Annotated in this window: 46 protein-coding genes (1 of these 46 running past the window's edge); 32 read left to right on the top strand and 14 right to left on the bottom strand. The window is 48.2% G+C overall.

What is annotated here, in order from left to right; genetic code table 11:
- Positions 1-929: the 5' portion of a bifunctional fucokinase/fucose-1-phosphate guanylyltransferase gene (locus ST42_RS00290; RefSeq protein WP_044071802.1), read on the bottom strand. Its footprint begins 1,951 nt before the window's first position; only the first 929 of its 2,880 coding nucleotides appear in the window; its start codon is at positions 927-929; the stop codon falls past the left edge of the window.
- Positions 930-959: 30 nt separating this feature from the next.
- On the bottom strand, positions 960-3,539 hold the full coding sequence (locus ST42_RS00285; RefSeq protein WP_044071800.1) for a YfhO family protein: 2,580 nt from the start codon (positions 3,537-3,539) through the stop codon (positions 960-962).
- Positions 3,540-4,609: 1,070 nt separating this feature from the next.
- Between ST42_RS00285 and ST42_RS00280 the strand changes: the two genes are divergently transcribed.
- Positions 4,610-5,293, top strand: a complete 684-nt coding sequence (locus tag ST42_RS00280) for a 5'-methylthioadenosine/adenosylhomocysteine nucleosidase (protein ID WP_022316099.1) — start codon at positions 4,610-4,612, stop codon at positions 5,291-5,293.
- 97 nt (positions 5,294-5,390) lie between these two features.
- The gene (locus tag ST42_RS00275; protein WP_022316098.1) at positions 5,391-5,870 is read left to right on the top strand and encodes an S-ribosylhomocysteine lyase; all 480 of its coding nucleotides are present in this window, start codon (positions 5,391-5,393) and stop codon (positions 5,868-5,870) included.
- Between the two features lie 65 nt (positions 5,871-5,935).
- Here ST42_RS00275 and ST42_RS00270 read toward each other — a convergent pair whose 3' ends face one another.
- Together ST42_RS00270 and typA are read right to left on the bottom strand one after the other, a co-directional pair.
- The gene (locus tag ST42_RS00270; RefSeq protein ID WP_044071799.1) at positions 5,936-7,240 is read right to left on the bottom strand and encodes an MATE family efflux transporter; all 1,305 of its coding nucleotides are present in this window, start codon (positions 7,238-7,240) and stop codon (positions 5,936-5,938) included.
- A 213-nt stretch (positions 7,241-7,453) separates the two neighbouring features.
- Complete coding sequence (typA, locus tag ST42_RS00265) at positions 7,454-9,256, bottom strand: translational GTPase TypA (RefSeq protein ID WP_042518356.1); 1,803 nt, start codon at positions 9,254-9,256, stop codon at positions 7,454-7,456.
- A gap of 165 nt (positions 9,257-9,421) precedes the next feature.
- On the opposite strand from typA, the gene ST42_RS00260 reads away from it, so the two are divergent.
- The 15 genes from ST42_RS00260 (at position 9,422) to ST42_RS00190 (ending at position 26,633) form a co-directional block, all read left to right on the top strand.
- The gene (locus ST42_RS00260) at positions 9,422-10,120 is read left to right on the top strand and encodes a porin family protein (RefSeq protein WP_044071798.1); all 699 of its coding nucleotides are present in this window, start codon (positions 9,422-9,424) and stop codon (positions 10,118-10,120) included.
- Between the two features lie 189 nt (positions 10,121-10,309).
- Positions 10,310-10,579: a 30S ribosomal protein S15 gene (gene rpsO / locus ST42_RS00255; RefSeq protein ID WP_042518353.1), complete on the top strand. Its 270-nt coding sequence runs from the start codon at positions 10,310-10,312 to the stop codon at positions 10,577-10,579.
- A gap of 283 nt (positions 10,580-10,862) precedes the next feature.
- Positions 10,863-12,002: an OmpA family protein gene (locus ST42_RS00250; RefSeq protein ID WP_022316092.1), complete on the top strand. Its 1,140-nt coding sequence runs from the start codon at positions 10,863-10,865 to the stop codon at positions 12,000-12,002.
- 592 nt (positions 12,003-12,594) lie between these two features.
- Positions 12,595-13,350 (top strand): FHA domain-containing protein, encoded by a 756-nt coding sequence (locus ST42_RS00245; RefSeq protein ID WP_022316090.1) that lies wholly within the window; start codon positions 12,595-12,597, stop codon positions 13,348-13,350.
- Positions 13,350-14,357: a serine/threonine protein kinase gene (locus ST42_RS00240; protein ID WP_022316089.1), complete on the top strand. Its 1,008-nt coding sequence runs from the start codon at positions 13,350-13,352 to the stop codon at positions 14,355-14,357. The genes ST42_RS00245 and ST42_RS00240 overlap by 1 nt, the downstream gene beginning before the upstream one ends.
- Positions 14,255-15,361, top strand: a complete 1,107-nt coding sequence (locus ST42_RS00235; RefSeq protein ID WP_197068893.1) for a PP2C family protein-serine/threonine phosphatase — start codon at positions 14,255-14,257, stop codon at positions 15,359-15,361. The genes ST42_RS00240 and ST42_RS00235 overlap by 103 nt, the downstream gene beginning before the upstream one ends.
- A gap of 8 nt (positions 15,362-15,369) precedes the next feature.
- Positions 15,370-16,014: an FHA domain-containing protein gene (locus ST42_RS00230; RefSeq protein ID WP_044071796.1), complete on the top strand. Its 645-nt coding sequence runs from the start codon at positions 15,370-15,372 to the stop codon at positions 16,012-16,014.
- A 61-nt stretch (positions 16,015-16,075) separates the two neighbouring features.
- Entirely contained in the window at positions 16,076-17,704 is a 1,629-nt protein-coding gene (locus ST42_RS00225; protein ID WP_022316086.1) for an FHA domain-containing protein, read from the top strand.
- Positions 17,705-17,802: 98 nt separating this feature from the next.
- Positions 17,803-19,098, top strand: a complete 1,296-nt coding sequence (locus ST42_RS00220; protein WP_156139261.1) for a hypothetical protein — start codon at positions 17,803-17,805, stop codon at positions 19,096-19,098.
- Positions 19,099-19,341: 243 nt separating this feature from the next.
- On the top strand, positions 19,342-20,907 hold the full coding sequence (locus tag ST42_RS13015; RefSeq protein WP_052488161.1) for a PP2C family protein-serine/threonine phosphatase: 1,566 nt from the start codon (positions 19,342-19,344) through the stop codon (positions 20,905-20,907).
- Between the two features lie 86 nt (positions 20,908-20,993).
- Positions 20,994-22,418: a serine/threonine protein kinase gene (locus tag ST42_RS13010; RefSeq protein ID WP_082028531.1), complete on the top strand. Its 1,425-nt coding sequence runs from the start codon at positions 20,994-20,996 to the stop codon at positions 22,416-22,418.
- Positions 22,415-23,086 carry a BACON domain-containing protein gene (locus tag ST42_RS00205; protein WP_044071793.1) on the top strand — a complete coding sequence of 224 codons (672 nt, stop codon included), beginning with the start codon at positions 22,415-22,417 and terminating at the stop codon, positions 23,084-23,086. Before ST42_RS13010 ends, ST42_RS00205 begins: the two co-directional genes overlap by 4 nt.
- A 255-nt stretch (positions 23,087-23,341) precedes the next feature.
- A complete protein-coding gene (locus tag ST42_RS00200; protein WP_052488157.1) occupies positions 23,342-24,067 on the top strand; it encodes a tetratricopeptide repeat protein in 726 nt (241 codons plus the stop codon).
- Positions 24,068-24,380: 313 nt separating this feature from the next.
- Positions 24,381-26,348 carry a heavy metal translocating P-type ATPase gene (locus tag ST42_RS00195; RefSeq protein WP_044071792.1) on the top strand — a complete coding sequence of 656 codons (1,968 nt, stop codon included), beginning with the start codon at positions 24,381-24,383 and terminating at the stop codon, positions 26,346-26,348.
- A gap of 72 nt (positions 26,349-26,420) precedes the next feature.
- Positions 26,421-26,633, top strand: a complete 213-nt coding sequence (locus ST42_RS00190; RefSeq protein ID WP_022315644.1) for a hypothetical protein — start codon at positions 26,421-26,423, stop codon at positions 26,631-26,633.
- Positions 26,634-26,838: 205 nt separating this feature from the next.
- Here the strand turns inward: ST42_RS00190 and mutL are convergent, their stop codons facing one another.
- The 10 genes from mutL to lptB all read right to left on the bottom strand — a co-directional run bounded on the left by mutL (position 26,839) and on the right by lptB (position 43,657).
- Positions 26,839-28,761 (bottom strand): DNA mismatch repair endonuclease MutL, encoded by a 1,923-nt coding sequence (mutL, locus tag ST42_RS00185; protein ID WP_044071791.1) that lies wholly within the window; start codon positions 28,759-28,761, stop codon positions 26,839-26,841.
- 130 nt (positions 28,762-28,891) lie between these two features.
- Entirely contained in the window at positions 28,892-30,592 is a 1,701-nt protein-coding gene (locus ST42_RS00180; RefSeq protein WP_044071790.1) for an OstA-like protein, read from the bottom strand.
- 22 nt (positions 30,593-30,614) lie between these two features.
- Positions 30,615-32,093 (bottom strand): peptidylprolyl isomerase, encoded by a 1,479-nt coding sequence (locus ST42_RS00175; protein WP_022316685.1) that lies wholly within the window; start codon positions 32,091-32,093, stop codon positions 30,615-30,617.
- Between the two features lie 533 nt (positions 32,094-32,626).
- Complete coding sequence (locus tag ST42_RS00170) at positions 32,627-34,156, bottom strand: peptidylprolyl isomerase (RefSeq protein ID WP_042518334.1); 1,530 nt, start codon at positions 34,154-34,156, stop codon at positions 32,627-32,629.
- Between the two features lie 91 nt (positions 34,157-34,247).
- Positions 34,248-35,726 (bottom strand): IMP dehydrogenase, encoded by a 1,479-nt coding sequence (gene guaB / locus ST42_RS00165; protein WP_022316683.1) that lies wholly within the window; start codon positions 35,724-35,726, stop codon positions 34,248-34,250.
- Positions 35,727-36,707: 981 nt separating this feature from the next.
- The gene (recQ, locus tag ST42_RS00160) at positions 36,708-38,885 is read right to left on the bottom strand and encodes a DNA helicase RecQ (protein WP_044071789.1); all 2,178 of its coding nucleotides are present in this window, start codon (positions 38,883-38,885) and stop codon (positions 36,708-36,710) included.
- Between the two features lie 107 nt (positions 38,886-38,992).
- Positions 38,993-40,243, bottom strand: coding sequence for an ATP-dependent Clp protease ATP-binding subunit ClpX (gene clpX / locus ST42_RS00155; protein ID WP_022316689.1), 1,251 nt, complete (start codon positions 40,241-40,243; stop codon positions 38,993-38,995).
- 17 nt (positions 40,244-40,260) lie between these two features.
- Entirely contained in the window at positions 40,261-40,926 is a 666-nt protein-coding gene (clpP, locus tag ST42_RS00150) for an ATP-dependent Clp endopeptidase proteolytic subunit ClpP (protein WP_022316690.1), read from the bottom strand.
- A gap of 117 nt (positions 40,927-41,043) precedes the next feature.
- Entirely contained in the window at positions 41,044-42,402 is a 1,359-nt protein-coding gene (gene tig / locus ST42_RS00145; protein WP_044071788.1) for a trigger factor, read from the bottom strand.
- Positions 42,403-42,841: 439 nt separating this feature from the next.
- Positions 42,842-43,657 carry an LPS export ABC transporter ATP-binding protein gene (gene lptB / locus ST42_RS00140; RefSeq protein WP_042518328.1) on the bottom strand — a complete coding sequence of 272 codons (816 nt, stop codon included), beginning with the start codon at positions 43,655-43,657 and terminating at the stop codon, positions 42,842-42,844.
- Positions 43,658-44,610: 953 nt separating this feature from the next.
- On the opposite strand from lptB, the gene ST42_RS00135 reads away from it, so the two are divergent.
- The 15 genes from ST42_RS00135 (at position 44,611) to ST42_RS00065 (ending at position 57,481) form a co-directional block, all read left to right on the top strand.
- Positions 44,611-44,964: a hypothetical protein gene (locus tag ST42_RS00135; protein ID WP_156139260.1), complete on the top strand. Its 354-nt coding sequence runs from the start codon at positions 44,611-44,613 to the stop codon at positions 44,962-44,964.
- Between the two features lie 403 nt (positions 44,965-45,367).
- A complete protein-coding gene (locus tag ST42_RS00125; protein ID WP_044071781.1) occupies positions 45,368-45,589 on the top strand; it encodes a DUF6140 family protein in 222 nt (73 codons plus the stop codon).
- Complete coding sequence (locus tag ST42_RS00120; RefSeq protein WP_044071778.1) at positions 45,589-47,802, top strand: PH domain-containing protein; 2,214 nt, start codon at positions 45,589-45,591, stop codon at positions 47,800-47,802. The genes ST42_RS00125 and ST42_RS00120 overlap by 1 nt, the downstream gene beginning before the upstream one ends.
- Positions 47,803-47,868: 66 nt before the next feature.
- Complete coding sequence (locus tag ST42_RS00115) at positions 47,869-48,090, top strand: DUF6140 family protein (RefSeq protein ID WP_044071776.1); 222 nt, start codon at positions 47,869-47,871, stop codon at positions 48,088-48,090.
- 13 nt (positions 48,091-48,103) lie between these two features.
- On the top strand, positions 48,104-48,850 hold the full coding sequence (locus tag ST42_RS00110) for a hypothetical protein (RefSeq protein WP_044071773.1): 747 nt from the start codon (positions 48,104-48,106) through the stop codon (positions 48,848-48,850).
- A 15-nt stretch (positions 48,851-48,865) separates the two neighbouring features.
- On the top strand, positions 48,866-49,276 hold the full coding sequence (locus tag ST42_RS00105) for a GIY-YIG nuclease family protein (protein WP_044071770.1): 411 nt from the start codon (positions 48,866-48,868) through the stop codon (positions 49,274-49,276).
- Between the two features lie 81 nt (positions 49,277-49,357).
- Positions 49,358-49,708, top strand: a complete 351-nt coding sequence (locus tag ST42_RS00100) for a hypothetical protein (RefSeq protein ID WP_044071767.1) — start codon at positions 49,358-49,360, stop codon at positions 49,706-49,708.
- A gap of 4 nt (positions 49,709-49,712) precedes the next feature.
- On the top strand, positions 49,713-50,384 hold the full coding sequence (locus tag ST42_RS00095; protein ID WP_044071765.1) for a hypothetical protein: 672 nt from the start codon (positions 49,713-49,715) through the stop codon (positions 50,382-50,384).
- Between the two features lie 4 nt (positions 50,385-50,388).
- Positions 50,389-51,483, top strand: a complete 1,095-nt coding sequence (locus ST42_RS00090; protein WP_044071764.1) for a hypothetical protein — start codon at positions 50,389-50,391, stop codon at positions 51,481-51,483.
- An 11-nt stretch (positions 51,484-51,494) separates the two neighbouring features.
- Positions 51,495-53,018 (top strand): AAA family ATPase, encoded by a 1,524-nt coding sequence (locus ST42_RS00085; RefSeq protein ID WP_044071762.1) that lies wholly within the window; start codon positions 51,495-51,497, stop codon positions 53,016-53,018.
- 629 nt (positions 53,019-53,647) lie between these two features.
- Positions 53,648-55,615 carry a hypothetical protein gene (locus tag ST42_RS00080; protein ID WP_197068892.1) on the top strand — a complete coding sequence of 656 codons (1,968 nt, stop codon included), beginning with the start codon at positions 53,648-53,650 and terminating at the stop codon, positions 55,613-55,615.
- A gap of 445 nt (positions 55,616-56,060) precedes the next feature.
- On the top strand, positions 56,061-56,624 hold the full coding sequence (locus ST42_RS00075; RefSeq protein WP_044071756.1) for a hypothetical protein: 564 nt from the start codon (positions 56,061-56,063) through the stop codon (positions 56,622-56,624).
- A 1-nt stretch (position 56,625) separates the two neighbouring features.
- Positions 56,626-57,000 (top strand): hypothetical protein, encoded by a 375-nt coding sequence (locus tag ST42_RS00070; RefSeq protein ID WP_044071755.1) that lies wholly within the window; start codon positions 56,626-56,628, stop codon positions 56,998-57,000.
- Between the two features lie 20 nt (positions 57,001-57,020).
- Entirely contained in the window at positions 57,021-57,146 is a 126-nt protein-coding gene (locus ST42_RS14415; protein WP_262503189.1) for a hypothetical protein, read from the top strand.
- Positions 57,147-57,163: 17 nt separating this feature from the next.
- Positions 57,164-57,481, top strand: coding sequence for a hypothetical protein (locus tag ST42_RS00065; RefSeq protein WP_044071754.1), 318 nt, complete (start codon positions 57,164-57,166; stop codon positions 57,479-57,481).
- Positions 57,482-57,671: the final 190 nt, after the last annotated feature.

The following is a 57,671-nucleotide window of genomic DNA, read 5'->3' as shown; positions in this document are numbered from 1 at the left end:
AGTGAGGGATGCGGCTTGAGGGAGTGGTGCATGATTTCGCGCTGGTCGTTCACGAGGTTCTGTATGGCGAGCGTGGATGAGAGTATCTCGTGGCTCGTGCCATAATGGTAGAACTCGCCGCCCGGCAACGGGAGCACGGCGACGGTGAGGTCGGCCAGGTCACTGTCTGGCGACGTCGGTTTGTCGCCGAGGGCGCAGCCGAACTCTGAATACATGTCGTAGTTGATTATATCGCCACTTGTCAGGTCGCCATTCTTCAGCGATTTCTTCATGAGCATCTTCACCGCCTTGTCGCTGAGCAGCCAGATGCCGATGTCGGTGAGATAGAGGTGGGTGTTGAGAAGTTCGCCCAGAGTCTTCACCGATGGCTTCTGGAGCATGCATTCCATCTCTGTGGGGTTGTCGCGGCGCGACACGAAAACGCCGTGGTCTTTGGCTATCTCCGGTCCGAGCCATAGTCCGTAGCACACCACGTCTGCCTCGGGTATGTCGCCCAGGGGGGCGGTGGCACGGATATACACGTCACCGCTCACTATCATAGTGTGAAGCGAGCGTGGCGCTGCATCCATTATCTGCTTATATAGCGGTATCTGCAACGAGAGCAGATCTTGCGACAGTCTCTGTCCGCGCTCCCATCGAAACACGGGTATCGGCGTCAGAATCTTTCCCGACGGGGCGTATGCAGGCAACCGTCGGCTCTGTCCGCCGGCATGCAGGATAAGGCGTCTGTCGGCAGAAAGCCATTCGTCGAAGGTCTTTCCGGCGGCATCGGCGGCATAAGCCTGTTGCAGCAGCCATGTGGTGCCGCCTCCCGAACCGAGTTTCTTCCCTACCGGGTCATTGGAGCAGAACCACTCCTTCCTGTCGTATCCGGTGATATCATGAAAGCAGTCCACCAAGTTTGGCGGAAGTGACAATAGTTTCTTCATCTTAGATCTATAGTTTGTCAGTTTCGGTTTCTACTCTTCTGTCTTGCCTGCCTTGCGTCTTCTGTATTCTCTATATACGAGCAGCAGGAGGATTACGACGAGCAGTGAATATCCTATATAGGCAATGGTCTCTGTGGTAGTCACCGTGGCTGGCTTGAAGGTGAGCACCACCTTGTGTTTGCCCGGTTTCACGTTGATGGCACGCAGGATATAGTTCACCCGTCCCATCCCTACCGGCTGTCCGTCAACGGTGGCTGTCCAGCCCGGATAGTACACCTCTGAGAACACCACTACTCCACCCTTGTCGGAGTTCACGTCGTAGGTCAGCTCGTTTGGCTGGTATGAGGTGATGGTGACGAGCGAGTTGCCGTCCTGCTTCGTGGCGTTGCCTATCTGCCGTGCGAATTTCTTGTCTGCCACAGCCTCGTGGCGCAGGTCTATCTTCGCCATAAGATCCATCTCCTGGTTGGCATTGTCTACGAAGCTTACCTTATCCACAAACCATGCCACTCCATAGGCATAGGGGTTCATGATAGGCACTGTCTGTCCGCCGTTGAGCGGCATCACGAAATATTTGGCGTTTAGCATGCTTATCACAGGATAGATGCTGTCGCCGTTCACCTTTGTCATGTCTCCGCCGGCCTCAACGATTGCCGTCATAGCCTTCTGCATCTGCGGCTGGATATAGCGCTCTATCATCTCCTGATAGCGGCGCAGCTTGGCCGGATGGTATCCGCCGAGACTCTTGTGGAAGTATGACGTCTCGTTCTCGCTGAAGGTATTCGACGCGAAGTTGAGCACGCGGTAGTTGCCACACTCGGTCTTGTCCTGCAGTATCTGCTTGTCGGTAGCCGTCATCTGGATAGGATTCTCGCGCACGCTCTTCTCCACGAACATTCCGTCGTTGAGATAGCGTTTGTCTATCTGCCACATGTCAACGAGACAGAGCACGCAGATGAGTCCTACCATGGCTTTGGCATTGAGTTTCCTGTATATGAAAGCCATGAGGAAGGCGCTGCCGATGAGTATGATGAAGAACGAGCGCCAGCAGTCTGCCGTAAACACGGCGATGCGCATCTGGCGAAGGTTGGCGAGCAGCGGATTGAGATATTCCTGAGGTATCTGCGAGAGAGCGCGCATCTCGTTCTGCGACACGAAGTCGGAGAAGAATGCCGTAGGCATCAATGCAAAGGCGAGGGCAATTCCTGCCGTCATAAGGAAGCTGATGAGGATATAGTCGCGCTTTTTGCGGGCGAAGACTGACAGCCACGACACGAATATCGTAACCGGCAGCTTGTCGCGCATGGTGAGTTTCTCCTGCAACACTTCCGGGTGTTCTATTAATTCCTTCAGGGCGAGCATGGCGAGGAGCGGGATGGTGAACTCGGCGATGACGAGTATCGACGCCACGGTGCGGAACTTGGCATACATCGGCATATAGTCGATGAAGAAATCTGTCAGTCCCATGAAGTTATGTCCCCACGATAGCATCACGGAAAGATAGGTGGCTGCCACGAGCGCCCACTTTATAGGTCCCTTCACTATCAGGGCTCCCAGGAAGAAGAGCATCAGCACGAAGGCTCCCACATACACCGGCCCGCTGGTCATTGGCTGGTCGCCCCAGTATTGTCCGAGCTGCTGGTATACCTCCATGAACTGCGGGTCTGCCTTCTGCATCGCCGTCTCGCTCTGCGCCAATGGCACCGAGGCTCCTCCCTTGGTGTTTGGCACGAGCAGCGTCCATGTCTCGTCCACTCCGTAGCTCCACTGAGTGATGTAGTCGCGCTCCAGTCCGCTGTCGGTCTGGTTGGCTGAGCGCTGCTTCACGAGCTCGCTCTTGCCTCTCATCGACTCCTTGCTGTATTCCCAGGTGTGATAGAGGTTGCTGAGGTTGATGCTCACTCCGATGAGGGCTCCGAGGGCACACACTCCGGTGGCTTTCAGGAAGTGTGCCATCTGCTTCTTGCGGATGGCGTCAACGAGGTATGCCACTACCATGAAGAAGATGATGAAGAGATAATAGTATGTCATCTGCACGTGGTTGGCAAATATCTCAAATGCCGTGAAGAGCGCCGTGACGAAGAGTCCCCAGAGGTATTTTCCTCTGTATGCCAGCACAATACCTCCTATCATAGGCGGCAGATATGCCAGTGCCATCACCTTCCAGATATGTCCGGCAGCGATGATGATGAGGAAATAGCTGGAGAATGCCCACACCACGGAACCGAGCGCTGCAAGATAGGTCTTGAAGTTGAACGCCCTGAGCATGATATAGAATCCGAGCAGGTAGACGAAAAGATACCACACGTTTTCGGGCAGTCCCAGATGATACACGTCTACGATGTCTGTGAGCGTGGTGAGACTCTTGTATGCCGGCGAAATCTGATATGTCGGCATACCGCAGAATCCGGATCCCGTCCAGCGAGTGATGTCGCCGTCGGTGCGGTCACGATATTCCTGTGCTTCATGTCCGAGTCCTACTCCGGCTTGGGAGTCGTGGCGGAAGAGCACCTTGCCGTCGATGTCGGCAGGAAAGAAATAGGCGAAAGAAATCACTGCAAAGAGCAGCACTGCCAGCACGTCCGGCAGATATTGTTTCCAGTTTTTCATTATAGCTATAAATTGTTTATTGTCTTCTTTTCGTTTGCAAATTTAGACAAAACAAATGAATTACAGGTATCGGGAAATGGAAAGTTGAACTTTGCATTGCAAAATTATATATTATGATTACCCGTTGGCGGAATTAATTTAACCCAAATCGGTCATTAGGGCTTGCCTGGATTTTGTTTTTTAGAAGAGTGGATTTTGTTTGGCTTTTAATGAGTAATAGCGGGCTATTGCGAATTAAAAACAAGCAAAAGACGCCTTATAAAAAGCAAAAGACTGCAAGCAGTTATTAAAATTATACATTAAACGGCCTAATGACCGATTTGGGTTTAAGTTGGTCGATATGAGCAAAAGTTGCCCATATCGCTGATTCTTAGCAAAAACGAGAATTTCTGAAAAACTGTCAGATTGTCTGGTTTTTTGTCGTAATATTCTGGCAATCAGACAGTTGACTGTCAGGCAATTGTCAGCCTATTGTCTGGATGGTTTGCTGATGAAAAGAGAATTGTCAGATGAAAAGAATTATCAGATGAAAGGAATTCAGACGACAGGAATTGTATGCGTTGGCAGAATCCTGAAAACAGGAATATGGGTGTTACAACATTAGCTTATTGGGCAGACGCCTTACAGCAAATCTGCCCAACAGGGGCAAGCACGTTGCCCATGATGGGTAAGCACGTTGCCCCACTTGGGCAAGCACGTTGCCCATTTTAACCCAAATCGGTTATTAGGGCTTGCTTGGATTTTGTTATTTTAGAAGAGTGGATTTTGTTTGGCTTTTAATGAGTAATAGCGAGCTATTGCGAATTAAAAACAAGCAAAAGACACCTTATAAAAAACAAAAGACTGCAAGCAGTTATTAAAATTACACTTTAAACGTCCTAATGACCGATTTGGGTTTAACACAAACTGACATTAGGATTAAGTATGCACTAATCTAATTCCGCCAACGGGCTATGATTACCTTTAAATAATAAGCTAAGCGGCATCTCGGGATAAGAAATGAAGGAATTCATTTCGTTCTCCACTCGATTTGCATTACCTTTGCAAAAAGATTAAAAAGAAAACAGAATATGAAAATAGGAATTATCGTCGCCATGGACAAGGAGTTCGTACAGTTGAAGACTCTACTGAGCGACACCACGGTGGAAAGGTTCCACCACAAAGACTTCGTGACCGGACGCATCGGAGACAAAGAGATCATTCTACAGAAATGCGGCATAGGAAAGGTGAACAGTACTATCGGAGCGGTGGAGATGATTGACCGCTACGCTCCCGACCTCGTGATTTCTACCGGCGTGGCTGGTGGCGCCGACGTGGAGATGAACGTCACCGACGTGGTGGTGGGCACGGAATATGTATACCACGACGCTTACTGTGGCGACGAATGCGAATACGGACAGATTATCGGCATGCCGGCAAAATTCCAGGCTCCCAAGGAACTCGTGGAGAAAGCACTGGCGGCTGGCGGCGACACTCCGGTGCATGGCGGACTGATAGTGAGCGGAGAATGGTTCGTTGACAGCAAGGAGAAGATGGGGGGCATCTTGGAGCATTTCCCGAACGCAAAGGCTGTGGACATGGAGAGTTGCTCGATAGCACAGACGTGCCACATATACCACGTGCCGTTCATCAGCTTCAGAATCATCAGCGACATACCGCTGAAAGACAACAAGGCTTCGCAGTATTTCGATTTCTGGGCGCGCCTCGCCGAGGGATCGTTCAACGTGACAAAGCATTTCCTGCAGAGCATCTGACAATCTGAATATATTCGTAAGGAGGATTGCCGCTATGACGGTGCCCCCTGACAAAAGCAGAACTGAATATCCACAACAAAAAAATACAGTAAGCACTATGAAGAAGATTCCAAGTTTCACCATCAATCACGAACTGTTGCTGCCGGGCATCTACGTATCTCGCAAAGACGAGGTGGGCGGCGAAGTGGTAACGACATTCGACATTCGCATGAAGGCGCCTAACCGCGAACCGGCTCTACACGCCGGAGCGCTGCACACCATAGAGCATCTGGCCGCCACATATCTGCGCAACGACGAGGAGTGGAAAGACCGCATCATATATTGGGGACCGATGGGATGCCTCACCGGAAACTACCTGCTCATCCGCGGCGACTACGAATCGAAGGATATCGTGGAACTGATGAAACGCACGTTCCAGTTTGTTGCCGGATTCGAAGGTGACATACCTGGCGCTGCTCCTAAAGACTGCGGCAACTGGCTCCTGCACGACCTGCCAATGGCACGCTGGGAATCGAAGAAATATCTCGAAACACTACGCAATATTAAGGAAGAGAACCTGGTGTATCCGCAGAATTGAAAAAATCTGCGGACATAAGGATAAAGCAAGTCAAACCATACCCCTAAAACGGTCATTAGGGTTAATTACTCCACTCGCTTCATCTCTCTCCTCCACAGCAGGGTCTGGGCAATGCCTCTCATCGCCATATAGGCGAGGAAGGCTATCCAGAGGGCATGGTTGGCAAGGGAGGAACGCAGGGAATAATACACCGTGAAGAAGGTGGCTGACGAGAAGAACATCGAGAGGAGCATGCCGCGGGTCTTGGTGCAGCCGATGAAGACTCCGTCCCAGATGAATGCCGCCATTCCCAAAAGCGGTACCAACGATGCCCAGAATGAATATCCATGGGCTGCTGCCACCACAGTATGGTCGTCGGTGAGCAACGACAGGAACGCGTCGCCTCCTATTATATATAATAAGGTGAATATCACGGTCATCGCAGCTCCCCATCCGAAGAGGTTGCGCACAGACTGCTGCAGTCCCGACCTGTTGCCGGCACCGTAGTATTTGCCGCTTATCGCCTCGCCGGCATAGGCGAAACCGTCCATGAAATATGAGAATATCATATAAAACTGCATCAGCAGCGTATTGACGGCAAGCACCGTCTCACCCTGCCATGACCCGGCGGAGGTAAAAAAGAGCATCACGCTGATGAGACAGAGCGTGCGCAGGAAAATGTCGCGGTTTACTCCAAGGAAACCTTTCATCGAACGCCATGCGAAGAGGGCTTCTGACTGGAAATGTTTCCACAGTCTGCCATACGCCACTACCCACATCACCACTGCCATAAGGAATCCGGCATACTGAGCCACGAGGGTGCCGAGGGCTACGCCTTCCACCTTCATTCCCAATCCGAAGACGAGACCGAGACTCGCCACGATGTTGACCACATTCTGGGTTATCGCTATGACCATCGGCATTCGGGAATTCTGCATCCCGATAAACCATCCCGTGAGACTATAGAGACAGAGCATTGCCGGGGCGCCCCATATCAGAATGTCGAAATAAACTTCGGCAAACTCTCTCACTGTCGCAGAGGGCTGCATCACGCTGAGTGCCATCTGCCTCAATGGCACCTGCAGCAGTATCATCACCAACGCCACCGCCAGAGACACTCCCACCGACCTGACAAGCAGGCGCACTGCCTCGGTGAGGTTGCGCTGTCCGAGAGCCTGTGATGTCATGCCGCTCGTTCCCATGCGGAGGAATCCGAACAGCCAATACATCACGTTGAATATCATTCCGCCCACGGCGATGGCTCCAATGTATGCTGCCGAACCGAGGTGGCCCACTATCGCCACATCGATGAGTCCGAGCAGGGGCACGGTGATGTTGCTCACGATGGCTGGCAGGGCGATATGGAGTATCCGTCTGTTGAGGTCTGTCATTTTCTTTTTTATTATTCTGTTGTTGGGATATGTGGCAATGTATGATGGATTTGAAGAATAGAATAAATTCAACGCCCATCGTTGGTATCCATCAAAAAGAGGCGTGTCGGAAGCTCTCTTCAAACTCCTTCACGCCTCTGTATATTTGATGCTGCCTTGACCTGGATAGGTCATCGGGGTATCAGCTGCGCTTTTCCTTTATGGGAAAACGCTTTATTCCTTGTTGGAACGCTTGCGCTCCAAGTGGTCGAGCAGTATCTTGCGCATACGCATGCTCTTCGGAGTCACCTCCACGAGCTCGTCGCCCTTGATATATTCGAGAGCCTCTTCGAGAGAGAGCACCGTGCGTGGCACGATACGAGCCTTGTCGTCGGAACCGCTGGCACGCGTGTTGGTGAGCTGCTTTGCCTTGGTCACGTTCACCACGAGGTCGTTGTCGTGAACATGTTCGCCTACTACCTCTCCGCCGTATACTTCCTCACCCGGATCGATGAAGAACTTACCGCGGTCTTGCAGCTTGTCGATAGAGTAAGCATATGCCGTGCCGGTCTCCATGGCTATCATACTGCCGTTTACACGACGTGTGATTTCGCCCTTGAACGGCTGGTATTCCTTATAGCGGTGTGCCATGATGGCTTCGCCCTGTGAGGCGGTGAGCACGTTGGTACGCAGACCGATGATACCACGCGACGGGATGTCGAACTCGATGTCAACGCGGTCGCCGAGGTTCTGCATGGATGTCATCTCTCCCTTGCGGCGTGTCACCATATCAATCATCTTGCTGGCGAATTCCTCCGGCACGTTGATGGTGAGCTCCTCGACAGGTTCGCATTTCACTCCGTCTATCTCCTTGTAGATAACCTGTGGCTGGCCCACCTGCAGCTCGTAGCCCTCGCGACGCATGGTCTCGATGAGTACCGAGAGATGCAGCACTCCTCGTCCGCTGACAATCCACTTGTCGGTGGAATCCTCAAAAGGAGCCACTCTCAGGGCGAGGTTCTTCTCCAGCTCCTTCTTCAGCCTGTCGCTGATGTGACGGCTGGTAACGAACTTTCCTTCGCGGCCGAAGAACGGTGAGTCGTTGATAGTGAAGAGCATACTCATGGTAGGCTCGTCGATGGCGATTGGAGGCAGTGGCTCAGGGTTCTCGAAGTCGCAGATGGTATCTCCGATCTCGAAATTCTCCAGACCTACCACGGCACAGATGTCGCCGCTCTTCACCTCTTCCGTCTTGGCATGTCCCATTCCCTCAAAGGTGTCGAGCTCCTTGATCTTGGTCTTCTCCATAGAACCGTCGCGGTGGGCGATGGTCACGTTCATACCGTCTTTCAGCGAACCGCGATGCACGCGGCCCACGGCGATACGGCCTGTATAGCTTGAATAGTCGAGACTGGTGATGAGCATCTGTGGTGTTCCGTCGAGCATCTTCGGAGCCGGTATCACCTCAACGATCTTGTCGAGCAGATACTCGATGTTGTCGGTTGGCTCCTTGTAGTCGGCGCTCATCCAGCCGTTCTTGGCACTTCCGTATACAACGGGGAAGTCGAGCTGGTCTTCTGTGGCATTGAGAGAGAACATCAGGTCGAACACCATCTCGTAAACCTCCTCCGGGCGACAGTTTGGCTTGTCCACCTTGTTTACCACCACGATTGGCTTGAGTCCTATCTGCAGGGCCTTCTGCAATACGAAACGTGTCTGTGGCATCGGTCCCTCGAAGGCATCGACGAGAAGCAGACATCCGTCTGCCATATTGAGCACACGCTCCACCTCACCACCGAAGTCGGAGTGTCCCGGAGTATCTATGATATTGATTTTTGTACCTTTCCAGTTAATTGAAACGTTCTTTGAGAGGATGGTGATACCACGCTCACGTTCCAAATCATTGTTATCCAACACTTGGCCGCTCAGGTCCTTTCCGTCACGGAAGAGGTTTCCGGCCAACATCATCTTGTCCACCAATGTAGTCTTACCATGGTCTACGTGGGCAATAATCGCAATGTTTCTGATATCTTGCATAATTTACCTTAATAATATGAGTGCAAAGGTAGTGTTTTTAATTTACATGACAAATAAGCGCATGCCATTTCTTTCATTTAGCAACAGATTATTAACACGACTCGTGCAATAATCAGTGTATCGGGGCGTTTATATAAAAAGGTAAAACAAAAAAAACAAGTTACTATGAGAAGAATATTTATTACCGCCATATCATTGGTTATCGGTGTCGTGGCAACAATGGCCCAGCCAAAGGCAGGCACTTTCTCCATAATCCCAAGACTGGGTGTGGCCATAGCCAAGGTGACGGGGGACAAAGTGTACACCTCTCTCGCATCGGCATACGGCGATGCCACGCATTCGAACTACAAACCGGGACTGATGGCCGGAGTGGACTTCGAATACCAGTTCAGCGACATGCTGGCGGCATCCATAGGTGCGTACTACAGCAGACAGGGCGAAAGATTCGACGATGTGAAGGAGGCACACGACATGTCGACCAAGCAATGGAACGAAGTGAGAGACTGGAAACAACACCACGACTATGTGAATGTGCCGCTGATAGCAAGTGCATACGTGGCAGACAACCTCGCACTGAAAGTAGGCGTGCAGGTGGGATTCAACGTGGACGGAAAGATGGAATACACCGAGGCGAGCTTCGTGCGCGACCAGGCAGGCGTGGGCTCTACGGAGAGCGTGAAGAAGATAAAGGGTGACGTGAAACTGAAGAAAGTGGATTTTGCCATTCCCGTGGGCATATCATACGAATACATGAACGTGATTCTCGATGCGCGCTACAATATCGGACTGACAAAGGTCTACGACAACATAGATGGCAAGAACTCCGTATTCACGTTCAGTGCCGGATACAGATTCTCTCTGTAAAAAACGACAGGCGGCAAACGGCAGAATCCGCAAGCCATGGCGCAATACGTACGCATCAGTGACCAAAATGTAAAAGAATATTAAAATATCAAGATATTCAAGGCCTCTTGCTTTGTAAACAAAATAATATTCTTACCTTTGCACCCGCTTTATGCAAATATAAATAACAATTTTAACAAAATCAAAACAATGTATTTAGATCAAGCTAAAAAACAAGAGATCTTTGGACAGTACGGAAAGTCTAACTCTGATACTGGTTCAGCTGAGAGCCAGATAGCATTGTTCTCATACCGTATTTCCCACTTGACGGAGCACCTGAAGAAAAACCGTAAAGATCATACTACCGCAAGGTCTCTGACCAAATTGGTAGGTAAGCGTCGTGCATTGCTCGATTATCTCTACGACCGCGACATTGAGCGCTATCGTGCTATAATCAAGGCTCTCGGTCTGCGTCGATAATCATCACGCTGCTGAATGCACAAAAAAGGACTAATCCCGATCGGCAACATGCCTGTCGGGATTTTTTGTTGCCACTACATAACGTTTGCTGTCGTCGCCATAGCGCTTTATGATGAACAGAAAACACAAAAATATACATTTATATAGCATTTTTCATACTAAAAGTTATGGAATTAGAAAAAAAAGATTAACTTTGCACCATATATCACAATATTTAAAGGAGGAAACGGCAGCTTTATTCACAAAAATATAGAAATAACGAATTAGATTTATTAATACGGTTATGAAAAAGTTCTTAATTATGCTGGCTATAGCCGGCGTTTCCCTGACCTCAATGGCACAGGAAACAGAAACTACAACAGAAAAGTATAGCGTAGCAACTAACTCTTTCTGGAGTAATTGGTTCGTACAGGGTGGAGTGCAGTGGACTGCGTTCTATTCTTCACTCGAGCATGGTTTCGACACATCAAACAACCCTCTCAAGAGTTTCCGCTCTAACCCACAGGCTTCTGTAGCTATCGGTAAGTGGTTCACTCCTGGTCTCGGACTCCGCACAAAGGTGTCTGGTATCTGGGGTAAGGCAAATGGCGACAGCTTCAAATACTGGAACGCACAGGAGCAGGTGCTCTTCAACCTGAGCAACATGTTCTGCGGCTACAACCCTAAGCGTGTCTACAACTGTATTCCATTCGCTGGTGCAGGCTTTGCACGCAACATGAGTTCTGACATGTATGCAATGGGTATGAGCATCGGTTTGCTCAACGAGTTCAACATCAACAAGCGCGTTGCCATCAACCTCGAGTTGGGTTGGAACCGTCTGGAGAACGACTTCTACTCAGAGGGACACGCAAACAACGGTCCTCGCGGATGGGATTCTCACGACAACTACCTCTATGCAGAGCTCGGTCTCACTCTCAACATCGGCAAGACCGGTTGGGCTAAGGTGCCAGATGTTGACGCTATCAAGGCTCTCTCTCAGTCACAGATCGACGCTCTCAACGCTCAGCTCGCTGACTCTAAGTCAGAGAACGAACGTCTGAAGGCTATGCTGAACGAAAAGCCAAAGGAGGTTGCAATGCCTGAGTCTATCAAGCAGTTCATCACTACTCCGGTATCTGTATTCTTCAACATCGGCAAGACAGACGTTGCCAATCCTAAGGACCTCGTCAACGTTGAGGCTCTTGCTAAGTACGCCAAGACTAACAACTCTAAGATCATGGTTACAGGTTTCGCCGACAGCGCAACAGGTACTCCTCAGATCAACCAGAAGCTCTCTGTTAAGCGTGCTGAAATCGTTAAGGGCGAGCTTATCAAGATGGGTGTACCTGCTGACAACATCTCAACTCAGGCTCACGGTGGTGTAGAAACACTCTCACCAATCTCATTCAACCGTCGTGCAACAGTTCAGATCACAGAGCAGTAATCTGCTCGTCTGAAAATCATAAATTAACAGGAAGCCTTCCGTCTCATCGCAGACGGGAGGCTTCTTTCGTTTTTTATAACTACTGCCACGCCTACAACCGAAAGGGGTCTGCTCTTATGGTGCTTTTTGCATCTCCTTTACTAACGTTCATTACATGAAACATTGTGGGTACGTTTTTGGCTCTGATTATGCCCAACCGGGGAACGCTGCTTACCCAACCGGGGTAAGCAGCGTTCACAACCGGGGCAAGCAGCGTTCCCATTTCTTGAAGTTTTTGCTATCCTTGTCAAGGATCCGACCAGCCTGTTTGGAAAACAAATACCAACCATAAAAATGTCTGCCCTTATGTAGCCCTGCAATAGGTTTTCCGGAGAGCAATAAAAATAAATCTGATGCAGATTACCGAACTTTTTAAGTACGAATAATCCAAGATACGACACGTTCAATCCAAAATACATACAAACGGAACATTTACCATTTTTTTTGTATTGTTAATTTTCGTACATTTGTAGATGTGAAAAAGAAATGTGCAAGACAGTTGTACTGCACAGAAAAATTAATCTAACGAGAGTTCATTTAAAACAAATAGCTTATGTCTCAGAACAGAACAGTAATCCAAGGTCTCGAACCAGACAACGGACAGGGTGGAAACAACATGAACAGCGGACTTGGCAACAGCTTCTATTCCAGAAGCGGACGCCAGGCAGCAAGAGGCACCGTGGTGCCGGGAATGATGGGCAACGAAACACAGCAGCCAGGCAACAACGCCGGAGAACAGCCACAACAAAGACAGCGCACCATACAGCCAGGAAAACCGGTTGTAGGATTCCTGTACTCTGTTTCCAGAACAGCTGCAGGAGAGTTCTGGCCTCTGCAGATTGGCCGAAACACTATCGGACAAAGCGCAGACTGCGACATACAGCTCGCCGAAGGCACCGTGTCGGGCAACCATGCCGTAATCGTGGTGAGACAGCAGGAGGGCAAAGGCGTGATAGCTTCTATCAAAGACCCGGAATCCACCAACGGAACAAGACTCAACGGAACACAGCTCGGATTCGACGCTGAAGCCTGCCACAACGGCGACATCATAACAATAGGCAACAACTACGAACTGCTGCTCATCCTCATCGATGCAGAGAAGGCAAACCTGAGAGTGAACCCTAACTTCATCGCCGTGGCAACGGAGGAGGACAGCGACGAATTCGGTGACGTGCCGCCATTCCGCAACGGACAGACACGCACCGAAGCCTACGACCCATACGGCAACAGCGGATACAAACCTACAAATGGCACTGTAGGAATGGACGGATCTATCGATCCTAACCACGGCGGAACAATCTCCATGTGATGCAACCTAAGAAGACCGTATTAAAACGTGGTGCATACATATACCTCTTTGCCGAAGGGGTGTGGTACTGCTATAACCCGGCAGAGATGCCATTGGGCAGCGGCGCTATGGGCGACGTGTATCTTGGCTTCAGATGCGACGACGGAGTGAAGGTGGCGATAAAGAGAGTGAAAGACTATTTCGCCAACAACCCCATGATAAGGCAAAGGGCACGTCAGGAGGCTTCACTCGCCTTCAGACACCCTAACCTCGTGGAGATGCTCGGATACTGCGAATATGCCCCCGACCGCGGACCCATCTGGATTATAAGCAAATATGTGCAGGGAGACGACGCTGACAAATATGTAGCGGCATTCCCCAACACTCACAACCGCGCCGAGAAAATCTGCCGGCTGATAATGCCGGTGATGGACGCCCTGGCATACATACACCAGAAGGGAGTGGTACACCGCGACATAAAGCCGTCGAACATCATGGTGGAAAACGGCAACAACGTGCGTCTCATGGACCTGGGAATATCAAGAGTGAATGGCGGCAACAAGTTCTCGCAATACGGATTTATCGGCACACCGCAATATTCATCGCCCGAACAGATAAAGAGGGACGAGAGTTCGGGTGCCGAGAGCATTAACGGCCGCAGCGACATCTATGAGCTGGGCATCACGCTATACGAGCTGATAACCGGCAGCAACCCCATGGACAAGGGAAACGACACGGAGACGCTTGCGGCACAGATATCCGAGAAGCTGCCGCCCAGCGACAAGATACCGCCGCAGCTCATGCGGGTGATATGGAAAGCAACAGAGAAGGACCAGATGAAGAGGTTCCAGACAGTGAAAGAATTCAAGCAAGCAATAACGATGGCTCTCACCTACCAGCCTACAACGATGGAGAAGACAATGGAATGGGCAAAGCGGAACAAGGCTCTTGCCGCGATAATGGTCTTCCTCGCCATCTGCGCTATGGCAATGGTCATCGTTTTACCGTTCATCATAAATCAACAATAATGGATCTGCAGAAGATATATTCAGACAGCTCTGCCGACGTCATCGCATTTGCCGAAAGCCGCATCGGAGGAAGACGCGAAAACCAGGACTCGTTCGGATGGAACGACACGAGGCTGGGATACCTCGTCACCGTTTGCGACGGCATGGGAGGCGGACCGGGCGGAAAGACTGCATCCACGATTGCCGTGAAGGAAATCGTAGACTCCATAACGGATGCCTCGGAGAAGGACGACCCGAAGACAGTGGTTGCCGATGCCGTGAGAAGAGCCAACGACGCCATTATAGAGGCCGGCAAGCAGACGCCACAACTCAAGGGAATGGGCTCCACGGCGACGGTGCTCCTAATCGGCAAGCAGTCGGCAATCGTGGCTCATGTGGGCGACAGCCGCATATACCAGCTGAGGAGAGGAAGGAAGGTGTTCCGCACATTCGACCACTCCATGGTGTTCGAGATGGTGAAGCAGAAAGTGATAACAGAGGAGCAGGCACGCCTCTCTGCACAGTCTAACATCATAACGAGGGCTCTCGGCGCCGCCGAAACGGTGGAGGTTGAAATTGCCGAGGTGGCGTATGAGAAGGGCGACCGCTTCATGCTCTGCTCCGACGGCATACACGGCACGATGCCTGAGAAGGAACTGTTGAAGCTGGTGTCGAAAAGAAGCGTAAGCCTCGCCACCGTGACCGACGACATCGCCACCCACGTGGACAATCTGGGACACAACGCCGGAGGCGGACACGACAATCTTACGCTTGCCCTCGTAGAAACAAGAAAGTACTCTAAACTAACTCCAAAGATGACCAAAGCAGCAAGAATAATCATCGCCGTAATGCTCGTGGGACTCGCGGCAAGCATCATGACAAACGTGATGCAATATCGCACCGCCAATGCGGCAACCAAGGCAACCGCCGACAGCATTGCATTATACAAAGACTCCGTGAAGAAAAGCCAGGCCGCAGTGGCTACCCTCACCGACTCCATCAAGAAAATAACTAAAAACAAATAATTCTGACTATGAAAGTATATTCTATTGGAAGAGAGACAGGATGCGACATCGTTATCAACGACAGCACCGATGTCATAAGCCGCCGACACGCCATCCTCAACGTCACGTCGATGGGAAAGATGACGATTGTTGACCAAAGCCATAACGGCACCTATGTCAACGGCATCAGGATAGCGCCCAATGTGCCGGTGCCGGTAACACGCAAAGACAGCGTATCGTTCGCCCACGTGGCACGCCTCGACTGGAACCGAGTGCCAAAGAGCGGCGAGGCAATAAAGTATGCCATCATAGCAGTAGTGGCGCTTGCAGTCATTGCCATAGCCGGATTCGGCATCAAGGCGGCAATGGGAGGCGGCAGCTCTGCCGGAACGCAGGAGAAACCGGCTGCCGTGGCTGACACCACGAAGACCCAGAAAGACGAGGACAAGCAGAAGGAAGAGAAAGCCGAAAGCAAGGACGACAACATGAAGGACGAGCAGAAGGCTGACAAGAAACAGACAAAGAAAGACAACAAGCAACAGGCAAAAGACGACAAGCAGCAGAAGAAAAACGACTCAAAGGCTGCCGACGCCGCAAAGAAGGACAAGCAGCAGAAAAAGAACGACACTCCGAATGAAGACAACGACAAGAAGTCTGCCGGACTGAGAATCTGATGCCAGCCAACTGTCAATAGTATACATATTATTATATAATCAATAAAAAGAACGCTACACTATGAGAATATTGAAAATAGGACGCGACGCAAGTTGTGATATCGTCATACAGAGCCCGATGGTAAGCTCGGTACACGCTGAACTGACACTGCTCGACAGCGGTGACATGATGATAGAAGACAGAGGCAGCCACAACGGCACCTTCGTAATGGGACAGCAGATAAAGCCTGGCACACCGGCAAAGGTGACACGTGGCGACAAGATAACGTTCGGCAACGTGGACCTGCAGTGGAACCAGGTGCCGATGCCTGAGGACAACTCGGCATACAAGGGCATCTACGGCATCGGAAGCCATTTCAACAACGACATACAGGTGACGGGAGCCACGGTGAGCCGCTATCACGCCACAGTGAAACAGGGACGCGACGGAAAGTTCTATATCTTCGACCACAGCAAGAACGGAACGACCGTTGACGGTGTGCGCATACCGAAAGACACGCCATACCGCATCAAGAAGAAGAGCGCCGTGGTCTGCGGCGGAGTGCCGGTGAACCTCGCCACACAGTTGCCATGGCCAAGCGAGTCGTGGAAATATATCGTGGGAGCAGTTGCAGGACTGGTAGTCCTCGTCGGAGTAGGATTCGGACTGATGAAACTCATCGGTGGCGGATTCGGCGGAGGCAAGGAGTATAGCGACGAAGAGCTGTATGCACGCTACAACACTTCCATAGCCATGATAATCGGAAACAACCACCTGGAGGTGACATGCGGCGACCTCGACCTTGCTGCGTCGGCCGGAATACCGACAAAATGGGTTCCCATCAGCAGAGCCACTTCCATCTCACAGGAAGAGATAAACAGCATCAACTACAAGTCGTGGGCAAACAAGGCCGTAGTGCTCGTCACTGCAAACTACTACTTCGTGGGTGCTGAGGACATATCCGCCATACAGGAGTACATCCTCAACCGCACAAGTTTCGCCACGGGATTCTTTGTCTCGCAGGACGGACAGCTCGTCACCAATCTGCATGTAGTGAAGCCTTGGCTCTTCGACACGTCGGTAAGCGAACTTGAAATGAAGATAAAGACACAGCTCTCGGCAATGGCTACAAACAAAGAGTTCATGAACAACATACAGATGAAGTCTGCCGACGGTCTGCAGGCATACACCACCATGGTGAAGGTAACCGGCGTGAACGATGGCATCAGCATCATCCCACAGGCCAAGTATTTCTCAGTGGAGAACCTCATCCGATGCAGAGTGCTCTCTGCCGGCGACGACACGAATGTGGACGTGGCTCTCATACAGTCTGACAAGGGTGAACTGCCTCACGGCAGCACATTCATCAACCTGAAGGACTCTATGGACGTGAACGACAACGACCTCACCGTAGGCACACACATCTACACCATCGGTTTCCCATTCGGAATCAGTCTTCAGAAGACCGACTCTGAAAAAGGCATACAGGTGCTGGCACGTGGCGGAAGCATCACACAGATGCCTACAGAGTTCAGCTTCGGATTCGACGCCGCATCCTTCGGAGGTGCCAGCGGATCTCCTATCTTCAACAAGAAGGGAATGCTCGTGGGAGTGCTCAACTCCGGAGTATCGGTATCCCAGGGCTTCAACTATGGCATAAAGGCGAAATTCGTGAAGGAGCTCGTGGAGAACCCTCACGTGGTGAAATAGGCCCCTAACGGTAATTCGGCTGTTATAATACTGGCTCTGGCAGTAGACAAGTAGACAAGATACGAGTAAACAAGGAGGAAACTATAAAGATGACAAACATGAAGAAGATAATAATGTCGATAATGATGACGGCGATATGCACAATCGCATCTGCCGCCATCACACAGAAGATATACCTCAAGAACGGTTCGGTGCTCAGCGGCTTCATTGCCCATCAGGAAAAGGACGGATACATGGAGGTGAGCACCGACGAGGCAATCATCTGCATCAGCGCTTCTGACATCACGGTGAAGGAAGTGACACGAAAGGAAAGCCAGCTCGACAAGGCATGGCGCAAATGGGCAAAAGACAATGATGCGCTCATGGGCTACGGCAACGACAAGTCTTTCACTCTCTGCAACATCTCTGCCGGAGTGGATGCCAACGACTCGATAGCCAGCGAACCGGACGAACTCGACTTCGAGGAGCGTCTGGCTGAGGATGGCAAGACATTCAACAACGTGCGCATCCTGGAACGTGGCATGAAGGTAAGATTCCTGCAGCTCGCTCCCGACAGCTATATTCTGAGATGGGACGAGATAGACCGCATAGAGGGTGTGCGCAGCGCAAAGAATGCTCTCTCGGGACTCAAGCGCACTTACATGCTGAAGTCGGGCAGAACGGTAGAAGGTGAATATGCCGGTGAATCATTCGAGACGGTAAGCGTGTTCAAAAGCGACGGTACGGTGGAAACAATGCCCTTCGGCGACATCAAGACACTGAAGATTTCTGCCGTCAACCCCAACCAGGACATCTCCGAACAGAGTCCGCTGCGCGATGTGGTGACACTGACCAACAACCGCACGAGACGCGGAATCATCGTGGAGCAGTATAACGGAGGACCGGCAAGCGCCAACTACATCAAGATGCGCAACTCGAATGGTGTGGAAGAGAAGATCATGACCAGCAACATCGAGTCTATCGGCAAGGAGAAGAACACGGCTTACAATCCTCTGTTCGACATCCTCCTGAAGCCGGGCGAAGTGATGGTCAACAGAGAAAAGGCTGAATTCGTGAAGGTCACGGAGAAGGACGATGTCCTCATTCTCGACTCGATACCGGAAAAAGTCGTCAGACTGAAGTCTAAAAGTGGCATGGCGAAATTCGACGTGGAATACAACGGTGACGTGAAAGCCGAAATGTTCCAGGTGGTGACGCTGACAAAGAAAACCGTCAAGAAGGTTGATGTATACAGCTTCACCTACAAAGACCTCGCACGCTCCACATTCCAGCCCAAGAAAGAAGAAACAAGCATGAACGGCACGAAGAAAGTGACATTCAGCGTTCCTGCAAATGCTGTCTTCGCCATATACTATTCCGCTTCAAACCGAGCCATACCTATCAAAACTGAATAACAGACATATCCCGGCGGCAATAAATGACTCTATTGTCCGTAATGGATACTGAGTGAGAAGCGAACAGTAACCAGTGCCTATAGCCGTATGTCGCCCCAAAGGCGGCATCCGGCTAATGCTGGTTAAAAAGAACTCTCCATTAAACGGTTTGATGACCGTTGAGGTAAAAAGGTCTGATGACCACTTTGGGGCAATGCTCCGACAACTAAAGTAACGAAGAAAAAAGCTAAAAACAAAGAACCGATGTTCCCTATATTCTCCAAGACAATCACCCTACACGGAGCTGCCAACTCCATGCAGGGCGGACGAAAAGAAAACCAAGACGACCTGGGATTCATAGACACGCCGCTTGGCTTCCTCTTCGTGGTCTGCGACGGAATGGGTGGCGGACCGGGAGGCAAGACCGCCTCTGCGATAGCCAAACAGGAGATTGCCAGACATCTGAACTCCTGCAATCAGCTGACGCCACGCAAACAGGCTCTGCGCATCGCCGTGGCAAAAGCCAACGATGCCCTCAACGCCGCAATGGCAGCCAACAAGGAACTGCGCGGCATGGGAACCACAGTGGTGGCGATACTCATCAACAGTGAATCTGCTATAGTATGCCACGCCGGCGACAGCCGCTGCTACAGGATGCACGGCAGACTGATGCTCTTCCGCACGCAAGACCATTCGCTCGTGGGAGAACTGGTGAGAAAGAAGGTGATGACGGAAGAGGAGGCTCGCGTCTCTCCCCAATCCAACGTGATATCCAAAAGTCTCGGAAGCAAGACCGACCACAACCCTGATATCGAAGAGATGGGCTATCGCAAGGGCGACCGGTTCATCCTCTGCACTGATGGCGTGTGGGGAAGCATGCCGCACAAGAAGCTGCTGAAATTCTTCGCCGCCAAGGGACAGACAGCAAATGTGGTGGGAAGCATATCGAGCGAAGTGGACAGACTGGGATTCGCCAAGGGCGGACACCACGACAACCACACCATCGCAATAATAGAGATGGACTGCAACTCCAAGCTCCACGACAAGTGGTATAAGATGATGCTGACAGCAATCTGCGGCATTGCTGCCCTGGCGGCCTTCATCATCGGAATATGCCTCTACAGCGGCAGTGCCGGCAATGACACGGCAAGCATCGGCAACACGCCACAGGAATCCGGAAAAGCTCTTCACATCGGCAACGGACCGGCTGCTACACCTTCCCAGACGGATGGCAAAATCACGGAAAACCTATCGGACAAGAATCTCCTGAAGGATGTCAACGACACCACAAAGAAGAAGGACGAAGCCGCTGACGGAGACAACAAGGGAAATGCCTCTACAGCGGACAACAAGAAGGCAGATGCCGACAAGAAGGCTGATACAGAAAGAAAAGCTAACGTCGACAAGAATGCCGACTCCGGCAAGCATCCTGCTGCCGACAAGAATGGCAGCAAGGATAACAAGGATGCCGGAAAGGGAAAGAAGACCGTTGCCTATGGCGACCCTGCCAAATTCAAGACATCTGTCAACCAGGCCCTGACGGCACTCGACAACATGTTGGGATATCACAATGGCAATGAGAAAAAGACCAAGGAGCAGAAGGGACTTCATGCCGACAAGGTGATAAAGGCAATTCAGAACATAAAGGCTCTATGCGGCAAACAACGGGAACCGGAGGTTAACGGCGTTCTCGCCTATGCCAAGAAGAACAAGACCGCGATGGCTGAAGTGTCGAAGGGCAGCAAGTCATACGGATCGAGCCCTAAAGCCCAGGGCATAATAAAAAAGATAAAGGAGAAATTGGAGAAGATAAAGAATAACACGAAATAAAAGCGGCGGCAGGTTAACGCAACGCCTTGCCGACGACAGGAACAGATAATCAACAGAACATTAATAAAGAAACAAAACATAGGATTATGGCAATAATAAAACTTCAAGGTGAAGCTGAAAAGCGAAACCACATTTGTTATCAGTTTAATTCTGAAGAACCGCCTATCGGTGAAGGCGGAATGGGAAAAGTATTCAAGGGAGTCTGCGTCGACGAGCGTACGGGAGTGTCACGCCCAGTAGCCATCAAATTCATGTTCGACGACCTGCCGGCAAATGCCTACGAGAGAGCAAGGCGTGAGGCTGAGATACAGCTGCGCAACGACAACCTCGTGGAGATGCTCGGATTCATAGAGATTAGCGACCGCAACAACGTGGGCGAGGTGGTGACACACTATCATGTGGTCAGCGAACTGCTCACCGGAGTGTCGCTGTCGGATATCCTGAACGGCAAGACACAGGACAGAAACGGACAGGACGTGCCGTTCGCCGTGAAACTGCTCACCGACTACAAGAAGGACCCGGAGCGCTTTGCCAAAGTAGTGGTCATGAACGTGTTGTCGGGACTCATGGCGCTGCATGATGCCGGATATATACACCGCGACATCGACCCTTCGAACATCATGGTGACAACCGACGGACATATCAAGCTCATCGACTTCGGTATCGCCAAGCAGATGAATACGCTGACGACAAGCGACAAGCAGCTCACCGTTGCCGGCAAGTTCATGGGGAAACCGGAATATGCCGCTCCTGAGCTGGCTCTCGGCGACATCAGCCACCAGAATCAGACAACTGACATTTATGCCGTCGGCATACTTCTGTATCAGTGTATCGTGGGACACACACCTTTCGAGGGAGCGCGCCACGAAATACTGCACAAGCAGCTGAAGGAGAAACTGCCGCTGGGCAAGATAAAGGACAAGACACTGAAGAAAATCATTGAGACGGCATGTCAGAAAAACCAGTCGCAGCGCTTCCAGACCTGCGCCCAGATGCGTGTCGCCCTGGAATCCGGCGAAGTGGCTGGCGGCGGAGCTTCAAAGAAGACAATGGTCATCATCGCCGCTGCCGTGGCTGCATTGCTCATCATCGGTGGTGCATTCGCCATCCACACCAACCAGAAGCAGCAGGAGGTGGAGCAGCAGCAGGTTGCCATGGTTCAGAAGCAGAAAGCAGAGCAGAAGACCAAAGCTATCGACGACAAGATAACGGCTGCCGACATGCTGGCGCTGAAAGGTCAGGACCGGTCTAAAGACGACTACGAAAAGAAGCTCATGGAGGCATATACTTCATACAAGCAACTGGCTGACATGATAGGCAGCGACAGCGACCTGCAGGCAAAGGCTACTGAAGTGCAGACCAAGATGGGCAACGTGGCAAAGGAACTGAAATCCGCCTGCCAGGAACTGTCGAAACAGATTAAGTTGGTGGAAGGCACTGAATATGAGAGCAAATACAGAGAGAGAGTTAATAGATTGAATGACTTCATAAACCAAAATAAGATACAATGAAAAAGATAATCAGACTATGTCTCTGTCTGGCAATGCTTTTCATTGCCATAGGAGCACATGCGCAGACTGCTGCTGACGGAATTTACAGCAAGGGAATGGCACTGAAGAAACAACGCACCAAGACTTCGCTTACACAGGCTATAGCAAATTTCAGAAAAGCCAAAGGACTTTACGCCACCGAGGCTGGAAAGGACAAATGCGACGCACAGATTGGCGCATGCAACTATCTCTTGAAAAGGATTAACAAGCCGAAACCAAAACCGAAACCTATAACGAAGAATGATGCCCAAAAAACTGTCGTTGAAGAGGTTGCACAGGTTGACAAGCACAAGAACGTGGAGATAAGTCTCTCTGAGGACTACCTTGACTTCAAGTCAAGGATGGAAGGCGGAGCACAGTCTGTCACCGTGACCTGCAACTACGACGACTGGTATATCGAAGACCAACCCCAATGGGTGAAGGCAAGCAAGGCTGGCAATGACAAGATATACGTGGAAGTGGAAGACAACTTAGGCAAAGAGAAGCGCAGCGGTGTGGTTTCCATCAAGTGTGGCGACGTGGATGTCGATCTTGTCATCAACCAGAAGAAGGCCGACATCACACGCAAAGTGAAAGAGGGTGCCGTAAAGGTGTGGAAGAGCCTTTTCGGCGGCAAGAAAGACAAATAATAGAGACACTTATATAGCACCTGTATTTTCCCCCTTGCCGTGGGGAACACATCCCCCTAATGTGGGGTTTTGTTCCCCACGCCAGGGGGATTTTTTCGACCAATGCCTATCGCTATCCCAAATCGGTCATCAGGAGGTTTGGTATTGTACGCCTGATAACCGTTTGTGGGTTCAATACAGGGCTATATTTTGCCGTTACGCGTTTTTTTATTATTTTTGCGCCAGTAATAAAACCTATCAAAAATCCAGACGACAATGAAAAAGACATTCTTGACAATACTCCTGTCCGCAGCCTTGGCAATGGGTGCAACGGCACAGAACTCCAAGGAATTCAAAAACGCAATGGCAGATGCTATGGCTGGCAACGTGGAAGCCCAATGCTATGTGGGCACCTGCTATATGAATGGCAACGGTGTGGACGAAGACCCTGCCGAAGCCATGAAATGGTTCAGAATGGCATCCGACAAGGGTGACGCCCTGTCGCAGTTCTTACTCGGTTCTCTATATTTCAAGGGAATCGGAGTGGAGCAGAACTACAAGGAGGCTGCACGCTGGTTCCGCAAGTCTGCCACCCAGGGTAACGTTGACTCCCAGTACCAGCTTGCCGTCTGCTATGTTGAAGGCATAGGAGTGGGCAAAGACATGAAAGAGGCTACCCACTGGTATGAGCAGGCAGCAAATCAGGGCGACATACAGGCTATCTACGAGCTCGGCGGATGTTATCTGAATGGTGAAGGTGTGGCACAAGACAAGGAGAAAGGCGTCAGCATGATACGCACGGCAGCAGAAAAAGGTCTTGCCCAGGCACAACGCAGTCTCGGCATCTGCTATCTCAACGGTGATGGAGTGAAAGAAGACAAGGCGCAGGCTAAGGAATGGCTGAAGAAAGCCGAAGCTCAAGGCGACACCATTGCATCCGGCATCTGTCAGGATAACGGTTTCACCATCATCATGCCGGGAGGCAAGAAACAGGACAACTGACGATATTCGAATAACAGGATGGTTAAAGGCGGTATTTGTATGATTTTATGCAAAAGCCGTTAAAGGTCATTAATTTATGGGACTATCAGGTTCTTATTCTTATGGAAATGCTTAAGTTTGCAACTTTCAAAAAGGCAAAGAAAGGTGTGCAAAATCAAGCATTTCTTTCTGAATATTTGATTTTTCCATATTTGCAAATAGGTTGCAAAAGATTATTTTGACTTTTGCAACCAAGATTGTCGTATGCCTACCCATCAGTAATGACTTAGGGTCGCATACATATATTTATAACAGGTAAATAAGAAAAAAGACAATGAAGAAAACAATACCAGTGATTGGCATGGCATGCTCAGTGTGTGCTGCCAATGTGGAGCGCAAGCTCAACTCCCTTGAGGGTATAACTTCCGCCACCGTTTCCTTGGCAGGACGCACCGCCCTTGTCGATTATGACCCGGAGAAGATTACCCTCGAAGATATGAAGCGTGAGATTTCCAATGCTGGCTACGACCTCGTCATCGAGGCAGACCGTAGTGCTGAGGAAATCAATCGCCGTGAATTTACTCTCTTGAAGCGCAAGACCCTTCTGTCCTGGTTCTTCGCCATTCTCGTGATGGCGTTCTCCATGGGCTGGGTTTCGACCGGTATGGAGAACACCGTCTCTATGGGCAATGGCATGATGAGGGATAGCCACGCCTCGGCTTTCAACAACCAGATTTCCTTGATTCTCGCCCTCTTGAACATGTTGTATTGCGGTCGGATGTTCTATGTCTCGGCATGGAAGCAACTCAGGCATCGAACCGCCAACATGGATTCTCTCGTGGCTCTGAGCACTCTCATCACCTTTCTCTTCAGTGCCTTCAACACCTTCTTCGGAGAAATGGTATGGGGCGCAAGGGGCATCGAATGGCATGTCTACTTCGATGCCTCGGTGATGATCATCACCTTCGTTCTGACAGGAAGATGCCTGGAAGAGAAGGCGAAGGATGGCACGGCGGCAAGCATCAAACAGTTGATGGGCTTGCAACCGAAGACCGCCCGACTGGTCGCCGACGGGCAGTTGGAGGAGGTGCCAATCTCCACTATCCAACGTGGTGATGTCATCGAAGTGCGTGCAGGGGAAAAGATTCCTGTGGATGGCGTGGTAACCCAAGCCGAGAGCTTTATGACAGCTGATGCGGCATACGTGGACGAGGCGATGATTACAGGCGAACCTACCCCTGTGGCAAAGCGGGTGGGCGATGAGGTATTGTCAGGAACGATCCCGAGCCAAGGCAAGCTCCGCATGAGAGCAAGACAAATAGGTGAGAACACCACCCTGGCACATATCATCAGGATGGTGCAGGAAGCACAGGGGAGCAAGGCTCCCGTACAGCGCATCGTGGATAAGGCGGCATTGGTGTTTGTGCCGGTGGTGGCAGGCATCGCCTTGATTACTTTTTTGGCATGGTGGATAATCGGTGGCAATGCCTGTCTGCCTCAGGCTATCATGAGTGGCGTGGCGGTATTGGTCATCGCCTGTCCTTGTGCCATGGGTTTGGCAACGCCTACTGCCTTGATGGTGGGAATAGGAAAGGCGGCACAGAAGCAAATCCTCATCAAGGATGCCGCCGCCTTAGAAAATATCCGTAAGGTGGATGCCCTAGTCATCGACAAGACGGGCACGCTCACCATTCCTAACCAGAATGTAGACTTCACGAAAGGGGACGGACTGGATGACCTTGAGTCTCGCGAAACCCTCAAGCCTCATGCTTCCGAGGCAATGAAACTGTTGGAAAAGGAAGGCATCGAGGTGTATATGATGAGTGGTGACCGGGAAGAGGCGGCTCGCTATTGGGCAAACAAGGCTGGCATCAAGCATTATCAGAGCAAGGTGAAGTCTGACGACAAGCAGGCCATGGTCAAGAAACTCCAAGCGGAGGGCAAGCATGTGATGATGATAGGCGACGGCATCAACGACACCCAGGCATTGGCTCTTGCCGATGTCAGTATGGCGATAGGCAAGGGAACGGATGTGGCGATGGATGTGGCACAGGTTACGCTGATGGACGATGATCTGATGGCGATACCTGATGCCGTGAAACTAAGCAGGAAGACGGTGGGCATGATTTGGCAGAACCTCTTCTGGGCATTCATCTACAATCTCATCTGCATCCCTCTGGCGGCAGGTGTCCTGCATCTCTTCGGCATCGACTTCCAGATTACACCGATGTGGGCAAGTGCCCTGATGGCATGTTCAAGCGTGAGTGTCGTTCTCAACTCTTTGCGATTGCGCTTCGCTTAAAGGTAATAGGGTAAAAAAAGTAACAAACATCCGAAACCAAGATTTAAGTCTCGGATAAAAGGAGATATATTTATGTATTCAAGATATATATTGCTCAGTGCCTTGTTGGTTATTGGTGCTGAGACTTATGCAAAAAACAATAAGACAGAGGTTGCGTCTCTGTTATCATATAATGATTCTGAAGGAAACGCCCCAGCTGATTCCTCCTATCAGGATTCCATCTTCAAGGACCAGACCTTGCAAGAGGTGAAGGCGGTGGCACGCAAGCCGGGAACTGTGACTTGATGTAAAATCAGACAACCCCATAATAAACAAATTGCCCAAGATGACAACTCAAATGTTCATCTTGGGCAATTTGTTTATATGGTCAATTGAAGGTTGTATGACTTATAATACAACAAACCCATCATCATAAACCGGCAATATTGGGAACCAGTTCATACAAACTGATTTGGATTTAAATCAAAATCAGCCTAATGAACGATTTGGGTTAAAACAGATGGTCGATTTCTCCCTGCGAGAGGATGGCGATAATGGTCTTGCCGTCGGGGGCATAGTTCACGTTGGTGGATGCGAAGAGTTCGTTCACAAGGTTCTCCATCTCCTTAGAGTCGAGCACCTGTCCGTATGGTATCGCCGCATTGCGTGCCAATCCGAGGGCTACGGCATGCTTTATCTCTTCGGCTGCCGACACGGTATCTTCTGCCGCAAGAGCCACGATATCGCTGACGAGAGCCGGAGGGTTCAAGCCTTCGAGTCCTGCCGGCATACCGCCGATGGCATAGCTGCCGCCACCGAGATCGCTGAAGTCGAAGCCCAGCAGCGTCATATCTTCCTGTATGCTCTGGAACACAACGTTGTCTGACGGACCGAACTGCACCATCTCCGGAAAGAGGAGCTTCTGCGAATGCCCTGCCTTGTCGGTTATCTGCTGCATATATCCATCATAGAGCACTCGGATATGTGCCCTGTGCTGGTCGATTATCATCAGTCCCGACTTCACTGCCGTCATGATATAACGGCCCTTATACTGATAGTGCGACGGCGACTTCTCTTCTATCGGCATTTTGGCATTGAGGGCAGAAGACACCGGTTGCCCTTCCCCACCCTCTTGCAGTTCGCCACCGCCATTCTGTAGTTCAAAATCATGAAACAGCGGCTGAGTCTCGCCGGCATCCGTTCCACCGAAAGAAACGGTCTCACCTCCCGGCAGAGAATCATCTTGGATATCGCCGGCTCCCTCATAGAGCTGCTCCCAGTTCTCGGGTATTGCCGGCTGACGGGAGTTGCTGCTGAATGGATTATACGAAGGATTGTAGTCCACCTTCGGCATCTGGAAATCCTGCATTTCCCCTGTCTGATGAAACATCGGGATGTCGGGTTTCCCCTCGGTGTCGAAATCTATCGACGGCACATCGTTGAAGCGTCCCAGCGAGTCCTTCACGGCAGCCATCAATATCTGCCATATCGTCTGCTCGTTCTCGAATTTTATCTCTGTCTTAGTGGGGTGTATATTCACGTCGATATCTTCTGCCGGCACATCGAAATATATGAAATACGGCACCTGCTCTCCCTGCGGAATGAGTCTCTCGAAAGGTGTCAGCACCGCCTTGTTGAAATAGGGATGCTTCATATACCTGCCGTTGACGAAGAAATACTGATGGGCATTCTTCTTTTTCGACGACTCCGGTTTTCCCACAAAACCATGGATACGGCACACCGTGGTGTCAACGCCTACAGGCAGCAGGCTTTGGTTTAGACGCTTGCCGAAGACTTCGATGATGCGCTGACGGAAACTGTCGCCATGCGGACGCAGGTTCAGCACCTCGGTACCGTTGCTCGTAAACGTGAAGTGGATATGCGGGTATACGAGCACGATGCGCTCGAAGGCAGCCATGATATTGTTCAGTTCCGTGGTATTCGACTTGAGGAACTTCCGCCTTGCCGGCACGTTGAAGAAGAGGTTCTGTATCAGGAAATTGCTTCCCTCCTGACAGGCGATAGGCTCCTGGTTGAGCACCTTGCATCCTGAAATAGACAGCAACGTGCCCACCTCGTCGCCCTTCTGACGGGTCTTCAGTTCCACCTGTGCCACGGCAGCTATCGACGCCAGTGCCTCGCCACGGAATCCCATGGTGTGTAGAGAGAAGAGGTCGTCGGCCTGTCTTATCTTCGATGTGGCATGGCGCTCAAAGGCGAGACGCGCATCGGTGTCAGACATTCCCTTTCCGTCGTCGATCACCTGGATGGATGTCTTTCCCGCATCCACCACAAGCACGTCGATGCGGCTGGCTCCGGCGTCAACGGCGTTCTCCACCAGTTCCTTGATGACAGACGCGGGGCGCTGTATCACCTCACCGGCTGCTATCTGGTTGGCCACGGAATCGGGCAGCAGTTGTATTATATCGCTCATATATTATCTGTAATCTTTTATCTGTATCAGCCCCAGTCTGGGTGCTGCTTGAATTAAATCCGGCGGGGGACTTTGCTGCTGTACATCGCCCCTCCCCCGGACAGTCTGCCGGGAACAGTCACCGGCAACATCAGTTCTCCGGCTTGTTCTCCGTAGCCGCCACGCTTTTCAGTTCGCCACCCTCAATATGCTGCAGTGGAGCGGCATGGCGGGTGATGTTCTTCAGCTGTGTACCGTCTTTCTTTCCGCGCCATTCATAGATGTCGTCTTTGTTTATCGGACGGATATAGTCGAACCATGTGAATCCGTCGAGCTTGTATCGCTCCGGCGGAATCTGCGTCATGGGATACCACGTGCCGTCGGTCTTCGATGTCCATATCTTCTGCAACTGTCTGTCGCGCATGAACATCTTCATCGTGTCAGTCTCGATATACACCAGTCCCATGAGCGTTGAGTCTTTGTCGTCAACGGGATAGTATATCGACCTGACATTGCCTATCGCCTCGGTCTGCGTTATCTGTCCCTTGGTGAAATAAGCGAACATCTCCTTCGACGACAGCTGCTGGTAGTGATCCTTGTCTGGCATCAGCTCGGCAGTGAGTGCCTGGTTGATGATATGCGCACGGTCGATGGTGGAGTCTTTCATGAACACCTGTATCTCCTCGCCGAGCAACTGTCTGTCGCCGCTCCATGCTATAGGGTCGCGATACATCGTCATGCAGGAGTCTTTGGTGTTGTAGACGAGGGAGTCGCACACCGCCTGCACATCATTGCGGAAGGCTCTCACCTTGTTGTAGCAATGCGCCGTGCGATACACGGAGTCGGTGTTCAGATGATATGTTATCACCTTTATGGTGTCGGAATGCACGAAGAGTGTGTCCTTCTGCGAATATTCCATCATCACGGGATTCTCCGTAGCGAAGGCGAAACCGTTTTTCTCGTTATACCACAGATAGTTGCAGTGGAGTTCGTTTTTCTTCTGCGTGTCTTTGTATATCACGTTGCGATATCCCTGGCTTATGCCTCGCTTCTCGTCGTAGAAGAGGCTGTCGCCGGTTATCTCCTTGCCTTTGTTCGACATGGTAGACCTGCCGTAGAGCCGTGCCCTCCCGGTGTTGGTGTTGTAATATCCGTCTGAAGTGTGTATCACGCTCTCCTTGCTGCGTATCACGGATGGTCCCACGATATTGGCGAGCGATGTGCGGGTGTCGTAGTGCAGGGTGTCGGTGGTGAGGGTGAACTTCGGGTTGCGCAGGTTCACGTTGTAGTTGAACACCGCCTTGCGTGTCTCGGTGTCGTATTCTCCCCAGTCGCTCACGAGCACGTTGTTTCTGTCCACCATCTTTCCTCCCTCGAAGAAATATCCGATATTGTAGAGACGGTCGTAGTTGAGACTGTCGGTATACAGTTTCGTTCCGCGATGGCGTAGCAACACGTTGTGTCGAGCCTCTGCCATCTGGTTGTCGCCGTCGTAGAAGGCATAGTCGCTGGTGAGCGAGAGGGTGTCGCCCTGTCGCATCTTCACATGTCCGAAGGCTTTGAAGGAGTTTGACTCCTGATAGAAATAGGCACTGTCGCAGGTGAGCAACGCTCCTTTGTGAAGAAACGCCACATTGCCGTTGAGAATCTGTGCCCCGGCATGTTCGCCATATTGGTTGAAGCGCAGCATGTCGGCATGTTTCAGATACACACGCTCGTCGGTCTTGGGGCGATGGCGGCCTTTGGCTACCTTTCGCGACTGTGCCACGCAAAGTCCAAACAGGCATAGAACAACAGCCAACTGTATTCTATGCCCGCTCAGATATCTTGATATCTTGTTTATTGTATTCATCTAATATCTTGATGATGCTTCGTTATTTCACCCAACCTTTATATTCGAAATTGCAGTTGCGGTATGCTTCGTCGATGTGGATGTATGTGGTCTTGATCTTCTTCTGTATCCACTCCTTCAGGTAGTCTGCCTTGCGGCGTGCCATCACGATGTCTCTCATAGCCTGGAAGTCTTCGGTAATGGTAGCACGGTGAGCGTCAACACGATTCACGAGCTTGGCTATGACGCAGACTGTCTTTCCCTTGGAGTTGACCATCTGGAATGACTTGGAAATCTGTCCCACCTTCATGGTGTCTACCACTGCCGCCACCTCTCTCGGCAGGTCGCGCATGCGGAACTTGCTGGTGTAACCGTCTTCCGACTGGTTTGCCATCAGTCCGTTGTTGTTCTTCGTGTCTTTGTCGTCAGAGAGATATGAGGCTGCTGCTTCGAAAGTGAACTTGTTGGCACGGATGTCGTTGGCGATGGAGTCGAGACGGTTCTCGGCATGGGTGATTGCCTCCTGGCTCACCTTCGGGATGCGCAGGATGTGGCGTACCTTGATTTTGTCGCCTCTCTTGTCGATGAGCTGGATGATATGGTATCCGAACTCCGACTCCACGATCTTTGATATCTTCTTAGGATCGGTGAGGTTGAACGCCACTGTGGCAAACGCCGGGTCGAGCATTCCGCGGCCTACATAGTCATCGAATTCTCCTCCCTGACGAGCCGTTCCGGGGTCCTCAGAATAGAGTCTGGCGAGGGCGGCGAAGGATGTCTCGCCACGGGTCACACGGTCGGTATAGTCGCGCAGGTCGTTCTTTATCTTGTTTATCTCGTCTGGCGAAACCTTAGGTGCCTGGGTGATAATCTCCACTTCCACCTCGGTAGGAATCAGCGGCAGACTGTCTTCTGGCATATTCTCGAAATAGCGGCGCACGTCGGCAGGCGATGCCTGGATGTCCTCAACGAGTTTGCTTCGCATGCGCTCAATGAGCTGGTGGTTCTTGAAGTCGTCGTGCAGGCTCTCTTTCATCTGCTTCACGGTCATCTTCTTCCACTCCTCGAGTTTCTCGCGGCTGCCGGCATTGCTTATCCAGTAGTTTATCTGCTGGTCTACGCTTTTCGTCACCTCTGCCTCTGACACCTCGATACTGTCGAGGGCTGCCTGATGCAGAAAGAGTTTCTGCACTGCGAGCTGTTCCGGGATGACGCAGTCGGGATCGCCGTTCCACTTCATTCCTTCCATCTCGCCCTGCAGACGCATGGCCTCGACGTCAGACTTGAGGATTGCCTCGTCGCCTACCACCCACACCACTTGGTCTATGATGCTCCGTTCGTTGGCGGGTCTGTCGTCGCTGTGTTTCTTGTCAGCACCGGCTTTGCCGGCATTTGCCGAGTCGGCGGCTGTCACATCGTCGTTGGCAGGGGTTGCCAGATAGCGGCTTGCCGCACCGTTTGCCACGAGCAGCACTCCTGTGAGTGCAAGGGCGAGGAATGTCTTCTTTAATCCGTATCTCATTTACTTTCTGTCGTTAATATAAAAACTAATACTCTTGTGTTAAACCCCATACGGCAATCAGAGCGTTTAATGCAGCATTATATTACCGCTTTCTGTCTTTTGTCTTTATCAAGTGTCATTTATCTGTTTTCAATCCACAACAACTCGCCATTGCGAATCAAGAGTCAAACGAAATCCACTCTTCTAAAGAGCCAAAATCCAAGTAAGCCCTAATGACCGATTTGGGTTAAAAATATACTATTGGGCAAAGGTACATATAATATTTCATCTATCACTCCGCTTTTAATCTTTTTTATTCCATGTTATGAAATAATCTCGACGTCTGCGATATGATTTAAGGCAGGATGTGGGTGTGGGATGGATTGGAAAGAGAATCTCCGAACATTCTGCAACAGAAAAACGCCGTGGCGACTTCTATGTGAAATCATGCCACGGCGTTATTGCTGTTTATCCCCTATCGGCAACCATACCGTTTTCGGTGCATCCTGTTTCAAGACTCGTCGTCATCAGAAACAGGTGTTAAATTTTCTGCATCAATGCTTGTTTACGGTTTCAAGCACCTCCTTATTTACAACTACAGGATACTTCTTGCGGAGCTCTGCTATCCAGCGCTCTTCGAGCAGGTTCTGGTAGTCGGCGATGACAAGGCCCTTCACGTCCTCATACTCCTCCGGACCCTTCTTCAGAATCTTGCCGAACACATCGTCGATAGGATAATCCTTGAGCGACTGCACAGTAGTGTCTTTCTTGAATACCATCTTGTCTACGAAGGCATTGTCGCCCTTCTTGAAGATTCCCTTCTCCACACGGATGCGGATAACGGAGTCGTTGTTGAATGTGGTGCGCAGCTTGTCTGCCCACTTGCTGAAGGCAAGACCCTTCACACAATCCTTCACTGCCTTCTGGTCTTCTACGTTCTTCACGTGGAATGCCATACCCTTGAAGCGAGGCTCCGACCATGCGTAGTTCTTCTTGTGCTTCTTGAAGTAAGCGGCAAGACCTGCCTCGTCTTTGGCTGCCTTGTCCCATACGTTACGGTTGCTGATCTCAAAGAGCATCAGTCCGTCGTGATACTCACGGATGAGGTTCTTCAGGTCATTGTCCTTGGCTGTCAGCTCCTCTGTGCGCTGGGCGAGCACCTTCTCTTTGGTCAGTGCGCCCTTTGAATTCTTCACAATGTTGGTCACGCTGTCGGTGGCTACCTTCATGCGGACGTTTCTCGACTCAAGGAACTTCATGATGTTGGTTCTCAGGCTGTCGTATGGCTCGAGCTGCTTGCGGTCTTTCATATATATGATATGATAGCCCACGGAGGTGAGCACCGGCTTCGACATCTCGCCGACCTTCAGTCCGTATGCAGCGTTGTCAAACTCTGGCAGTGTCTGACCAGGAGAGAGCCAGTTCAGTTCTCCGCCGTTGCGGGCAGAACCCGGGTCCTGAGAATATCTCCTTGCGAAATCAGCGAACACCTTCTCGAATTCCTCCATGCCTACCGGTACGGCCGGCTCGGTGACCTTGATGGTCTTCTTGCCCTTCTTCACGGTCTTCACAACCGGTGCAAGAGGCTTAGGCATCTTGGAGAGGAGCACATTATAGATGGAGTCTGCACGCTGTGCAGCCTCAGTCTTCTGCTGGTCTTTGGCGTCTTGAGGGAGATAGAGCAGGATGTGCATAGGACGAATGAGCCCCTTGTCACCGATGCGGTCTTTGGTGTCCTGATACATCTTCTTTGCCTCAGCCTCAACGGCCTCGTCGCTGGCGAACGACGGCAACACCTGCTGGTCGCGGTAGGAGCGGAACTCCTTCTTGAAAGACCGCAGCGTGTCCACCTTGGCGTCGTATGCCGCAGCGACCTTCAGCTTATAGTTGATAAACAAATCCACATAGTCAGCGACGCTCTTCTTGTCGATGACGCCCTCAGAGTTGTTCTTGTTGTATGAATACTCAAACTCAGAGCGTGATACCGGCTGCCCGTTGATAGTCATTATCGTCGGGTCGTTTTGCTGTGCGTGTGCCACTCCGCTAACAAGCAGCATGGCACAGAACAATGATTTGAATTTCATCTGTTTTCTGTATTGTCTTTAAGATATTATGGCATGAGGTCTACTGTAAACGGTAAGACCTCACGCCATGTCGTGTAGTTAATAATAATGTTTATTCTGGACGTGAATAGTTTGGAGCCTCGCTTGTGATAGAGATGTCGTGTGGATGACTCTCAAGCACTCCGGCGTTTGTGATACGCACGAACTTGGCTGAATGGAGATCGCTGATAGTGTTGGCTCCGCAATAGCCCATACCTGAGCGCAGACCACCAACGAGCTGATAGATAACCTCCTGCAGTGTTCCCTTGTATGGCACACGACCGGCGATTCCCTCCGGCACGAGTTTCTTCACATCCTTGGTGCCAGCCTGGAAGTAGCGGTCCTTCGAACCGTTCTCCATAGCCTCGAGGCTACCCATTCCGCGGTAGCTCTTGAACTTACGTCCGTTGAAGATGATTGTGTCGCCAGGGCTTTCCTCTGTTCCGGCTACGAGCGAACCTATCATCACTGAGTATCCACCGGCAGCAAGTGCCTTCACCACATCGCCCGAGTAGCGCAGACCACCGTCGGCAATCAATGGCACTCCTGTTCCCTCGAGAGCTGAAGCCACATCATAAACGGCACTCAGCTGAGGCATACCGACACCAGCCACGACACGTGTGGTGCAGATCGAGCCAGGACCGATACCTACCTTCACGGCATCAGCACCATTGTCAACAAGCATCTTGGCAGCGGCTCCTGTAGCCACGTTGCCCACCACGATGTCAACATTAGGGAATGATTTCTTTGCCTCAACGAGCTTCTCAATAACATATTTAGAATGTCCGTGAGCGGTATCGATGACGATGGCGTCAGCACCGGCATTCACGAGAGCCTGCATGCGGTCGAGTGTGTCTGCCGTAACGCCCACGCCGGCTGCAACGCGCAGACGGCCCTTATCGTCTTTGCAAGCCATTGGCTTGTCCTTTGCCTTGGTGATGTCCTTGTATGTGATGAGTCCCACGAGGTGGTTTTCACTGTCCACAACTGGGAGCTTCTCAATCTTGTTCTCCTGCAGGATGTTTGCTGCAGCGGCAAGGTCGGTCTTGATATGTGTGGTTACGAGGTTCTCCGATGTCATCACCTCGTCAACCTTGCGGTCGTGGTTGAGTTCAAAGCGGAGGTCGCGGTTTGTGACGATACCTACGAGATGGTTGTCATCATCGACTACCGGAATACCACCGATATGATATTCTGCCATCATATCGAGGGCCTCACCGACTGTGGATCCACGGCGGATGGTCACAGGGTCGTAGATCATACCGTTTTCGGCACGCTTCACGATTGCTACCTGTCTTGCCTGTTCCTCAATGCTCATGTTCTTGTGGATCACGCCGATACCACCCTCTCGTGCGATGGCGATGGCCATTGCCGACTCTGTTACGGTGTCCATGGCAGCCGTAACGAATGGTATGTTCAAATCGATGTTACGCGAGAACTTGGTTTTCAACTCTACTGTGCGTGGCAGTACTTCTGAATAAGCTGGGATTAGGAGGACGTCGTCGAAGGTGAGACCGTCCATTACAATTCTATCTGCAACAAATGATGACATAATTTGTATTTAAAAAATTTATTGCGTGCAAATTTACTGTTTTTTTTCGATACGATAAACTCTTTTGCCAGTTTTCTGATAGCGTTAAAAATATTTAACCCAAATCGGTCGTTAGGGCTTGCTTGGATTTTGATTTTTTAGAAGAGTGGATTTTGTTTGGCTTTAAATGAGTAATAGCGAGCTATTGCGAATTAAAAACAGACAAAAGATACCTTATAAAAGCAAAAGATAGCAAGCAGTTATAAAATACTACCTTTGAACGGCCTAATGACCGATTTGGGGTTTAATTCGGACTCGTAGAATCTGATGTTTATTATAAGCAGACGAGCAGACAAACCTTCTGGTGAGAACGCAATCTCCACATCCATTTGTCTCCTCGCCTGCTTCTCTATATGTCTCGGCAACCAGCATCTCCCCTACGGGGGAGAACGAGAGGGGGCTGATGTTCAAATCATAATCGTCAGACTACTGTTACTGCTGACTTTAGCCCCCACCTAACCTCCCCCGTAGGGGAGGGACTGTATGTCCGGAACTGACCATCTGTGAATGTCCGGAACTGACTATCTGTGAATATTCGGAACTGACTATTAGTAATTCACCTCCTCGCCCGCTTCTATATATACGTTTTGGCAACCAGCATCTCCCCTACGGGGGAGAACGAGAGGGGACTGATGTTCAAATCATAATCGTCATACTACTGTTACTGCTGACTTTAGCCCCCACCTAACCTCCCCCGTAGGGGAGGGACTGTATGTCCGGAACTGACCATCTCTGTATATTCGGAACTGACTATCTGTGAATATTCGGAACTGACTATTAGTAATTTACCTCCTCGCCCGCTTCTATATATACGTTTTGGTAACCGGCATCTCCCCTACGGGGGAGAACGAGAGGGGGCTGATGTCTGTAGTGTTGAAAACTGTACCGGCCCTTTCGAAAGGTAAGGATGGGTTATCCTACAGGGGAAGCACTGTCTCCCACTTAGTTCGCCAACTCAGAGAAGAACTTTATCCTGACGAGTCTCACCTCATCCTCGGTATAGTCCTCGCCGAGTTCGTCCATTGCCACTTCCAGGTCGTCAGTCTCGCTCTCGCGGAAATATTCGTATATGTCGTCGATATGGTCATCGTCCATCACATCCTCAAGGAAGTAGTCGATATTGAGCTTCGTTCCACTGTATACGATTGCCTCAATCTCAGTGAGAAGGTCCTCAAAGTCGATGTTCTGTGCATCTGCAATGTCGTCGAGCGGCATCTTGCGGTCGATGCTCTGTATTATCTTCACCTTCAGCATAGACTTCTTCGGCACGGTGCGTATTCTCAAGTCCTCAGGTCTCTCGATGTCGTTCTCCTCGCAATGGCGCTTTATCAGGGCAATGAATTCCTTGCCGTAGCGGTGTGCCTTGCCCACACCGACGCCTGGGATATTCACCAGTTCTTCGAGAGATATCGGATATACCGTAGCCATCTGCTCGAGCGAAACATCCTGGAATATCACGTATGGCGGGATGCCCAGCTTGCGGCTCGTGTCTTTTCTCAGGTCCTGGAGCATGGCAAAGAGTTCCGGGTCGAGCGCCGCCGTCTGTCTCTCGCCAACCTCATCGTCGTCGTCTTCGCTGAACTCAGCGTCTTTCACCACCATGAAGGTGTACGGGTTATTGATGAAATCGAGTCCGCCCTTAGTAATCTTCAGCACTCCATAGTTCTCCACGTCTTTCTTGAGGAAACCGGCGATGATAGACTGCCGGATTACGGGGTTCCAGATCTTTATGTCGCAGTCTTCGCCCTCTCCGAACTCCGGCAGCAGGTCATGCTTGTGGTCTTTTATGTCGTCGGTGTCGCGGCCCTTCACGAAGTCTATCACGTAGTCTGAACGGAAATCCTCCTTCAATGCCTTCACCGCCCTGAGCACTATCACCGTCTCTTTCGTGGCATCTATCTTCACCTTGGGATGCAGACAGTTGTCGCAGTTGCCGCAGTTGTCCTTGGGATAATCCTCACCGAAATAGTGGAGCAGCATCTTGCGTCGGCATACTGACGATTCGGCATACGCCGCTGTCTCCTGCAGCAGTTGTCTGCCGATGTCCTGCTCCGCCACGGGTTTGCCCTCCATGAATTTCTCCAGTTTGTGAAGGTCCTTGCGTGAATAGAATGCTATACATTTGCCTTCTCCGCCATCGCGTCCTGCCCTACCCGTCTCCTGATAGTAGCCTTCGAGGCTCTTCGGTATGTCGTAGTGTATCACGAAGCGCACGTCGGGCTTGTCTATTCCCATGCCGAAGGCTATGGTGGCTACGATGACGTCGATCTTCTCCATAAGGAAATCGTCTTGCGTCTTCGACCGTGTGGCAGCGTCGAATCCTGCATGATAGGCTGCCGCCTTGATATTGTTCGCCTGGAGCACGGCGGCAAGCTCTTCCACCTTCTTGCGCGACAGACAGTATATGATACCGCTCTTGCCGCTGTTCTGACGTATGAACTTCACGATGTCGCGGTCAACGTCCTTTGTCTTCTGCCTCACCTCATAATATAGGTTCGGACGGTTGAAGGAGTTCTTGAACTCTTTGGCCTGGGTGATGCCGAGGCTCTTCTTGATGTCCGTGCGCACCTTGTCGGTCGCCGTTGCCGTGAGGGCTATCACGGGGGCATTGCCTATCTGACCGATGATGGGTCTGATGCGTCGGTATTCCGGACGGAAGTCGTGGCCCCATTCCGAAATACAGTGTGCCTCGTCGATGGCATAAAACGAGATCTTCACCGACTTCAGGAATTCCACATACTCCTCCTTGGTCAGCGACTCGGGAGCCACATACAGCAGCTTGGTCAGTCCGGATCGTATGTCTTTCTTCACTTGGTCGATGGCAGCCTTGTTGAGAGAGGAGTTCAGATAATGTGCCACTCCCGTCTCTTCGCTCATGCCGTTTATCACGTCCACCTGGTTTTTCATCAGCGCTATGAGCGGCGACACGACAATCGCCGTACCTTCCATCAAGAGCGAGGGCAGCTGGTAGCAAAGCGACTTGCCGCCTCCCGTAGGCATGAGCACGAAAGTGTCGTTGCCGGCGAGCAGGTTGCGGATTATCTCCTCCTGTTCTCCCTTGAAGCTGTTGAAACCGAAATAGTGCTTCAGTTTTTCAGTAAGATTAACATCATTAGTCATATAACAAGCTGTTTCCTTATTATGTCTCATTCCAATGCCGGCGACAGCATGCAGACATCTGTGGTCCGCACCTGCCGTTGGCATCGTGTGTTTTATGAATAGTTCCTTTAGTCTGTCTCGAGTTTCTGCAGATGCGCCTTGTCGAGCTGTGACTTGGCGTAGTCGAGAGTGACCGTGAATTCCTTCACGTTCTCCGACGGCACGTCGAACATGGCATCCATCATCACGCTCTCCACAATAGAACGGAGTCCGCGTGCACCGAGTTTATATTCCATTGCCTTGTCAACGATGAAGTCGAACACGCCGTCTTCGAATTCCAGCTTTATGCCGTCTATCTCGAAGAGCTTCTGGTATTGCTTCACGATGGAGTTCTTTGGCTCCACGAGAATAGAACGCAGGGCTTCCTTGTCGAGAGGGTTGAGATATGTGAGCACCGGCAAACGGCCGATAATCTCTGGTATCAGTCCGAACGACTTGAGGTCTTGCGGAAGGATATACTTCATCATGTCCTTCTTGTCTATCTTCTTCACGTTCTGCACGGAGTTGTATCCCACCACGTGTGTGTTCAGTCGCTGGGCTATCTTGCGCTCTATGCCGTCGAACGCACCGCCACAGATGAAGAGGATGTTCTTCGTGTCGATATGCACATAGTCTTGGTCGGGATGCTTGCGACCTCCCTTTGGCGGAACGTTGACCATCGAACCCTCGAGGAGCTTCAGCAGACTCTGCTGCACTCCCTCGCCGCTGACGTCGCGGGTAATCGAAGGGTTGTCGCTCTTGCGGGCTATCTTGTCCACTTCGTCGATAAACACGATGCCCCGCTCTGCGAGTTCCACATTGTAGTCTGCCACCTGCAGCAACCGGCTGAGGATGCTCTCCACGTCTTCGCCCACATAGCCTGCCTCGGTGAACACCGTGGCATCGACGATGGTGAACGGTACATCGAGCAGCTTGGCTATGGTGCGGGCAAGAAGGGTCTTACCGGTACCGGTGCTTCCCACCATGATGATGTTGCTCTTCTCTATCTCCACGCCGTCGTCGGTGGGTGCCTGCTTGATTCGCTTATAGTGGTTGTATACCGCCACGGAGAGATAACGCTTCGCCTCGTCCTGTCCGATGACATACTGGTCGAGGTAGTCTTTTATCTCATGGGGCTTTGGAACTTCCACGGAATCCCAGGAACTGAAATCGTGCTTATCCTCACCGTCGTCGTCCAGCAGATGGTTCGCCTTGAGGATGTCGAATGCCTGTGCCACGCAATGGTCGCAGATGTAGCCGTTCATACCCGAGATAAGGAGCTTCACATCGTGCTCCCCTCTGCCGCAGAAGGAACACACCTTCTTTTTTCTTTCAGCCATATCTTCTCCCTACCTTATTATTTTCTTGTAAGCACCGTGTCAATCATTCCATATTCACGGGCCTCTTCTGCCGTCATCCAGTAGTTGCGGTCGGAGTCGTTCCACACCTTGTCGTATGGTGTGTGTGAATGGTTGGCGATTATAGTGTAGAGTTCTTTCTTGAACTTCATGATTTCCTTTGCCTCAATCTCGATGTCGGATGCCTGTCCCTGCACTCCGCCTAGCGGCTGGTGTATCATCACGCGGCTGTGGGGCAGAGCGGAACGCTTGCCTTCGGTTCCCGAAACGAGGAGCACTGCCGCCATCGACGCTGCCATACCGGTGCAGATGGTGGCAACATCGCTGGAGATGAACTGCATGGTGTCGTAGATGCCGAGACCTGCCGTCACGCTTCCGCCGGGACTGTTGATATAGATTGAGATGTCCTTGCCTGAATCTACTGAATCAAGATACAGGAGCTGTGCCTGCAGTGTGTTGGCGGTGTAGTCGTTCACCTCAGTGCCGAGGAAGATGATGCGGTCCATCATGAGGCGTGAGAAAACGTCCATCTGGGTAACGTTGAGCTGGCGCTCCTCCAGAATGTAGGGGTTCATGTATTGAGCCTGTGTCTTCATCACATCGTCGAGCACCATACCACTCATTCCGAGGTGCCCGGTAGCGTATTTTCTAAAATCGTTATTCATATATTTCTTATGTGTTCTGATATAAAAAAAAGAGGTTATCCACCTTTTCTTATACAAAGATAATAAAAAAGTAGATAACCTCTAATATATATCAGAGATTTTTTTAATCAAAATCTATTATTCGCCCTTCATCATCTCGTTGAACTCGTCGAGAGTTGCCTCCTTCGGAGTGAGCTTCACTACATTCTTGAGTGTTGCAACGAGCTTGCGGTCGATGCTGCGGTCAACGAGTGAGTCTACGAACTCCTTCTTCTTCAGCATGTCGTTGGCATAGTTCTCGAGATACTCCTCAGGAACGTTTGTCATGCCATACTGAGCAAACTGAGCGCGGGCTGCCTCCTTGGCTGTCTCCTTCAGGTCGGCGTCGTCGATCTTGATGCCGTTTGCCTCAACGAGCTGCTCGCGAACCAGGTGCCATGTCAGCTCCTTGATGCTCTGTTCGTAGTTGTCCTCAACGAACTTCTCGCCCTTGTCCTTGTTCTGGGCGAGCATGAAGCGCTTGAGCAGTGCGTCCGGGTACTCCAGCTTACCTACCTTCTCCTCGAGATACTTGCGCAGGTCAACGAGGAACTTGAAGTCGCCGTCGTTGGCGAGCTGCTCCTTCAGACCCTCTGCGATCTTCTCGCGGAATGCCTTCTCGTCCTTCACCTCATCCTTGCCGTAAACGGTGTCGAAGAGCTCCTGGTTCACCTCTGCCTTTACGAAGCGGGAAATCTCTGTCACCTGGAAGCTGAAGTCAGATGTGAGGTCTGCCACCTCTTCCTTCTTCATCTTGAGCAGTGAAGAAACCTCAACGTCGCTCTCCGGGTATGCCTTCTTTGGGTTGAAGGTGATGATGTCGCCGAGCTTGCAGCCCTCGAAGAGCTTCTTCTGGTCTTCCACCTTGATATAATCCGGCATGAGGACAGCGCCCTCTACGGTGATGCCGCCTTCCTTGGTGTTGCCGTTCTCGTCGAGCTCGCGGATGTCGCCCTTGAGCATATCGTTTGCCTGATACTCCTCTGCCTTGTCGTAGTGGCCGGCACGAGAAGCGAACATATCGATCTGACGGTTCACGAGGTCGTCGTCAACCTTGATTGTGTAGTAGTCGAGAGTATCCTTGTCGGTGAGCTCCACCTTGAACTCTGGAGCTACGGCGATATCAAAATTGAACACGTATGGAGCGTCCTTCTCCAGGTCTACAGGCTCCTGACCCTCGTTTGCCATTGGCTCGCCGAGCATCTTGATCTTGTTCTCGTTTACATACTTATAGAGCTCCTCGCCGATGATCTTGTTGATCTCCTCAGCCTTAACGCCCTCGCCGTACTGTCTCTTTATCATGCCCATTGGCACCTGTCCCGGACGGAAACCTGGCAGCTGAGCCTTCTTGCGAAGGTCTTTCAGTGTCTTCTCAACTCTGTCCTGGAAATCTGCAGTCTCCACTGTCAAGGTCAACAGTCCGTTCACCTTATCTGGATTCTCAAAAGAAATCTTCATTTTTCGTTATTCGTATTTTATATGATTATTATTTTTCTCTGTCTCTATCGCTTTATATACCGAAGGTCACCAGCGACCTGCCGCCTGTCAGCAGCCTCTCATTGCCCTCGCCCATTCGCCCCGTCCCTTCGTCCGGCACCAGTCCCTTATGAAGGTTAGGATGGGTTTCTCGTCCATTCGCCCGGTATCCAGTTCCTTCCCCTTGGGAAGGTTAGGATGGGTCTCTCCCATTCGCCCGGTAACCAGTTCCTTCCCTTTGGGAAGGTTAGGATGGGTTCCAGGTCTTTATGGGTTCCAGGTTTTTATGGATTCCATATATATAATAATGTATGGCCCGCAACCTGTCGATACAAGAGGGGCACGCACACTAATGGCTTGCAAAATTAATTATAAAAGGTGTAAAGACCTAAAGTTTTGGAATTTTTAACAAACACAGGACTTACTCCCTTCTCGCTCTCTTCCTCTCGTCCACCTCCTGGAAGTTCTTCTGACGAAGTTCGAAATCCACACCGAGATATTTCTCCCTAACGATGTCGTTGGCGGCAAGCTCCTCCGGACTGCCCTTGAAGAGGATCCTGCCCTCGAAGAGCAGATAGGCACGGTCGGTGATGGTGAGCGTCTCCTGCACGTTGTGGTCGGTGATGAGAATACCGATGTTGCGGTATTTCAACTGCCACACCACATGCTGGATGTCTTCCACGGCGATCGGGTCAACGCCGGCAAACGGTTCGTCGAGCATGATGAACTTTGGGTCGATGGCGAGACAGCGGGCTATCTCCGTGCGGCGACGCTCTCCTCCCGAGAGACGGTCGCCGAGGTTCTTGCGCACCTTATGCAGGTCGAACTCGTCTATCAGCGTCTCCAGTTTGGCAAGCTGCTCCTTGCGGGTAAGGTCGGTCATCTCGAGCACCGCCATGATATTGTCTTCCACACTGAGTTTCCTGAACACGCTCGCCTCCTGGGGCAGATAGCCCACACCGGCACGTGCTCTTTTATACACGGGATAGGAGGTGATGTCCTTGTCGTCGAGATAGATATGACCGGCATTGGGCACAATGAGTCCGGTGGTCATATAGAATGAGGTGGTCTTGCCGGCACCGTTCGGACCGAGCAGTCCCACGATCTCGCCCTGCTTCACGCTTATCGACACGTCGTTGACCACCGTGCGCTTGCCATACTGCTTCACGAGGCCTTCGGTGCGCAGCACCATTCCCCCGCTCTTGTTCTCCTTCTTTATATTCTCGCTGTCGCTCATTATATAGTTTGAATATCGTTATGTCTTTCCGTCAGCAGCATCCCTGACTCGTGTCGCCACTCGCCGTCCGCCACAATACAAACTGCAAATATACCCAATAATTTACAAAAAGAGCCTCTCCCACCCACATTTCCTCTCCATCTTAATTCTTTTTAACCCCTATCAATCATTAGGGCTTGAATGGAATTTGACTTTTAAGGAGTGATGACTAATCCGTGATTCTCGGATATCGGTTTTGTTACTTTACTCTGCATATCGACATCAGCCCCCACCTAACCTCCCCCGAAGGATAACCCATCCTGACCTTCCCCATGGGAAGGAACAAGTTTCTCTGCAACTGATCTTCAGCCCCCACCTAACCTCCCCCGAAGGGGAGGGACAGATGGTCTTGGTTCGTCTCAAACAAGTGGACAAGCAGGATTCTGCTTAAGCCCAAACGGAGTTTGCCATATCGGGGACAAATGGGCAACATCCGTGCAGCTACCATGCCCAAGTGGGGCAACGTGCTTGCCCATGTTGGGCAACGTGCTTACCCAAAGTGGGCACGCTGCTTACCCCGGATGGGCAGATTTACTGTCAGAGGTCTGCCCAATAAGCTAACACCAAACGGTCATTAGGCCATTCAATGTAATATTTTATAACTGCTTGCAGCCTTACGCTTTTCCTTTCATCAGCCAACCATCCAGACAATTGCCTGACAATCGCAAAACAGTCAACTACCTGCTTATCAGGATATTACGGTGAAAAACCAGACAATCTGACAGTTTTTGAAAAATTCCTGTTTTTACTGAAAATCAGCGTATATGTGCATCTTTTACTCATATCTGTCACAGCAAATCAATATTATTTCTATCCGCCCATCATTTTTCCTCCAGCTATGTCATCTTTTGGCACCCATAACCTATACCTTTGCCGTCGCGACATCAAACAGCACCACCATGACAATAAAACCCATGTTACGCAAGATACTCACCAAAGTGATAAAACTCTTCTGTCTCTTTATCATGACAGCAATCACAAGCGTATGCTACTTCGAAATCGGACATGACAAAGGATGGCCACGAGCCGACATCATGTACTCCCACTACCACAAGACCGTTGCCGGCATCATAGCCCACATCCCCTCCCCTGCCAATACGATAGTCAATGGCTTCGACGACATCAGTGACAAAATGAGACTCATCACGCAGCGACAAGAGTACCGGAAACCAGAAAAAGAGGAGCCGACCAAGATTTTTCAATGGAAAGATGAGGATTATCCGAAACTTTTACTACATTTGCAAATGGAAGGGCAGCAACAGCGTTAGGCACAAAATCCTAAAGCTGGCAGCCCCGGAAATGACGCAAGAAATCTTGTGGACGCGAGCAAGCAAATAAGGGTGTACCAATATAACTTGTGTGCACCGTGACGGTTCTGTAAGTTGAAATCTGGTAAATTTGAACTGAAGTAGAAAAGAACTGGAATTTGTTTGAGCGAGTCTGCACCATGATATGGTGTAGGCTCCTCTTTCATATCCTCTTTTCTACGGGTTTTACCAGAGCCTAACTTACAAGGGAATATCGAGAGAAGGAGTCTACGCCTTTCTTTTCCTCTATGAACCATTATGAACTTGTACGGGTCAAGGCATCTGATTATCTTTGCAAAAGAAGATACATATCGTACCTTGTCCCACCACATCGATACGTCAAACAACTTAAAACTTACAGCCTATGAGTAAAGTTTTTCAAGTAAGGCCGAAGCGCATCAAGCGTTCCAACGGCACCGTACTAACCCCCGATATGGTAGTGACGGTAACCACTCAGCAGCACACCACCACCCCATTCTACAACGGCGCCAAAGAGCTTCAAGAAGTCTACATGCGCATCTACGCCTTCGACTACAAAAAAGCATGCTGCAACCAGAATGATTTTGAATTTAAGAAGTTGGACTAATGGGAATATTTAATTCTAAAAATTTGAAGAAAGCGGTCAATATGGTCGCTTCATCTTCGCCAGTCTTATATGCGTTATCACAAACTACTGATATCGTGGATAAGTCTATGGATGTAATAGACAAAAATCTTAATGGAGGTAAAAACTGGAATTTCTCAAATGAACCAATAGACGATGTGGCTAAAGCGTTTATGAATGGCGTAAAAGAGAAATATATAGTTTGTATGATGATAAATATTTCAGATACAGACAAGGCTTCTGTTCGAGAAAATTTTTGCATAGATATAGATGAGCAAATACTGTTCTTCAATGACACTTCATTCTTCGGAAATAGGAATCAAGGCTTAGTCATTACAAATAAAAGGCTTGTTTGGATTCCTAATAATGATGATGGAGACGTATATTCTTTTGCATTTAATGACATTGAGAGAGTTGAATATCGCGAGATGCGAATCTATCTATGGGGATATGGAAATGACGAGGATAATGTACCTTTGCCATTGCAAAATTTCTTTAGTTTTAATGGAGAGACTTCTGCCGTTAAAACTGATGCTCAAAAAATAGCTGCCGTGTTAAACAAGATGGTTACTGTTGCAGGGCATGAAGAGGAGACAACCCCATTGGAAGTAATAGAATCTTATTTGGATAATAATGAAGCGGATAAGGCAATTCAATGTATAAACGAAATCTTGTCATCTACCGATTTTACAGATGAAGATGAGACTAAATCAATTTATTATTATTATTTGGGACTGGCGTATGCACAAAAAATGACAGAACAATTAGATGTTGATATCGCAGCTGGCTCGGAGCAATTCTCAGAAGAAGTAGATCGTTATGACGGTGCTATGAACAGTGCGTTTAGAGAGGCGCTTGCACATTGTACAGATGATGAATTCCGTTGTAAAATATATTATCTTAATGCTTTATATTGCTTAAATCAATTACAAGGAAGACAAATGGCATTAGCAGCCATGGAATCACCAGATTTTGAGATTAAGCAAGAAGCTAAGGATATATATATGAATACAACTAAACATCTTCCTGCTTATTTTACACAAATAGACTATAATACGAGAAAATTTATATTTGTTCTTGGAACAGAGAAACAACTACCTGGTTGCTATGATAAAGATGGGAACATACAATTCGTGTTTACATTAAACGATCTTCCTGCATCAATCCAATTCCCTGTTGGGCATCCGCAAGCCAACACTTTATACATTGGTCATCCGTTCAAACCAGCAACGTATCTACCATTTGAGAATGCAACAGAGCAGTTGTTCATGGAAAGAGTACATGAACTTTGTTATTTGGGACAATGTCTTGGAGCTAATGAAATAAGAATTAAAAGATTACGTGGGTTAGATACAGCTTCTTCAGAAGCAAAGCAGTTGGATGTATCCGGAGAATTAGATGTTAAAGCCGTTAATGTGGGGGGAAGTTTTGGTAGAAATAATGCTGCTCAAAATAGTTATTCATCCAAGGATGGAATGGAGATGGTTCAGACGTATTTACCAACAAAGCAGCCATATTGCCCAGACGATTTGGTTTGGTTAGACTCTGAAACTTCTTGGCAGGCTTTGGTAAAGCAAAGATTGAATGGAAATATATTGTCATATTCTTTGCATCTGTCTTCTTCGGAGTCTGTAAGCATGACTTCAAGTAAAGTCCTGTCTGTCAAAGCATCTTTTGAATACCTTGTCACAAAGGTAAGTGGAACTTATGATGCCAAAACAGACAAGACCTTTAGTAAGACAGAAGAGATAGAATGGGAGATAGATATGCAGTTCAAGCCTTTGCTGGATTTTGAGGGCGATAATGTAAATGCCCCTAATGGTCAGGCAGTTGCTCAGATTGCTCAAACACAGAAAACTAAATTGTCAGAGGACGAGTTGGCATATAAGGAAGAAGTAGAGTTCTGTTTGGAAGATGCGTCTGAAATAGATGCTCATTCTCGTAAGTTCTTGGAACGTAAACGTCAGAAACTCGGATTGTCAGAGACGAGAGCGCAAGAGATTGAGGACATGGTAAAGGCTTCTTTGGTATCTTTTACCGATGAAGAAAAAGAGTACATGGAAGCTCTTGATGATGTTATTGAAGATGGAGTAATTCCAAATAATGTCCGTAGATTATTGGAGCGTGAAAGAAAATCATTGGGAATCTCTGAGGAACGTGCCAAAGAATTGGAAAAAATAAAATGTAAAGCATAATAATGATACTCCAATTAATTGTGTAAAACTTACTACAACTAATTGGAGTAATATAACGAATTGATTATGAGTAAAGTTTTTCAAGTCAGGCCGAAGCGCATCAAGCGTTCCAACGGCACCGTACTAACCCCCGACATGGTAGTGACGGTAACCACTCAGCAGCACACCACCACCCCATTCTACAATGGAGCCAAGGAGGTGCAGGAAGTATACATGCGCATCTATGCTTTCGACTATAAGAAAGCATGCTGCAACCAGAATGATTTTGAATATAGGAAGTTAGACTAAAACCAAAAGAATAATGGATAATGGATCTAATAAATGGAACCAGGTAATGATTGCAGCTATGGCTGTTCCTGGGATAAAGGTGAATAGATCTTCCTTTTTACAAGAAGAACTATCTAACCGTCATATTGACCAAAACACTATAAGTTTGTGTATACAAGAAAATCCAGTTAAGCATTTGGACATCGCTATGCTTGATGCTATTGCAAAAGCTTGCATCAAGAATCATACGATAAAGGTTACTTCTATATCTGCTGCAGTTGGAATTCCTGGTGGGTTTGCTATGTTAGGAACTCTACCAGCAGACACAGCACAATACTATTACCACGTATTAAAAGTTGCTCAGAAATTAGCCTACATATATGGATATCCTTCTTTATTGGATGAAAATGGGAATCTGACAGATAATGCTATCAATGTATTGACTGTTTTTGTAGGTGTCATGTTTGGTGTTTCATTAGCCAATCAAACATTGTCTAAAATGACAAAGGCTTTAGCGGAGCAAGTTGTTAAGCGTATACCTCGTATGACTTTGACCAAGACTGTTTGGTACCCTATTATTAAGCAGATTGCAAAATGGTTAGGTATAAAGGTAACAAAAGACAGTTTTGCAAAGGGAGCAGCTAAGGTGGTTCCATTTTTAGGAGCAGGGTTGTCTGGGGGATTAACATATATAACATTCAAGCCACAAGCAAACCGCTTGATGAAGCATTTGCGTGAGGATAGTATGGTCTTTGCTTCGGTAGAATATAGTGCAAATTAAAAATATAAGAACAATATGATGAAAGGATTATATTGTCTACAAAATGCAATAAAATGGTATGAAGATAGGTTTTGTGTGCGTTTTACACCGACAGTAATTTATGCTTTATATCCTAAAGAAGAAGAATATGGTTGGCCGCAACCTTGGCCAAATCCTGATTCTGCAGGAATCTATATTTTCTTAGATTCAAATAAGACCATTGTGTATATAGGAAAAGCAAGTCAAATGGGGGCAAGGCTTGATCATTATTTTGGATATGGGGAAAATGGTAAATGTATCTTAAAGGATAAACGTGTTGATGATATTTCCTATGTTCAATGTTATTCTTGTAGCCAAGAAGAACCCTATGCTTGTCTTTCTCTTGAAGAATATTTAATATCAGAAATGAATCCTAAATATAATAAAACAGGAAGAACGGAATGGTAGTAAAAAACTTGTTCCTTATGATAATTGAAAATATTACCTCAAGCAGTCTAATTTCTAAACTTAATCTTGTAAAGAATTAATATGGCAAAGAATTTCGACGAGATTCTGACTTCAATGTTAGAACAATTAGAAAACAATCCTGACCAGGATATTGAGGTGCTGGTTAAGGGTGAGTGTGAGAAAATGGGAGTTTCGGAGGAAAGCATGGCATTACTCTCTGAGACTAACGAGTATATTGATGGCTTTGCAGAGAAAATGGCTGCACTGCAAAAGGCTAAGGAGGAAGGCAAGTCTCGCAAGCAATGGATGCTTGAAGAGATGGACAGAATATTGGAGGGACGCGACGAGCAAGAGAAGGCAGAAATCGTCTCTGCCATTTCTGATGCTGGTGAGAATGTGAATAATGAAACCTTAAACGAAGAGGAGGACTAAGATTATGAAGTTTATTGCATATAACGAAGATGAAGGTCGTAATGAGTTTGTTTCTCATGTTGAAGGTGAAAGTCGCAAGTATTCAGCTCTCCAGTCATTGTTGTCTGGCCGCAAATTAGAACAAGAAGAAGTAGAGAGCCTTAAAGAGTTCAAGGAGGTTCAGCAATTCCTGGATTCCCCTGTAGGTGATGCTTCTGAAGCAAAGTTGAAAAAGGTATTTGCAACTGCTATTATAATAGCTAATGAGCAAGGAACATTACCTTTTTCTATTGAAGACAAAAGTCCGATTGCTATTGCGAGTGCTGTTGACGAAGGTCTGAACCGTGTAAAGCTTTCGTATAAGCTTGCCAATGAGGATTTGGATGCTATTGAAGTAGCAGACAAATTGATTGATGCTACGGTGGCTCGTGTTGTAACAGTTGCTGATAAAGTTATAGAGCGTGGAGTACCGGTAGTATTGAACCGCGTTTGTGATGTAATAGCAAAGGTATATCCTCCTGCTTCGGTATTCGTTCCAGTTATAAAGAATGCAGAGAAGTTTATCGTAACTGCTGCAAAAGCGGCAGTACGAAAAGGATTGAACTATGTAGCAGAAGGTGCAAAAACGGTAGTACGTTCTGTTGCTAAAGGTTTAGATAAAGCACGTAAGAAACTGATTTCTTGGTTGGAATTATAATATTATGCGCATAATAGCTAAAGCCAAACCGATAAGAATAAGAATAAAATCAGGCGGGGAGGAACACTTCTCGCTTGATTCTTTGCGTCAGAACCTCAACGTACAAGATTTGTGGCCATTGATAAAGGATAATCGCCTATCGAGATGGTTGAGACAGTTGGGAGAAACTGAATTAGCACATTCTGTAGAGTCTTTAATAAATGAAGAACTTGATGAACATGCATATTTTTATGTGCTTGAACTATTCTTGAAAGAACGATTCGATAATTCTCAAATTCATGATATCTACTCTCTGTTTGGGTATTGGCATGATTGCGAAAAAAGAACGCCTAAGAATTATGATTCTTTACGTAAGTACTTGCTTAGCCAATATGAAGGTGCCAAGTTTATATTTAAGCAGTATTCTGAGGAGATTTCTGATGGTGAATGGTGGGATGTATTCAGTAAATACAAAAATAAGGAAGACCCTGAATTCTTGTTTAAACAAGGAAAACTTGCATTTGAGGGATTTACAAAAAGTGATGGAAGTAACTTCGACAAAGACCTCGTGCGTGGCAAAGAACTGATAGAAAAGGCTGCAGAACTTCACAATCAAGAGGCTATAGACTTTGTGAAATCTAATAAATTTGACGTGGCTCGAAAGTTGGCTATGTTGACTCCTGAAGCAAAAGAAAAAATAGATAATTTAATTTGTAGATGGAAATCTGAAAAAATAGGCTTTATAACGAAAAAAACAGCTTATGATGAGGAAATAGTTCGAGATGTCAAGAAATTACTACAGGAATTTACCTCATTATGGAGTACTTCTGTAATGCTTGATTGGAAAGCTACTAGAGCTGAAGCAGAAGTTAAATATGATGACCTTGATGAATCGGATGTGTTTTTCAAGGAACGTAAGTTTGTCCTAGACTTAGTACGTTACTATTATAGTAAAGAAAAATCTGGTTTGTTTGTGAAGTTAGCAGAAGATTATCATTACCCATTAGCACAATATATGATTCATCGTCCTATAGACAATCGGATAGATGGTTTCGCTTTTGCTAAGTCATCTTTTTCTAATCAGTTGGGCTTCATCGTTGACCATTTGTTTAAATATTAAAACCTTGCGATATGAACAAGAAGATTATATCTGATTTTCAGAAGATGATAGATGTCAATACACCTATTATCTATATCAACGATTATGATTTTGTCCGTATAGATGAAATCATAGAGGAGATTGTTGGCAATAGCAAGGTGTTTGAATGGAATCCTGCAACTGGTACTACCAACTTCAAGACAAAGGAATGTCAAGGATTAGGAGATAAAGACACATTGGAGTTTTTCTTGAAGGAGAAGTATACTGTTGAATCTAATCTCAAGGAAAAGTTCTTGGTGTTGAAGGATATTCAAGATTTTATAGAAGAGCCGGCAATCAAGACTTTGCTTCAGTTGATAGCTCAGCGTAAGTTGTATGACAGGGAATATAATACAACCGTCATTATAGTCTCCTCTATTCTAAATGTGCCACAAGAATTGGAGAAGTATGTATCTTATTTGGATATTCCATTCCCAGAAGAAGAGGAAATCAATCAGCTCATAGACGAGCATATAGAGGTGAACTGCTACGACAATTTCAAAGATGAGGACAGGAAGAAGCTAATGCCGTCTTTGAAAGGAATGACAAGCTTTGAGATTGACCGAATGCTTGATATGGCGATGAGCAGCAACGGCTCGTTGAGTGCAGAGGATACGGAGATGATTCTTCAGCAGAAGAAATCGATGGTAAAGAAATCCGGGTTGTTGGAACTGATTGACACTCCTGCGTCTCTGGATAGCATAGGAGGCATGAATGCCCTGAAGGATTACCTGAAGAATAAGTCAAGGGTGATTACAGACTTGCCAAAGGCTCAGGAATTTGGAGTGTCAATACCTAAAGGTGTCTTTATTGTTGGTATGCCAGGCTGTGGAAAATCACTTTGTGCAAAGGCATCAGCAGCATTGTTTAACACACCTTTGTTGAAACTTGACATGGGCAGTATGATGGGAAAGTATGTTGGCGAGAGTGAAGGCAACTTACGTAAGGCTATAAAGATTGCTGAGGCTGCTGCACCTTGCGTTCTCTGGATTGACGAGATAGAGAAAGCCTTTTCGGGTGTCGGTGGCAACAACGACATTATGACACGTATGTTCGGGTATTTCCTCTCATGGATGCAGGAGAAGCAGAGTAGCGTTTATGTTATTGCTACAGCCAACAATGCAGACAATCTGCCTCCAGAACTGAAGCGTAAAGGACGCTTTGACGAGATATTCTGTGTTAACTTGCCGAATAAGGAAGAGCGAAAGGCTATCTTCAAAATCCATATTGGTAAAAAGAAGAAAAGCCTTGACGAAACGGCATTGAATTCTGTCAGTCAGATAACCGACGGCTTTAACGGTGCAGACATTGAGTCGGTGGTGAACGAAGCAGTGGAGAAGTGCTTTATAGACAGTTTGGAGAATAAAGGTACGACTCTTGATGAGCGACTTTTGAAGGATATCGCAAGCAAGACTATAAGCATTTCCAAATCCTGCAAGAAACAGATTGAGAACATGAACAAAGCATTCAAGGAGAATAATTTCAAGGATGCAACAACTGGAGAAATAACAAAATAAAATACAGGAATAATAGAAGGTAGGTATGGCGTCTGCGCCATACCTATATATATAACATTAATAACACATAAATCGTATCATACGATGGATAGAGGAATATATAAATAGTGACTGTGAATTAATTCATCAGACACTAATTAATCAACTTGTGGCAGATAGCTGATATAGCCTTAATTATATATAAAAAGTCCACGTAACCCATCTTATAATGAAGTAAATTGCCCATATTTGCATATTATAAGTGAGATTAAGGCAATGACAAAAAAGGAACGACTATTAGTTTTTGCAGATTTTAACTGGCTCGAAAAGCCTGAACTGGTAGGAGCATTGCCGTTCACCTGTTGCGACGCTGTATGACAGATTGTCTAAAAAAACATTGTTGAAGTCATCTGCAATACGGAAATAATCAGTAACTTTGTCCTCAGTGACTATAGCGATTAATACTTACAAGCTTTTGATATTTAAGAATTTAAAACAGCAATAGTATTCGTTAGAAAATAAAAACAGGTCACTTACATTTCATCGACCCCACGTCGTACTAGTCAAATAAACCACAGATGGATGAACAGGCAAAAAAATATATAGACAGTCAGTCATCGAGCTTCTATAATACATTGCTGAAAAGATGTATGGGGAGAGGGCATAAAAAGACAAAGTATCTTTTCAATCCTCGGATAACCGAGGAATGGAGAGAAGGAGGGACTTTGGTAGTTGGCATCAATCACTGGTGTAAGCAAGAGGCGTGTGAGCATTATGCAGACTGTGTTCTGAACAGCAACAGCAGGAAGTATGACAAAATATGCCAATGGGCAGTCAGTGAAGTGGATGATACGACAGGGTATGACTTGCGGTATACCACTTATGAAGCCTTCAATTGCTATTTTAGTGGTTTTATGGGTTATGAGTCTTTCAAGGAATTCCTTCTCTATATAACCGGAACACAAGACTGTATGGAACCAGAGGAGCAGAAAAGGTATTGGAATAATCTTGCGTTCTATAATTATATACAGCATTTCACGAAAATGAGTCTTACCCATACGAGTATGTATGGCGTTAAAGAAGCATTGGCGGTAAGGGAGGATGAAGACTTCTGTGCTTTTTTGGATGTTCTGCACGACCTGAAACCCAAGCTCGTTATAGTATGGCATAAGGAAATAAAGAACCTTCTGCTACGGAAGATAAAAGAAGGAAAATTTCCTGTGGGGAGAAGCCTGCAGCTGGTTGATGATTTAGGTATTCCGACAAGGAGTATGTTCAGATTTGTGTATCAGGACAAGGATTCACAAACGTCAGAAACGTCAATCGAGCAGCTGATAAACACTATGGAACAGAAGTATGGGCGATTGGCTGGTTTCTCGACAGAGCAAATCGTCTTGAGACTACTGAGGTGGAGTATGTTCAAAACTGAAGAAGACTTGACTTTGCTGACCCAACTGTCTGTCCGTGCAGATGACTTGAAGAATATGCTGGAGCTTGTTGAGGGTTTTGTCTGGAATCCGGATGTGCTTGACTGTCTGGTTCGTCGGATACAGGAGCATCTGGGTATTGCAGCAGTCTTGGAGAATGTGCCTTATAAGATTCTGCATTATAAGGAAAAGGACATCGTATATTCCAATGTGCTGCTACAGCCGAAGGTCAAGATGCAGGTGCGTCCTCTTGTTGGCGTTTATCCGCAAGACTGCTCCCATTATTCCTTGAAGAAATATGAGGAGAAGGATCTGTTGGCACTGACGGGGCTTTCTTTCGATGGGCTCCGCAGCAAAATGTATATTGAAGAAAGCGTTGTGGCACAAGGCTTTATCATTTATATAGACGAGGAGCATCCTGCTTCAGAGGCTTTCTTCAAGCACCTCTTTGAGGGGAAGTATGAGAAAGAGGGCTTTTCTATGATAATGATGAAATGCAGTCAGGAAAATGATAACAGATACCTTGAGATTCTTAAAGCGTCGAACAGGCTGCACACCATAAAATCGATGGCAATAGGAAATGATGCCTTCCTATATATAAAGCTGTTCAACAAGTCTATAGACAACAACCAAGTTATAATCGAGGATAAAGAGCATCGCATATATAACAGCAGACTGAATAGTCTACTTCCCTTAAAACTTAATGACAGCAGTTCTGACAAAATTGAATTGGAGCGTAAGGATACCGTGACGGGAAACCAGAAGGCTGCTATGGAGAAACAGATCAAACAACTGATAAAAGAAAAGATAGAAGCAGATGACAGAACTATAAATCGTCTGACAATGGTCATATATTTTGCATATAGAAGCGGTTTGCTGTCAATAGAACCCGACAAAACGATAGCCTATAAGAAAAGCTTTGGTCCTAAGGCATGCTACAATCTTTTCTGTCGTGGAGTATATGATGATAAGGTCTTGAGTGAATATAAAGGAAAGAGAGAGGATGTCATAAAGAGTATCTTCAATCATTCGTATGTTACTAAAGTGTCTTGTTCTAAGACCCAAGCAGACTTAGAGGAAAAAGGCTTGAAGAATCAGGTCGAAATAATCGAATTATGCCTCAATTCAAAGAAAAAGGCAGATTTTGAATTCCTTTTAGAAAGGAAGCAAGTAGAATCTAATCGTATGTAATTGAATATCAACAATTAATAAGATATTCGGATAAAATAAGCGTGGCAAGTTTTTTTGAATTTGCCACGCTTGCTTTATTCTTTATACTTTTGCACCAGAAAGAAAGAACAAAGTGACGACTCTAATATGACAGCAATATCCACATGAGAGTTTCACTTTAAGTAAATAACAATAATAAAAGAACAAAGAAATCATGACATAACAAATAAATCAATAGCAAATGAGATTCTTCACACCTTGCAAATGTGGAAATTTGATTAGGGGCGATACTGAAGAAGATTAGTTTGTAAGTCAGATACATAATGATATTAGGCTTCCTACTATCTTGATAGTTTCCCCCGGGTCTTTTCCACAACCAGCAAGGAACTAAAAGGGTAGTTGGAAGCCTACCTGTATTTATACCAAATGGTTTCCGAAGGTAATCAACAAATAAAAACAAAAGATTATGATACAAATAATCCAGAAAGAACAAGAAATCACAAATATGTTTCTTGAAGACACAGCTCAAGGCGATTGGGTCATCAAGCTTGGCAAAGCCGACTTTGAAAAGGTATCCATCGGCAGAAAACCGATAATTGCCGTAAAGGCGGAAGACGACAAAAGCATAGGAGAACTGTCAGAAATAGCTTTCGACGAGATAAAAAAGACGGGCTGCAAGCCTGCATACTTCATCGTGATACTATCGTACAGACAAGACGAAGAACTCATGATGCAGGAATTGTCAGGGTTCAACGATTGTGTTTCCACCTATATCGACAAGGATACGGATTTAAAATGGAGCGTACAGTCGCTAGACGATATGCCATTCAAACGCAGAATCACAATTATCGCATTCGCGCAAAACCATCTGGCAGAGGATAAAGAGAAGAACCCGAAACAGGAAAACTATTGGAGAAAGTTGTCAAGAGAGATATCCGAACGCAACAAAGCGAAAAGGGCGGAGAATCACACGACATCCACTTGCCCTGATATCAATTCAGATTTTACTAACAATCAAAATAACGACTAATATGGTTACCGTAAGAAACAAACAAGAGTTAGAGGTGGCGTTGAAGAACAAGGCTGATTCAATAAGAATCGAAGGTCCATACGCCAAAACATTTGCAAGAGCTATCCGTTCAAAAAGAAAGAAAGCCAAGGCAGCAATTGGATTAGGAGCTTTAGCCTTGACAGGCGGTATAGCCGCTGCCCCGTTTACTGGTGGCACTTCTTTAGCAGGGAGTGTTATGGGAGCAACAGCTATGGGACTTACTATTGGAACAGCAACCATAAGTGCTGGAGAATTGGCAATGATCCTTGGTTTCGCGGCCTACGCTCTCTACAGGAAATATACTATAAAAATTGAAAAAGGGGATAAATCTATAGAAATGAGTCCCTCTAGATAATAACAATAAAAAAAATATTTATGAAGAAAAAAAACAATAATCTTTCTCAAAATGAGGCAGATACGTTTCTAACTTATGCCAAAAAAGTGTTGGATCTCATTGTGGTCATGACTGGCGGAAAACCTTCTTTTGGGGGTAAGAAGTAATCAAGAAAGGGTATGCAATGAAAATCAAAAAGAACAAGAAGTTGTCAGGTTGCCTCGTTAGTGAGGCAACTTGCAGGAAACGGTTTGGCAAGGAAATAGCAGCTTCGCTTTTTAAACTGATAAAACAGTTGGGTAAGATTGTAAACATGAAGCAGCTGTTTGAACTTCCTGGACATTTCCATAGACTAAATTATCTGCCTGTAGGTGGTATCTATGCAGTTACGCTTAAGCATCCTTTCAGATGTATTATGCGACTGGATATTGCAGCTTCAACCATTACTATAGAAGATATTTGTGACTATCATGGACATTATGGAAAATTATTCAGGAAATGAAATCGCTTATCTAAAATGGAGGCTATTATGAACGAAAAAGACATGAAAATCTTAGACAATCTAAGGCGGCGTGGCAGGATTTTCAGGAATTCCTGTTTTTAAGTCTGCCGACACTGTTGATAAGAATATATACTAATTCTCGAAGAGTATATAGGTATGGCTTCTGCGCCATACCTATATATATAACATT

The organism is Prevotella pectinovora, assembly GCF_000834015.1.
Classification (GTDB): domain Bacteria; phylum Bacteroidota; class Bacteroidia; order Bacteroidales; family Bacteroidaceae; genus Prevotella; species Prevotella pectinovora.
The sequence above is the reverse complement of the archived record's forward strand: the minus strand, read 5'-3'. Positions and strand labels throughout refer to the sequence as shown.

Excerpts from the sequence above, each read along its gene's own strand:
- ST42_RS00285 (WP_044071800.1), bottom strand. The coding sequence starts at position 3,539 with ATGAAAAACTGGAAACAATATCTGCCGGACGTGCTGGCAGTGCTGCTC.
- ST42_RS00280 (WP_022316099.1), top strand. The coding sequence starts at position 4,610 with ATGAAAATAGGAATTATCGTCGCCATGGACAAGGAGTTCGTACAGTTG.
- ST42_RS00275 (WP_022316098.1), top strand. The coding sequence starts at position 5,391 with ATGAAGAAGATTCCAAGTTTCACCATCAATCACGAACTGTTGCTGCCG.
- ST42_RS00270 (WP_044071799.1), bottom strand. The coding sequence starts at position 7,240 with ATGACAGACCTCAACAGACGGATACTCCATATCGCCCTGCCAGCCATC.
- typA (WP_042518356.1), bottom strand. The coding sequence starts at position 9,256 with ATGCAAGATATCAGAAACATTGCGATTATTGCCCACGTAGACCATGGT.
- ST42_RS00260 (WP_044071798.1), top strand. The coding sequence starts at position 9,422 with ATGAGAAGAATATTTATTACCGCCATATCATTGGTTATCGGTGTCGTG.
- rpsO (WP_042518353.1), top strand. The coding sequence starts at position 10,310 with ATGTATTTAGATCAAGCTAAAAAACAAGAGATCTTTGGACAGTACGGA.
- ST42_RS00250 (WP_022316092.1), top strand. The coding sequence starts at position 10,863 with ATGAAAAAGTTCTTAATTATGCTGGCTATAGCCGGCGTTTCCCTGACC.
- ST42_RS00245 (WP_022316090.1), top strand. The coding sequence starts at position 12,595 with ATGTCTCAGAACAGAACAGTAATCCAAGGTCTCGAACCAGACAACGGA.
- ST42_RS00240 (WP_022316089.1), top strand. The coding sequence starts at position 13,350 with ATGCAACCTAAGAAGACCGTATTAAAACGTGGTGCATACATATACCTC.
- ST42_RS00235 (WP_197068893.1), top strand. The coding sequence starts at position 14,255 with ATGGGCAAAGCGGAACAAGGCTCTTGCCGCGATAATGGTCTTCCTCGC.
- ST42_RS00230 (WP_044071796.1), top strand. The coding sequence starts at position 15,370 with ATGAAAGTATATTCTATTGGAAGAGAGACAGGATGCGACATCGTTATC.
- ST42_RS00225 (WP_022316086.1), top strand. The coding sequence starts at position 16,076 with ATGAGAATATTGAAAATAGGACGCGACGCAAGTTGTGATATCGTCATA.
- ST42_RS00220 (WP_156139261.1), top strand. The coding sequence starts at position 17,803 with ATGAAGAAGATAATAATGTCGATAATGATGACGGCGATATGCACAATC.
- ST42_RS13015 (WP_052488161.1), top strand. The coding sequence starts at position 19,342 with ATGTTCCCTATATTCTCCAAGACAATCACCCTACACGGAGCTGCCAAC.
- ST42_RS13010 (WP_082028531.1), top strand. The coding sequence starts at position 20,994 with ATGGCAATAATAAAACTTCAAGGTGAAGCTGAAAAGCGAAACCACATT.
- ST42_RS00205 (WP_044071793.1), top strand. The coding sequence starts at position 22,415 with ATGAAAAAGATAATCAGACTATGTCTCTGTCTGGCAATGCTTTTCATT.
- ST42_RS00200 (WP_052488157.1), top strand. The coding sequence starts at position 23,342 with ATGAAAAAGACATTCTTGACAATACTCCTGTCCGCAGCCTTGGCAATG.
- ST42_RS00195 (WP_044071792.1), top strand. The coding sequence starts at position 24,381 with ATGAAGAAAACAATACCAGTGATTGGCATGGCATGCTCAGTGTGTGCT.
- ST42_RS00190 (WP_022315644.1), top strand. The coding sequence starts at position 26,421 with ATGTATTCAAGATATATATTGCTCAGTGCCTTGTTGGTTATTGGTGCT.
- mutL (WP_044071791.1), bottom strand. The coding sequence starts at position 28,761 with ATGAGCGATATAATACAACTGCTGCCCGATTCCGTGGCCAACCAGATA.
- ST42_RS00180 (WP_044071790.1), bottom strand. The coding sequence starts at position 30,592 with ATGAATACAATAAACAAGATATCAAGATATCTGAGCGGGCATAGAATA.
- ST42_RS00175 (WP_022316685.1), bottom strand. The coding sequence starts at position 32,093 with ATGAGATACGGATTAAAGAAGACATTCCTCGCCCTTGCACTCACAGGA.
- ST42_RS00170 (WP_042518334.1), bottom strand. The coding sequence starts at position 34,156 with ATGAAATTCAAATCATTGTTCTGTGCCATGCTGCTTGTTAGCGGAGTG.
- guaB (WP_022316683.1), bottom strand. The coding sequence starts at position 35,726 with ATGTCATCATTTGTTGCAGATAGAATTGTAATGGACGGTCTCACCTTC.
- recQ (WP_044071789.1), bottom strand. The coding sequence starts at position 38,885 with ATGACTAATGATGTTAATCTTACTGAAAAACTGAAGCACTATTTCGGT.
- clpX (WP_022316689.1), bottom strand. The coding sequence starts at position 40,243 with ATGGCTGAAAGAAAAAAGAAGGTGTGTTCCTTCTGCGGCAGAGGGGAG.
- clpP (WP_022316690.1), bottom strand. The coding sequence starts at position 40,926 with ATGAATAACGATTTTAGAAAATACGCTACCGGGCACCTCGGAATGAGT.
- tig (WP_044071788.1), bottom strand. The coding sequence starts at position 42,402 with ATGAAGATTTCTTTTGAGAATCCAGATAAGGTGAACGGACTGTTGACC.
- lptB (WP_042518328.1), bottom strand. The coding sequence starts at position 43,657 with ATGAGCGACAGCGAGAATATAAAGAAGGAGAACAAGAGCGGGGGAATG.
- ST42_RS00135 (WP_156139260.1), top strand. The coding sequence starts at position 44,611 with ATGTTACGCAAGATACTCACCAAAGTGATAAAACTCTTCTGTCTCTTT.
- ST42_RS00125 (WP_044071781.1), top strand. The coding sequence starts at position 45,368 with ATGAGTAAAGTTTTTCAAGTAAGGCCGAAGCGCATCAAGCGTTCCAAC.
- ST42_RS00120 (WP_044071778.1), top strand. The coding sequence starts at position 45,589 with ATGGGAATATTTAATTCTAAAAATTTGAAGAAAGCGGTCAATATGGTC.
- ST42_RS00115 (WP_044071776.1), top strand. The coding sequence starts at position 47,869 with ATGAGTAAAGTTTTTCAAGTCAGGCCGAAGCGCATCAAGCGTTCCAAC.
- ST42_RS00110 (WP_044071773.1), top strand. The coding sequence starts at position 48,104 with ATGGATAATGGATCTAATAAATGGAACCAGGTAATGATTGCAGCTATG.
- ST42_RS00105 (WP_044071770.1), top strand. The coding sequence starts at position 48,866 with ATGATGAAAGGATTATATTGTCTACAAAATGCAATAAAATGGTATGAA.
- ST42_RS00100 (WP_044071767.1), top strand. The coding sequence starts at position 49,358 with ATGGCAAAGAATTTCGACGAGATTCTGACTTCAATGTTAGAACAATTA.
- ST42_RS00095 (WP_044071765.1), top strand. The coding sequence starts at position 49,713 with ATGAAGTTTATTGCATATAACGAAGATGAAGGTCGTAATGAGTTTGTT.
- ST42_RS00090 (WP_044071764.1), top strand. The coding sequence starts at position 50,389 with ATGCGCATAATAGCTAAAGCCAAACCGATAAGAATAAGAATAAAATCA.
- ST42_RS00085 (WP_044071762.1), top strand. The coding sequence starts at position 51,495 with ATGAACAAGAAGATTATATCTGATTTTCAGAAGATGATAGATGTCAAT.
- ST42_RS00080 (WP_197068892.1), top strand. The coding sequence starts at position 53,648 with ATGGGGAGAGGGCATAAAAAGACAAAGTATCTTTTCAATCCTCGGATA.
- ST42_RS00075 (WP_044071756.1), top strand. The coding sequence starts at position 56,061 with ATGATACAAATAATCCAGAAAGAACAAGAAATCACAAATATGTTTCTT.
- ST42_RS00070 (WP_044071755.1), top strand. The coding sequence starts at position 56,626 with ATGGTTACCGTAAGAAACAAACAAGAGTTAGAGGTGGCGTTGAAGAAC.
- ST42_RS14415 (WP_262503189.1), top strand. The coding sequence starts at position 57,021 with ATGAAGAAAAAAAACAATAATCTTTCTCAAAATGAGGCAGATACGTTT.
- ST42_RS00065 (WP_044071754.1), top strand. The coding sequence starts at position 57,164 with ATGAAAATCAAAAAGAACAAGAAGTTGTCAGGTTGCCTCGTTAGTGAG.